Here is a 57,671-nt window from a genome sequence, read left to right on the forward strand (position 1 = left end):
TCAGGTGCCTATATCGGCGGTGTCTACCTCTTCCCATTCCGAACAGAGAAGTCAAGCCCGCCAGAGCCGATGGTACTGCGGTAAAACGTGGGAGAGTAGGTCGGTGCCAAATCTTATCACCTTAAATGGTGTAAAACTTAAAGCCTCAGAGTTATCTGAGGCTTTTTTTATTGCTCTTTTTTTCTGGTTTATATCTTTTTCGTCTATAGCCCTTATCCTGTGGCTTTATCTGGTGAGACTAGCTTGTATTCCCTGTGTTATGTATCTCAATAACTATCTTTGATTAGAAAAGTTAGAATTTATGAGTAACGAAATATCAGCAACAGAGGTTGTAGATCGTGAATCCTTTATAAGGTTTTTAGGTTCCTTACGCAAGCAGTTTGAAAATAATCCAGGTATATGGGAAAATACTAAGCTTGGCGATTTTCTTGAAGCTTTGGAAATGTATACAGAAGATGTACAGGGCTATTATAATAATGTTTATCCAGGAATTAATGCAGACATCCCTTCCTGGCGGATATTCGCAGATATATTAAAAGGTGCTTCGATGTATGAGTAAGATGAGGGTATAGACATTGTTTTCATTAACGAAATTAATATTGGCGATTAGTAAAAGTCAAACTATGGGAGTTGGTAATATTGGGTTTTTCCGGCAGAAAACTCTGGCATCGGTAGTAATATAAGGTCTTCAATAGATAAAAGCTCCCCTAAAACAATTGTTAAACAGAATTTATTCTTTATTAGTTATCTATCTATATGTGTTCTATTAAATACTTTTTAGCAGTTAATATTTTTATGCTTTCAGGGTTGACGGCAAGTGCACAACAAGTAGCATATGCCATAATGCCGGGAAAGGGGATCAGTTCCATCTCATCATTTTCGGAGGGCGTAGCAAAAGCAAAGATAGGATTAGGAAAGACCGGATTTGTAGATAATACGGGAAAGTTTGTAGTTAAAGCTATATATGAAGATGCCGGGAGTTTTCATGACGGATTGGCCTGGGTGAGTAAAACCATTGATAATAATTTGAAATATGGTTTTATCGACAAAACAGGAACCCTGCAGATCCCTTTTCTGTTTGATGAAGTAAAAGATTTTTCGTTTAACCGGGCAGCCGTAAAGAAAAGTGGCCGGTGGCAATATATTGATAAAAGAGGAAAGATGGTATTGAATAGCTCTTTCGTTCGGATCGATACCTTAATTGACAATATGTACAATGGTGCTTATAATGAAATAAAAGCAAATCCGACATCTTTTCATAGCGGATTATTATTGGTTCACCGTGGAAACAGGTATGGCTATGCTGACACCTCTGGGAAAATGATTATCCCCCCTAAATTTTATATGGCGAGAGATTTTTCAGATGGTGTTGCGCTCATTGTAACGGATACTGTTGTATCAGCACAAATGACAGGTAACGATACTTTGAACAAAATGTACAATAAACTTCCGCCTGACCCGGCAACTTTTAAATGGAGTTTAATTGACAGCACCGGAAAAGTGTTATGTACATTAGATTCTGCCAAAAGCATAAAAGAACTGGGAGAGGGGCTCACCGCATTTACAAATGGTGATGATTATTCGGCAATATGGGGTATCGTTAATAAAAATGGAAAAGTAATTTTAGCACCGCAGTTTGAAAAACAGCCCATAGGTTGTTCGGATGGTGTTGTCCTTGTTCAGGTCGATGGCCAGTCAGGTGATAACAAAGACGGATATTTATTAACCTTTGATAAAGCAGGCAACCGAATTGCTAAAATACCACTTTGTAATGCCGGCAATTGTATCAACGATTCCAATTTGAATTTCCACGAGGGATTACTGGCGGTTAAGGTAGGCCGTATGTGGGGCTATATGGATAAAAACGGCAATATGGCGATCCCCCCGCAATTCGATACCGCGTTAGATTTTCAAAATGGACTGGCAGTTATCGTGACGATGGATAGTCAGGTGGGGGCAATTAATAACCCTTTAAAAGAGAAAAGGTGATTGCCGAATGTAAATCTCAAGATTTACAGGTTTTTGCTTTTAAGCTAATTTACAACTTATCCATAAGTTACTTCGCAAGCATTCTTATTTATATATAATGACAAACTAACTACAAGTTGATCTATAACTTTGCGTCAAATACTTTAAAACATCCATATCGTTGACACAAGACTGTAACATATTTGAAATTTGGGAAGAGTACAAATCATCTCTTTATCGCTTTATCCTGAACCGGGTTCTGGAAGAGGAGGAGGCTAAAGATTTGCTGCAAGAGGTACTTTTAAAAAGTTATCAGTATTGTTCAAAGGGAAAAACCGTGTTTTATCTTAAGTCCTGGTTATATAAAATAGCAACTAATACTATTATTGACTATTATAAAAAAGCGGGCAACCGGCAGCCATTGGTGGACGATCTGATTGCTGAGGAAAATAATGGATCTGTAATAGGTGAGGCATCAGTTTACATTAAAGCGTTATTGCGTCTGTTACCTGATGAATATGCGATTCCTTTGGCTATGTATGATTTGGGTGATATCAGCCAGAAAGACATTGCCCAAAAACTAGACTTGAGTTTAACGAATACCAAATCGCGTATACAACGAGGACGAGTGAAGCTAAAAGAGCGTTTTTTAGAATGCTGTGCTGTGACCTTTGATGAGAATGGGGAAATGATCAGCTTTGATATTAAGCCTCAGTGCAAGGAGTTACAGGCAGAAAAAATGCGACTCGAAAAAATATTTTAATTTCTTCTGCATCTTTTTTCAGATAGCCAGTCATAGGAGCAAATTTTAAAGGATTCTCTTATGAACAATCAATTTCAAAACAAAACAGCCATTGTCATTGGCGGGAGTAGCGGTATTGGAAAAGCTACTGCTAAAGAATTATTGCAGCAAGGTGCCGAATGGGTAGCCATTATAGCCAATGACCAAACAAAATTAAATGAGGCCCAGAAAGAATTATCCACACTTGGATATGTCAAAACTTTTAAAGCCAACCTAACCAGCTGGACAGACGTTAATAGAGTTATCGAATATGTTAAAAGTTTGGACAAAACAGACTTACTGGTCAATGCAGCCGGGGTCTTTCACCCCAAAACATTTGTTGAGCATACCACTGCCGATTATGATAAATATCTTGATCTGAATAAGGCAACCTTCTTTATTACCCAGCAAATAGTTAAAAATATGATTAAACAAGGGTATGGCAGCATCGTTAATGTGGGTAGCATGTGGGCACATCAGGCTGTCTTGGCAACGCCTTCATCAGCCTATTCCTTAGCTAAAGCTGGCCTGCATAGCTTAACTCAGCATCTTGCAATGGAGCTGGCCGCAAACCATGTTCGTGTAAATGCAGTAGCCCCGGCAGTAGTGGTTACTCCAATTTATGGTGCTTTTATTGAAAAAGAGAAGATCGAAGAAACACTACAGGGTTTTAATTCATTTCATCCAATTGGTAGGGTAGGCAGGCCAGAGGATATCGCCAAAACTATATGTTTTTTACTATCAGACGAAAGCTCATGGGTTACAGGTGTTGTTTGGGACATTGATGGTGGAGTAATGGCTGGCCGTAATTAACTTTAAGAGAACTTCGACAAAAAACTGACCGGTTTTCAATTAATCATTTGTAAATTACCAGTCAGGGTAAAGCCTGTTGAAAAACAGGCTTTACCTCATTTTTAATAATAAAAGTATAATCGATGGATTTTTTAGCTTATCAGCAGCTCTTTCAAGACATTTTAGACGGACCTAATCCGCCAGCGCCTTACGATAGCCCGGATTATTTGAATTATACCAGACTAAACTGGTCGCGGCAGCAAAGATGGTTAAAGATTGGTGTACTGAATGAGGAATTAGTTGCTGTGATAAAAAATATAAAGAAACAGCAATTCTGGACAGTCATCACCGAGCCCTGGTGTGGCGATGCGGCTCATTCATTGCCATTTATACATCGGTTATCAGAACTGAACCCTTTAATAAAGGTAAACTATCAATTAAGAGATACCGCGCCATTTTTAATCGATCAATACCTAAGCAATGGAAAAAAAACGATTCCCAAGCTAATCATAGCCGATCAGGAAAAGCATGACCTTGCTGTTTGGGGATCACGGCCAGCAGCGTGTCAGCTATTATACAATCGGTTGCTCGAAGAACACGTAGAAATGCAGCAAAAAAAGATTGAGTTACAGAAATGGTATAATGAAGACAAGGGCGTGAGCTTGCAAAATGAGCTTCTTGCAATTTTGCTGACTATATAATTAGTAATTAAATATAGCAGGTTCAGACTTATTATTCTGGCATTTGATTGATTAGGATATCTGAGTAAAAGGTTTGTGCCAACTCTTAAAGTTAGGCTGTATTGTATTATGTAACCAGATATAGAAAATATTTTACTAAGTGATAATACTTTATGATTAAGATTAATCAAAGGGTAATGCTATATTATTCTTATGTATTTTTCTTTTGATATTTAGTATTTTTTATACATTTGAGCATTATAGTTTTTTATTGCTGTCCGCAATGTATATAAAGCTTAATGTTTTGTATGCATTGTACGAGTCATCCCTAGGCTCGTTTGAGAAAAACATCTATACCAATTTTATTTATTAATCTTTTAACTACAAAACATCTATGAAAAATTTTAGGGAAGTAAGCATGCTGCTTATGAAATTCGCTATGCTTACAATTATTTTACCTGTTGCATCTTGCAATAAAAATCAACTTATTGATAATAAATCGTCTGCCGGTATCCACCGTTCCGACAATAGTCTCGGTAAAGCGGATAGCACACTTACGATGTATTATGTAGATGGCAAAAATGGAAGTGATGCCAATGACGGTAAATCATTGCAAAAGGCCTGGAAAACAATCCAAAAGTCCTGTAATAGTGCAACACCCGGTAGTACAGTTGCTATTCTTGGGGGTGTTTATAATGAGCATGTTGTAGTTAATGTTTCGGGCTTAAGCGGCAAACCTATAAATTTTATTAACTACGCTAACGGAAGTGTTACTATAGATGGTTCGGGTAAGCCTGGCAATGTGATATTAAAAATCGTTGACAAAAGCTACCTTAATTTTAGAGGACTAACTATTAAAAATCTTACGAAAAATAATGCACAGGGAATTCTGGTTGATGCCACAGAGAACGGTGGAGTTACAGCACTTAGTTTTAAACATCTGGTAGTCTCGCAAATTAATTGGACGGCAAATGCTGCTACCAAGCCAAATAGTAGCCAGAACGCTCAGGCTTTTATAGTTTATGGAGAAGGAACAACGCAGGCTAATGCAGTTACCAATTTAGTAATAGATAGCTGCGAGGTAAGTAATAATATACTGGGTTACAGTGAGGCAATTTCATTGGATGGTAATATAGACGGATTCTCCATTACACACTGCCTGGTGCATGATAATACCAATATCGGCATTGCTGCAATTGGAAATTATGGTACAAGCGGAAATGCTCAGCTTGATCAGGCCAGAAATGGCATTATCCGTCAAAATATCTGCTATAGGGATGTTGCTGCCTACTCCACTAGTGGCGGGATATATGTGGACGGTGGACGAGATATAAAAATTGAAAGGAATCTGAGCTATCAAAATGGCTTTGGTATCGAAGTAGGAAATGAGCAAAATGGATCGGCCAGCAATGTTACAGTTGTTTCAAATATACTTTACTCTAACCAGGATTCAGGGCTTGCATTTGGCGGATATGACGTAAAAACAACTGGCCAGGTATTGAATTGTTCATTTTATAATAACACCCTTTACATGAACGACACCGGTATGAACGGTAATGGAGAAGTTTTGATCACTAAGGCAACAAATTGCAAAATGGAAAACAATATTTTTTACACAGGTAATCAGGCATTGTTATTTAGTCTTACGCCGATAACTCCGCAACAAAATAACACGTTCAACTTTAATTGTTTTTATTCGCCCGATGGTGATCAGAATAATGTAAGCGTAAATTGGTTAAAGAAAACGTATGATACTTTTGCAGCCTACACGAAAGACACTAAACAAGACGGCAAATCAAAATATGTTAACCCTAATTTTAAAAATCCTACTGCATCATCTCCGGATTTTCATTTGACGGCCTTAAGTACTATTGCCAAACTGGGTGATATCAATATTATTACCGACCCATCCCAAACTGATTATGACGGCATTCTTTTGATTAGTGGTGGAACAACTACCATTGGGGCATTTCAATTACATTAATGCATCATTCTAAAAAAAGGTATCGCATTACACCATGTGGTACCTTTTTTTAATTTCCTGATCCTATCAGCTGCGCGATAGCTTCTTCTCGGCTTTTGCCCTCCATATACATGATAAACTCGATGGGGCCGCCGTCTTTGCCGCAGCCAAAACATTTGAAGATATTTTTTTCGGGCGATAACATAAATGAGGTTCCCTGATCTGCATGGAAGGGGCAGCGGCCTTTTAAATTTCTGCGGCTTTCTACAAGCAAAATATATTTGGAAGCAATGCTGACCAGGTCGGCCCCGGTTCGGGAATAAGTTTCTTCAGCAGACATAAAATGGTATTCTGTTTTACAGCGGGCAAAAATACATTTTAAGCGATTTTTTAAAAGATCTGGTACGCCATTGTGGAAAAATAATCAAGGGTAATTAATTCATCAACACCATTGCTCCTGGTGTTTGACCGTTTATAAGAAAATATCCCCTGCAATTTGCGATTTTACCCCCTTTATTTTATCAGAAAAAGCCTGTATTTAGCAGGTACAACCTAACAAAATAACACCACCAATTAATTTTATGCTTTTAAGAAATAAGTTACACGCCCTGTGTTCCGGTATTTTAATGCTGATAGCTTTATATACCCATGCACAAACTCAGCATTCCTTTGCTTTATCTGATACTGCCTTTATGCTGGATGGTAAACCATTCCAAATGATCAGCGGCGAAATGCATTATCCCCGGGTACCTCGTGAAGCCTGGCGTGCCCGGATGAAAATGGCAAAGGCGATGGGCCTAAATACCATTGGCACCTATGTTTTCTGGAACCTGCACGAACCACAGAAAGGCGAGTTTGATTTCAGCGGAAATAACGATGTGGCCGAGTTTGTAAAAATGGCACAACAGGAGGGGCTTTGGGTGATCCTAAGACCAAGTCCGTACGTTTGTGCCGAATGGGAGTTTGGTGGTTATCCTTATTGGTTGCAAAACGAAAAGGGTCTGGTTGTTCGCAGCAAAGAAGAGCAATATTTGAAAGAGTATGAAAAATATATCAAAGAAGTAGGCAAACAGCTGGCACCACTGCAAATCAATCATGGCGGTAATATCCTCATGGTGCAAATAGAAAATGAGTATGGATCATACGGTAGCGATAAAGAATACCTGCAGATCAATCAAAAGCTATTTAAAGAAGCTGGTTTTAATGGCTTGCTTTATACCTGTGATCCTGCGCCCGATCTGGTAAACGGGCATTTGCCGGGATTGTTACCAGCGATAAATGGCGTGGATGATCCCGCGAAAGTAAAAAAGATCATCAACGAAAATCATGGAGGCAAAGGGCCTTACTATATAGCCGAATGGTACCCGGCTTGGTTTGATTGGTGGGGTACAAAGCATCATACTGTACCCGCGGAACAATATAGCGGCCGGCTCGACTCCGTATTAGCTGCCGGTATTTCCATCAATATGTATATGTTTCATGGTGGTACTACCCGCGCATTTATGAACGGGGCCAATTTTAAAGACGAAACACCCTACGAGCCACAGATAAGCAGCTATGATTATGACGCCCCCTTAGATGAAGCTGGTAATGCTACACCCAAATTTATGGCATTTAGAAGTGTGATCGAAAAGCATTTGCCGACAGGTGTGCATTTGCCGCCGGTTCCGGTTGCTAAACCCGCTGTGCAGATCCCGGCCATAAAGCTTACCCAGTCGGCAAGCATACTGCAGAATTTGCCGATAGCTAAGACTAGCCCCAAGCCGCTTACGTTTGAGGATTTGAACCAGGACTATGGGTTTGTATTATATCGGACTACTGTAAAAGGAGGCATAAGTGGTTTGCTGAAATTACAGAGGTTAAGGGATTATGCCATTGTTATGGTTAACGGGAAAACTATCGGCACACTTGATCGCCGTTTAAAACAGGATAGCTTACCGGTTACCTTGCCTGCCGGTAATGTGACGCTGGATATATTGGTTGAAAATATGGGCCGGATTAATTTTGGCAAATATCTTTTACAAAATAAAAAGGGTATTACAGAAAAGGTGTTATTTAACCAGAAAGAGCTTACTGGCTGGAAAATGTATGGTTTGCCTTTCAAAAATCTGAACGGTTTAAAATATCAGCCGGTAGCTTACAAAGGTACGGCACCAGTAATTGAAAAAGGATCATTTAATTTGAATAAGGTTGCCGATACCTACCTGGATATGCGCAAATGGGGTAAGGGCCTGGTATGGGTAAATGGTCATAACTTAGGTAAATATTGGAACGTTGGGCCGCAGCAAACATTATATTTACCTGCGGAGTGGTTAAAAAAGGGACAAAATGAGGTAGAGGTTTTAGAACTGCTTAAGCCAGAACAAACTCTTTTACAAACATCCGAAAAACCTATTTTAGATCAGTTATAGTAAATTTGCTTTAACCAAAATAGACCCGTTATGCAAAGAGTCGCTTTTAAGATGCATCTTTTACCTGGTAAAACACAGGAATATAAAACGCGGCACGATCAGATATGGCCCGAACTGGTTACTCTGTTAAAACAAAGTGGTATCGGCGACTATTACATTTACCTGGACGAGGAAACAAATATGCTTTTTGGCACTTATCTGACGACTGATTTAAATACTATTAATAAACTTCCGGAAAGCCCGGTGATGCAAAAATGGTGGCAATATATGGCTGATATCATGGAAAGTAACAGCGATCATTCGCCCAAAAGCGCCCCATTACAGGAAATGTTTTATTTGGCTTGATGAATTGTTAAGAATAATAAGCCCCGAAGTAAACATTTACTCCGGGGCTTATCTCTATTTATAAGCTACCTCGTTCCACCTGATCTCATTCCGAAACTGGTCTATGCGGGTATCTTTTCCGATACGTAAAAATTCAATACCCGCCATGTCGGCAAAATCCTGGAGATGTTCAGCAGTTAAATTCTGGCTGTAAGCGGTATGGTGTGCCCCGCCGGCGTATATCCAGGCAGCGCACCCGGTTCTCATATCTGGATATGGTTTCCATAACACACGGGCAACAGGGAGCTTTGGCAGATCATTCACGGGCTCAACTGCTTCCACCTCATTAATCAGCAAGCGAAAACGGTTACCCATATCAACCAGCGCCGCATTAAGCGCAGGGCCGCCTGCTACATTAAATACCAGCCTTGCCGGATCGGCTTTGCCGCCAATACCTAAGGGATGAACTTCTAGCGTTACTTTGCCATTGGCCAAAGAGGCATCTACCTCCAGCATGTGCGAGCCCAGTACCAGCGCGTTATTCGGATCGAAATGATAAGTGTAATCTTCCATAAAAGCGTTGCCGCCCTTTAATCCGGCTCCCATTACTTTAAAAGCTCGTACCAGGGCAGCGGTTTTCCAGTCGCCCTCACCGGCAAAACCATAACCATCGGCCATCAGTCGTTGGGCGGCAATTCCTGGTAATTGTACCATACCATGCAGGTCTTCAAAGGTGTCTGAAAAACCTTTAAAGCCACCGTCGACTAAGAACTTCCGCAATCCTAATTCTATCCTTGCGGCCTCATAAATAGAGGAATATTTATCGCCACCTTTTTTAAGCGAAGCATCCATCGTGTATGTAGCTTCATATTCTTCTGTTAATGTATTGATATCCGTATCGCTTATTGAATTAATTACCGCTACCAGGTCGCCAATGCCATAAGTATTTACGGAGAAGCCAAATTTTAGCTCGGCCTCCACCTTGTCTCCATCAGTAACGGCAACAAAACGCATGTTGTCGCCAAAGCGTACAAATTTGGCGCCCTGCCAGTCGTACCAGCCAGCCGCGGCACGTGTCCATGCATCTATCTGGGCTAAAACTTCAGGATCCTGCCAGTGCCCAACAACTACTTTGCGGTTAATGCGCATCCGCGATACCATAAAACCAAATTCACGGTCGCCATGGGCGCTTTGGTTCAGGTTCATAAAATCCATGTCGATAGAGCTCCACGGAATATCACGGTTATACTGAGTATGCAGGTGTAATAGCGGCTTTTTCAAGATGCTTAAACCCCGTATCCACATTTTGGCAGGGGAGAAGGTGTGCATCCAGGTAATAACACCAATGCAATTTTCGGCCACGTTTGCCTGTTGCAGCGTGGTATATATTTCATCTGTGCTTTTTACAACGGGTTTATAAACTACGCGTACAGGAATTTTATCGGAGCTATGGAGCCCAGCGGTGATCTTTTGCGAGTGTTCGGCAACCAGTTTTAATGTTTCTTCACCGTAAAGATCCTGGCTCCCGGTAACGAACCAAACTTCAAATGTTTTCAGGTCGATCATTTTATAATTATTGAATTATTGATTTAGTGAATTAGTGATTCACGACTTTTTTAATTATTTGATATCAGATGATAATCTGAGCAGGGCCGCACCATGTGCATTGATATTTTGCTGGTAGTTTGTTTTGTATTGGCCGATGGTTTGTTTTTTCCAGAGATCGCGGACGGTTACTTTGCCTTTGAGGCCTAGAGATGTGAAATCTACTGCGACTGATTTAGCATCATCCCCAATGTTAAATAAGGCTACATACAGGTCTTTGCTATTTTGTACATGCGAATACCAAACCATAGCGCCGTCTTTTTTGTATAGTTGGCGTGGGTTTTCGCCATTTTGATTAGCGGCGAGTACCTCAGCATTGGTAAATAGCTTCAATTCCAGTTCGCGGTTTTCGGGTAAGTTACCACCCAGCATCAAGGGCGAACGGTATATGCTCCAGAAGGTCATGTGGGTATACAACTCATCTTCGGTAAAACGGCTGTATCGCTCAACACCAACCGGACCGCGTTTTGATAGCTTGCCTATCTGTATCATATCGCAATCGGGCCAATGACCGGGGCCGCCAACGCCTTCCCAGTTTTTGGCATAATCAAACATGTGCAGCACTTCTTTCCAGTTATCCCAAAAGTCATCGGCCATGCGCCACATGTTAGCATATTGGGTAGCATGCGTGGCTTGGTTAAGTGGTGTTTCGCCCGGTGACAGACTTAAAACTACAGGTCTGCCGCATTGATCGATCGCTTTTTTATAACCTTCCACTTCGGCTGCGCTGTAAGGGCGGGAAAGGTCATCAACCTTAATAAAATCAACGCCCCATGAGGCATATAGCTCTAATAAGGAGTTCAGGTATTCCTGCGCGCCTGGCTTTTTCATGTCGAGCCCATACATATGGTTCATCCATGGGCATTTGGAATTGGTGTCTGCAACCATATCGGCAGTAATGCCGTTGGTGCCTTTTATCGGCGACTTTGCCCATACGGCTTGTCGCGGGATACCGCGCATTACATGGATGCCGAATTTTAAGCCCTGAGCATGCACATAATCGGCAAGTGGTTTAAAACCGTTACCGCCAAACGCCGATGGGAATTTGTTGGGCTGTGGCGTTAATCGTCCCCATTTATCCATGGTTAGCCAGGGGATGTATGACCCATCTTCTAACCGTTTTTGAAAAGGGTTGCCGATATTGCTGCCCGGAGGATTATCATATGACCATAAAAAATCGACCACGATATATTGCCAGCCATATGGTTTTAAGTATTTGGCCATATAATCGGTATTGGCTTTAACTTCATCCTCGTGAACGGCCGAGCCAAAACAGTTATAACTATTCCAGCCCATGGGTGGTGTAGCAGCTATTTTTGTTTGTGCCGAGATTTTAACGTTGAGCAGAATGCCCGTGGCAAATAGGAGTAAATAGGATAATTTCATGGTTGTATTATTGACCGTAATAAGAATCGGGCCCGTGTTTGCGCTCATAATGTTTTTTGATGAGCGAATCTTTTAAACGGGGAGCATAATTATCTATTTGTTCTGTTAAATGGGCCATGTGCGCAACGGCCTCCAAAACTGCGCTGTTATAAACCGCTTTTTCGGCAGTCTTTCCCCAGGTAAAAGGGGCATGATTGCCTACCAATACCATCTCAATCTCTTTATAATCAAGCCCGTTCTCTTTAAAATAATCTATGATCTGGAAACCCGTTTGATATTCATAATCTCCGGCTATCCTATTGTCTTCCATGGGCGGTGCGCAGGGAATGTCGGTAGTTAGATGATCGGCATGAGTTGTACCGAAAATGGGAATACATCGCTGTGCCTGTGCCCAGGCCGTGGCATAAGTGGAATGGGTGTGTACAATGCCACTAATGCCTGCCCAATATTTATACAAAACAGCGTGTGTTTTAGTGTCTGATGATGGGCGCAGACTGCCTTCTATCGTATTGCCATCAAAATCAACGATCACCATTTTTTCAGGTGTAAGTTCATCATAAGGGACACCGCTGGGTTTGATGGCAAAAACACCCAGGTCCCTGTCGGCAGCGCTTACATTGCCAAAAGTGAACAGTACCAGTCCCAATTTAGGTAATTGCATGTTTGCCTCATAAGCCGTTTGTTTGATATGTTGATACCTGCTCATGGGATTAATTGTTTTGAAGTTCGGCTTCTGCGGTTTTAGCTATTTGCCAGGCTACAAACTCCCCGAGATGTTTATATTGCCCATACCGGCTACTGTAAATATCCTTAAGATCAGTGTTAGGATAATATTCTTCATCAAAGCCGCCACCCATAGCGGTCATGGCTTCTTCAACGGTTGGATATATACCGGCTACCACGGCGGCAAACATGGCTGCACCCAGGGCGCAGGTGTGTTTAAACTGATGGATACGGATAGGCATGTCCAGCACATCGGCCATCATTTGCATCACAAAAGGTGATTTTTTGGCCACACCGCCAATACCGATGATCCCCTTAACTAGTATGCCTTCGCTAATAAACCTGTCCACAATGCTTTTTGCTCCAAAACAGGTTGCTTCTGCCAGGGCACGGAAAACCCGGGGCGCATCGCTGCCTAAACTCAATCCGATTATGGCTCCCTTCAGTTCCTGGTTGGCATCTGGTGTACGCCGGCCATTAAACCAATCGACAGCCAATTCATTGGGTGTATCAACTGGAATCAATGCAGCCTGTTTGCTCAGTTCAGGAATAATCAGATCGCTCAGCTCAGCTTTCAACGCTTTGACTGTGGCCTCGTCAATTATTTTTGATTTGGACAGTAAATGATTAATGGGCCATGAAATCATGTTTTTAAACCAGGCATAAGTATCGCCAAAGGCCGATTGCCCGGCTTCTAAACCCACCATGTCGGGGATAACCGAGCCATTTACCTGTCCGCATATACCGTGTACCAGTTTACCTTGCATGTTAGCCGTTGGGGCAACCAAAATGTCACAGGTAGATGTACCCATTACCTTGCTCAAATAATAAGGTTCAATTTGCCCGCCCACGGCCCCCATGTGCGCGTCAAAAGCACCAGTACCCACTACAACTGTTGTTGACAGACCCAAACGTTCTGCCCATTCGGCGCTTAGTGTGCCGGCTGCCTGGTCGGCGGTGTAGGTATCTTTATAAAGTTTGTCGGTAAATCCTTTTAATAATGGGTCAAGCGACGAAAAGAAATCATCGGGAGGCAGGCCATCAAATTCTTCGGCCCACAGGGCTTTATGCCCGGCGGAGCAGCGCCCACGTTTAATGGCTTTAACATCAGTACCGCCTGTAAGTAAAAAAGGTATCCAGTCGCAATGCTCCACCCAGGAAGCGGCTGCATTTCTTACAGAAACGTCAGTCCTCAAAACATGCAATAACTTAGCCCAAAACCACTCGGATGAATAGATGCCACCCACATATTGGAGATAATTGATATCAAATAAAGCGGCATGGGCATTGATTTCGGCTGCTTCTTTAACACTGGTGTGATCTTTCCATAACACAAACATGGCGTTCGGGTTATTTTCAAAACCGGGGGTTAAAGCCAGAGGGGTACCGTAAGCGTCAACCGCAACGGGAGTGGAGCCTGTGGTATCAACGGATATGCCTTTGATAGAATCAACAATGCCGGTACCGCCTGCCTTCGCAATACAATCTTTTATTGTTGCTTCCAGGCCATCTATATAATCCTGCGGATGCTGCCTGAACTGGTTTATGGACGGTTCGCAAAACAGGCCATCACGCCAGCGGGGGTATTCATATACAGACGATGCTACTTCCTGGCCATTTGCAGCATTTACAATAACGGAGCGTACAGAATCAGATCCATAGTCCACCCCAATCACCCATTGATTTTTATTCATATATAATTAGTGTTTTTATAACACTTATTTTAATTGACATTGAAGTGCTTATCGCCAAATATCTGCTGATGATTATTTAATTAAAGAACATCAGCAATGAAACGACAGAGCGGTTAATAAATAGCTATAACTGGTTGTAAAATATTAATTGTTAATATAACACTAAAACAAAAGTATAAAAAGTTTTATACAAACAAAATTTAAAATAGAGGATTGCATTCCTGTAGAGACGCATCACATGCGTCTCAAACTGTACAGAATTAGGAATAGTTTGTCAAAAGGAGACGCATGTGATGCGTCTCTACATAACACCCCGGCTGGTTTCCAATGCCCGGATAATGGTATATAACGTTTCGTTAACAGGGGTGGGTACCTGGTATTTGTGGCCAAGTTCTATCACCTTTCCGGCAAAGAGGTCTACTTCGCTTTTACGCCCGGCTTCGATGTCCTGTAACATGGAAGTTTTTCCTTCGGGGCCAAGTCCGTCAACTATGCGTGTAAATTCATCCATATCGTCCTGACCCAGGAAAATACCCATTTGATGCGACAGCGCTATTACTTCTTCGGCGGCCATCAGCATGAGTTTACGGGCTTCCTTATTTTGCTGAAATTGACTGTATGTTGCCTTCAGTACGGCTGATGCCTGGTTAATGCCGGTGTTCATCATAAACTTAAACCAGAGTGCCTTGTACATATCAGCAGGGATATGATGGGGGATACCAGCCTTTTCAAATAATTCTTTTACAGCCTGTACCCTTTGGGAAAGCGTACTATTATCCTTTTCGCCAAAAACTATCCGGCCAGGATTGGAGTAGGTGATCGTACTACCTTCGCGAACGGCATCCATCCCCACGCCATAGGCAAAAAGTAAATGCTTCATCCCGATTGTTTCGCCTATCTGTTCTTCGCTGGATATGCCATTGAGTAACGAAATAACAATGGTGTCCTCATCCACAAATGTGCTCAAATCGTTTATGGCGGCAGCGAGTTGTGGGGCCTTTACCGCAACAATGATAAGATCGGCAGGAGGCTGAGAACGGTCGCCGGGTTCAACATAATTGAATTTATAAGAGCTTCCGTTAATCCTGATATCTGCGTTTTGATAGTTTTTGATACGCTCAGGAGAAGCGATGATCTTGACCAGACCGGGGGTTATATCCTGTAATTTGGCTGCATACATACCGCCCATTGCACCCAGACCTACGATATAAACATTATTGATATGATTCTTCACGATAAATAAGCAACGATGATATAGTGGCCGAAGTTAGACAACCTCCTCATATGTTTACGGATTTTCTGCCCGGAATAATCCATTATTTACAGTTGGATGATCCTGCCTTATTAAAATTTAATCTGACCATCTGTCTAAAATATAGGCCTTATAAGCCTTATTGGTAAGGCCATTTAGAATTTTACCCCTATTTCCTTAGGATTTTACCCCTCCCTCTGCTGTCGATAACAGCAAATTTGTTGAAACCTCCAAAACAAATTATGAAAGAGAAGACATTTTATTAACCCATCCGGGTATTGCGGCTTAATGTCCTTTTTATTCCCGCCGGTCAGGAATCGGGAACTGAGTAAAGGTGCAGATATGTGCCTTTTTAATGATCATACACCAACAAAATTTAAAACTTATTGAATTAAGATGGATAAAATTTACTCATTGAATTGCCAGGGTGTGCGCATGGTAAAGTGTTTTAAAAATCTCCTTGCAACCCTTATGATACTTACTTTGTTTATTGGCAGCGCCTACGCCCAAACGCGAAAGATTTCGGGTACGGTAAAAGATAGCAAAGGGGAGACGCTACCCGGGGTAAGCGTTAAATTAAAAGGTACCGCGAACGGTACGGTTACGGATGCGAAAGGTACTTATACAATTAGTGTACCTTACAATAATGCCATACTGGTGTTTTCCTATATTGGTTTTATTACCCAGGAAAAAGCTGTGGGTAGTCCGCCGGTGGTGGATGTTGTACTGGCCGAACAAAGCACCAGTCTTAACGATGTGGTAGTTGTGGGTTACGGAACCCAGAAAAAAGTTAACCTGATAGGTTCAGTAGCCACTATTGGTGCAAAAGATCTGGAAAACAGATCGGTAACCAATGTGTCATCGGCTTTAACAGGCTTGAGTGCAGGTGTATCGGTGATGCAAAGTTCTGGTAAACCGGGTTCCGACGGTGCCACCATTCGCATCAGGGGGATGGGAACCTTGAATAATAACAATGCCCTTGTAGTTATCGATGGTATACAAGGCACTTTAGATGCTGTAAACCCGGACGATATAGAAAGCATTTCTATACTAAAGGATGCCGCCGCGGCTTCTATATATGGTTCATTGGCTGCCAATGGTGTTATCCTGGTGACCACCAAAAAAGGGAGCAAAAATAAAACCACGGTAACTTATACCGGTATCGCTTCCAAAACCAACCCGAGCAACCTGCCTTCATTTGTGACCGATTATGTGAGGCACATGCAATTGGTGAATGAAGGTTACCAAAACCTGGGTCAAACACCGGTTTATACCGCGGCTACTATAGCCCAGTGGCAAAAAGCTGATGCCGATCCTAACGGGTTAAATGCCATTGGCGTACCCAATTATATTGCTTACCCTAATACCAACTGGGCAAAAGTAATTTTTCAGAATAATGTATTACAGGATCATAACCTATCCATCAGCGGCGGTAATGAAACTACCCAGTTCCTGCTATCAGCTGGTTATACGGGCAACCCGGGCACTATGCAAAATACGGGATCGGACAGGTACCAGTTCCGGGTGAATTTGCAGACCAAAGCAACCAAATTTTTAACCGTGGGTACACAAACATTTGCTTCATTGCAAACTTTTGGCCTGGCTAGCACCAGTAATGCCTTTAACTATTTAAGGCAAACTACACCGGGTGTTTATCCTTATTATAACGGTAAATATGGTTTCCCTTCGGCTCCCGAAGAATCATCAACCGCTAATAATATCCTGAGTTATTTAACCTCAACCGGCGGAAGCGACCAGGAATCCAGGATCAATACTACGCTTTTTGCTAATGTCGACCTGTATAAAGGTTTAACCCTGGAAACCAAGTTTAATTATCAGACCCGTTTCGAGGAGAATAATTCCTACAGCATTCCTTTCGAAAAATGGGATTTCTCGACCAATACCCTAAAACAGGCAGCAACCGCGCCATCGCAGCTGAGCACTTATTATGATTTTAATAAGAATTACCTCATCACACTCGACGCCGTATTGAGATATAATACCACTATTGCTAAAAATCATACCATTGGCGCTTTGGTAGGTTATGATCAGTACCAATACAAATATTACTATTTCGACGCTACCAAATTAGGTCTCATCGACCCTACAATTACCACCTTGAGTTCGGCAACTACACCAACAGCTGCCACAGGCGACGCCTATGATTATACTTTGAGATCGTTCTTCGGTCGTTTAAACTATGATTATAAATCACGCTACCTGCTGGAAGCGGTATTCAGGTATGATGGGTCATCCAAATTTGCACCGGCTAACCGCTGGGGTTTTTTCCCTGCCTTTGCTGCTGGCTGGCGCCTCTCTGAAGAGCCCTTTATGCAAAACGTGAATGAATATGTGGGCAACTTAAAGCTTCGTGCCTCCTGGGGACAAACAGGTAACAACGTGCTAAACTCCAATGCTGCATTGGGTAATTATGATTATCTGGCCACTTATAGCCCTACTGCTTATTCTTACAACGGGGCTGCGGTAACCGGTTTGGCTCAAACAAAATTTGCTAACCCCAACCTGAAGTGGGAAACTACCACCACCAGCAACATAGGTTTGGATGGAACCTTGTTTAAAGGTAAAATGAATTTTGAGATTGATGCTTATCGTAAATATACCACCGGTATCTTATTTACTCCAACCATACCATTAACAGTTGGTACGGCCACGGCGGCTACACAAAACATTGCCGAGGTATCCAATAAAGGTATCGAGGTTACCTTGGGTTATCGTGGCCAAACCGGCGGTTTAAGCTACAGCGTGTCTGGTAATTTTGCCTACAACTTTAACCGGGTCGAAAAATATAATGGTACCCTGCAGCAAGGTTACACCACCGATGCCAATGGAAACCAGGTTTATTCATCAAACATTGGTCAGGTTTCGAGCGGAGGTACCACCAGGGTTATACAGGGACATGCTATTAACGAGTACTACCTGTACCCGGTGTATAAAGGAAATGGAAGTTACTACAATGCAGATGGCTCTGTAAATAAAAATGGCGGCCCTAAAGATGGTATGATCCGTACACCGCAGGATTTGGCCTGGTTGCAGAGTATGATGAACGCAGGTTATAAATTTCAACCAGCCAATGGTATTGGCAAAACCAAGATCTATTATGGCGATTTGATCTATGCAGATAGCAATGGCGATGGTGTATATGGTAATAGTTATGACGCCCAGCTTACCAATAAGTCATCCACGCCAAAATATAATGCCGGCTTACAGTTCAATGTATCCTATAAAGGTTTTGATTGCTTTATGATATGGGCCGGAAGCTTTGGCATGTATTATTATTGGAATGATACCGGCTATAATAACTCCATTGTTTCCTTAGGTAATGCCGTAAGTACCCTGGTAGCCAATAATCACTATTATTACAATGATGCCAATCCATCAGACCCGGCTAATAATATCAACGGATATTATCCACGTTTAAAAAACACCTCTGATGTGCAGAATGCCGCGGTAGCCAGCAATTTCTATCTGTATAATGCATCGTACGTAAAATTGAAGAATGTTCAATTAGGCTATACACTTCCAAAAAGGCTAACCCAGAAATGGTCATTAAGTAAAATCAGGATCTATGTAGCCGCTGAGAATTTATTCACGATAACCAAGTACCCTGGACTTGATCCAGAAATAGGCCCAAGTGTGGGTTATCCAACCATGCGTCAATACTCTGTTGGTTTAAATGCTGCTTTTTAAGCTTAAATAAAAAAACGATGAAGAAGATATTTATATTGATATTAACTGTAGCCATAGTAACGGGCTGCAAGAAAAACCTGCTTGATACATCGCCTTATTCTTCTGTTGCCTCATCCAATATGTGGACAACCGATAATTTAACCGATCTGGGTGTTACCGGGGTATATCAGGCATTGAGATTAGGCGAAAACTCTGGAGGCGATTCGGGTCTGGAGTTATATATGATGGATCGCTTTGGTTTTACCGGGCAAACCCGCAGCCAGGAATCCATGTTATCTGGCACCATAACTACCGGTAACGGAATTTACAGCAGTACATGGCAAAATTTGTATGAAGGTGTACAACGTTCAGATGACGCTATCAAAAATATACCACTAAAATCGCCTTCCGATCCGGCGAAAAAAGCGCGTTATGTAGCGGAGTGTAAATTTTTGCGGGCCTATTTTTACCTGCGCTTAAACCAGTTATGGAAAGGTGTACCTATTTATCTGGAGCCTTTCACTGCCGACCAGGCTACCAAAGCCCGTTCGTCTGAAGCTGATGTGTGGAATCAGGTAGTGGCCGATTTAACTGACGCTATCAATGAGCCCAACCTTCCTTCCATCTACGCGGCAGGGGCAGCCAACTATGGCCATGTTACCAAAGGCGCGGCTTACGCGCTGCGTGGCAAAGCCTATTTGTATCTGCAAAAATGGGATCTGGCTGCTGCCGATTTCGCCATGGTAAAATCGGCCGGATATGCCCTGTTTGCTAATTATACCACGCTGTTTAAGGCCGCCAATGAGCAATGCAGCGAGATGATATTTTCTATTCAGAACGTAGCCGTTGCAGGTGGCGGAACCACCGGTTATGGTTCAACCACGCAATGGTTCTGCGGTACGCGCTCCTCTTTTGGTTCCTGCTGGAATGATTACCTGGTATCGCCCAACCTGGTTGATCTTTACCAGAACCTGGATGGTTCGCCTTTTAACTGGGATTCGGTTTTGCCAGGTTATTCTGGTATGACTCCTGCCCAGCGGGAAGTGTTTTTTTTAAGAAACAATCTTACGGCTGCCGAAATAGTTGCCGCTACAACCAGGGGGGCGCAAATGAGTTTGTATTTACCAACAGGTAACGAGGCCCGCATACTACAGGCTTATGCTAACCGCGACCCTCGTTTGGCTGCCAATGTAATTACCCCATATGCTACTTATAATGGCGTATTTGGTTCAAACAATGCAACTGTAACTTCACGCTGGCCATATCGTGCCGAAGCTGCGTTGGGTGGCGATTTACGTACCGATACTCAAAGCTATTTTTATTACCTGTACCGGAAATTTGTTTACGAAGGTAACGCCGAACTCATTAACAGGGCATATGGACCTACCGATTTCCCGCTGATCAGGTATGCTGATGTGCTGCTGATGTGGGCCGAAGCTTTGAATGAACAAGGTTTAACAGCCGATGCCGTTGCCAAAGTTAACGAGGTGAGGACAAGGGCTGGTGTGGCTTTATTAAATTCAAGCGCCGCTACCATGGTGGCTGGGCAGGCCGATCTGCGCGAGCGCATCAGGAATGAGCGCCGTGTAGAGTTCCCGAACGAAGGCATCAATTATTTTGATGAGTTAAGGTGGCAATCATGGAAAGCGAAAGTGTTTTACGCAGGCAATGGTGTAAAACAAGTTTGGGGTGCCAATGTGTATACCTATTCTTTTCAGGGCGATTATATTTATACCTGGCCCATCCCGCTGGTAGAAACACAAAGAAACCCGAATCTGAAACAAAACGCCGGTTGGATAAACTAAAAAGAGAATCAAGAGATATGAGTTAAGAATCAAGAAAAACCATAAGCTGATCTTAAAGCGGCGAATAATCTTGATTCTTGACTCTCTGTTCTTGCTTCTATCCTCTCTCTACATCTTATATGAATAAATTACTATCGGGATATTTTTATCTCTTTTTGCTGCTGTTTGCTGGTACGGGTGCCCCATCATCAGGTGCGGTTCATCATATCGCACATCCGACTCACCCGACCATCGCTGCGCTCGGTCCCCCTCTCTTCGCCTTCGGCGGAAAGAGGGGATTTGAAAAAAAGTTTCCCCACCCTCTATGCGGCGCAGCCGGAGAGAGGGTCGCCCAGCGAAGCGCAGGTGGGGTGAGTCGTCTGCGAGTTGCAATTACCCCCTCCCGCCAAACCATCAGCTTCAACACCGACTGGAAATTTCACATGGCCTATGATGTTCGTAAACAGCCGGAAACTTTTAATGTAACGTTGCCCCATACCTGGAATGCGCAGGATGTACTATCGGGTAAAGGTAGTTACCAAAGGGAAAGCGGTATTTATGAAAAAAGCTTTACGATTGATCCTGCATGGAAAAATAAACGCTTGTTTTTATATTTTGAAGGTGCCAATTCTGTGGCAACGGTGCTGGTAAACAAGCATTTTGTTACGGAGCATAAAGGTGGTTATACGGCCTTTTGTGTAGAGATCACAGGCTTTGTGAAACCTGGTGAAGCAAACCAGGTAGAAGTACAGGTGAGCAATGCTGCGCGAACGGATGTATTGCCGCTATGCGGCGACTTTAATGTGTATGGAGGCATCCACCGGCCGGTTTCCTTACTGGTTACCTCGAAAGATTGTATCTCGCCTTTGGATCATGCTTCGCCGGGTGTTTATCTCACACCCCAATCGGTATCTGAGCAATCGGCTACGGTGAATATTTTAACCAAGCTATCGGTAGCAACTATAGCAGGGTTACAGATCAGGTCGGACATGGTTGATGCGCAGGAGCATGTTGTTGCTTCGGTTACCAATGTTGTAAGTAATGGCCTGACTGCTACACAAACCATCAGCCTGAAACAACCGCATTTATGGAACGGAAAGACAGATCCTTATGTATATCGTGTACAGGTAAGCCTGCTCAAAAACGGGCAGTTGATCGATCAGGTAGTACAGCCTTTAGGGTTAAGATATTATCACATAGATGCCAATAAAGGTTTTACCCTGAATGGTAAATACCTCGATCTGCACGGTGTGGGTTTTCATGAGGATGTAGAAGGGAAAGGCTCGGCCTTAGATACCGTTGATTATGACAGGGATATGCAGTTGATCAAAGAAATAGGCGCTACCGCACTTCGCTTAACACATTACCCGCATGGCAAATACTTTTATGATTTGTGCGATAGGAGTGGCATGGTGGTATGGTCGGAGATCCCATTGGTTGGCCCGGGAGGGTATACCGGTGCGGGATATTTAAAGAACCCGGAATTGGAGCAACAGGCCCGGCAGGTGCTTACCGAAATGATCCGCCAGAATTATAACCATCCATCGGTTTGTTTCTGGGGATTATTTAATGAGCTGAAACTGGATCATGACGACCCGGTACCATTTATTAAAGAGCTGAATACTTTGGCGAAAAAAGAAGACCCGAACAGGCCGACCACCTGCGCTACGTTTTTAGATAGCGACCGCTTTAACGAGGTATCCGACCTGATAGCCTGGAATAAATACTATGGCTGGTACGATGGTGAATTTAAGCAGATAGGTACCTGGGCCGATAAAGCGCATCGCAATTATCCGCAAAAGCCCGTTGCCGTAAGCGAATACGGAGCAGGCGGCAGTCCGTTTAAGCATACCGAGAACAATGTTAAACCAGATGCCGACGGAAGGTTTCATCCGGAAGAGTGGCAAACCAGCTACCACGAAGTGAACTGGCTGGAGCTAAATAAAAGGCCATTTATCTGGGGTAAGTTTGTATGGGCACTGGCCGATTTTGGCTCATCCATCCGCACAGAAGGGGATACCTCCGGCATCAACGACAAAGGCCTGGTTACCTATGACCGGAAAGTAAAAAAAGATGCTTTCTATTTTTACAAAGCCAACTGGAACCCCGAACCCATGCTCTATATCACTGACCGCAGGAACGAGGTACGAACACAGCAGGCTACGGTTATTAAAATATACAGTACCATAGCGCATGTAAAGCTAAGGGTTAATGGAGCTTTCATTGCCAATGGTGAGCCCGACGGGTTTCACATCATCCGCTGGGAAAACGTCCCGCTGCGCAAAGGAAAAAACAAAATTGAGGTAAGCGCTACTGCGGATGGAAAGGTTTTACAGGACACCTGCGAATGGACACTGGAAGATAAAAGCGGCATAACAAAAAGCAATTAATGATGATGTTAAGTAAAATAAAAAACATGTCATTGCGAGGAACGAAGCAATCGCATGCTATACAGAGCCGCTTTGTAGGGCCTGAAATTCATCGCCAATTGCTTTTTAATGCCCCAAAATTTGGGTATATTTGTATATACAACGGCCCGGTTTTCTTCTTAAAAAAAGGAAACCGGGCCGTTTTGGTTAAGGAAAATAAGGTCAAAAATTGATCGATTTGTATTTAGTTATTTGAATATCAGTAAATTAATACTTTTTAAACCTTTCAAAACCCGTCGAAAATTTGTTAAAAAGTGTTAAAATGGCGTTAAAATTTAGTTAAAGTGGCCAAAAAACAAGCGTTTTTACCCCGTTTTTGACTAAAAAAGTGTTAAAATTTAAGGTTTAAAAAGTTTTTAGACTACCGATAAGCACACCGGCGAGCTGTCATCATCAACAAAACATATGAAAAAAATATTACTACTACTAATTGCAACTTGTGCCACTTTGTACACCTATGCTGGCACCTACTATATCGACAACAAAACCGGTAACGATGCCTCCGACGGATTGAGTCGCGCAAAGGCTTGGCGATCGTTGGCTCCCGTAAATCAACATACTTTTATGCCTGGCGATAGCGTATTATTTGCTCGTGGTGGCGTTTGGGAAGGGCAATTGGCTCCATCAGGCTCGGGAAATGCAAAGGCCCCGATAGTGTTTGGCGCCTACGGCTCAGGAGCCTTGCCCGAAATAAAAGCGGGTGGTCATTTCCGTGATGCTATATTGCTGCGTAACCTGCAATATATAGTGGTGGAGTACATAGCAGCCTCTAACCTGGATAATACCATAGCGGCTCAGAAAATAGGTCCTACCGGTGTTCGGATTATGGCCGAGGATATTGGTACTCTGCACCATATCCGGCTGGCCAACTTGTATATTCATGATATTAATGGCGATAACAAAAAAGGTTCTGCCGAAGGCTGCGGCATCTTTTGGGATTGCCGGGGTCCTAAACCAAGTAATATTGAACATTTGCAAATCGAAAATTGCAAAGTAGAGCGGGTCGACCGTAACGGCATCCGCGGTAATGGAACTTTCTCATTCAGAACTAACTGGTTCCCTAATAAGTACCTACTTATCCGCAATTGCCAGCTGGAAGATATTGGTGGCGACGGTATCGTGGTAAAAGCCTTTGATACCGCAATGGTGGAGCACAATAAGCTATTTCATATCCGCAGCAGGGCAACGGACAATGCGGTGGCTATATGGCCTCACAGCAGCGATCATACTACTATCCAGTACAATGAGGTAGGCTACACCAAAAACGGTAACTGGGCCAATGACGGGCAATCCTTTGATATTGATGGTAATTCCAGAAATACTATTATCCAGTACAACTACAGCCATGACAATGAGGGCGGTTTTATGCTGGTAATATCTGATTTGATCAATAAAGACAATGTCAAAACCACTGGCAATATCATTCAATACAACCTTAGCGTAAATGATGGCTTGAACCGTAAACGGCTTTTTAATTTTGCCGGGGTAACAGACAGTACACTAGTTAAAGGGAATATATTTTATAATGATGCGCCCAAATCGTTCACTATCGAAGCCGCTGATATTGAAAATGGGATACCTGAACATGTTGTTTTTGAAGATAATTATTTTGTGTATACCGGTAAAACTTCAGCTGTTTTTACCAGGTCGCCAAAGCAGTATAGTCATGTGAATTTTAATAATAACAACTTCAGTGGTAATATAATCGGGCTGGATAATCTACCGGATCGAAAAGATATATCAGCGACAACGAGTCGTAAACAATACCCTAAAAAGTTAAACTTTCCATGGACATATATACCGGCAAAGCTTCGGAACGTAACTGCACAATTTCCTGAGAGTTTATACAACTCATTTACAAAAGAATAAGTAACCATCGATATTTAAACGGAACCATCCTGATAAGAAAAACTATTAATGTAGCAGGAATTTTGTTAGTTTTATTTGACCGGTCGATCAAATGAAATTAGCTATTACCATATTCCTATTCACCATAGGCTGTTATTCGGCTGCTTATAGTCAGCGTATTGCGTTTGAAAATTTGACGGTGGATAATGGGCTGTCGCAAAATTCGGTGCTGGCCATAGTTCAGGATGGGCGGGGGTTCATGTGGTATGGCACACAGCACGGGCTCAATAAGTATAACACCCGGAGCTTTAAGATATATAAAAATGACCCGGTGGATAGATCGAGTCTTTCATCTGATTATATTACCTGCCTGCTGCTTGATGCGCACAAGGGGCTCTGGATAGGCACCCGTAACGGACTAAATAAATACAATCCCGAAACGGATAGCTTTGACCGGGTTTCGCTAGGGCCATTATCCTCCGGGAAGGGTAATCAAATCATTAGTTCGGTGTATGAAGACCGTCAAAAAAATATTTGGGTATGGTCGTCAAACGGCTTACATCTATTACCGGGTGGTACATCGGGTAAATTCAGTTCTGTTGCCGTTCCAGATTCTGTTGCCGGTTTGTACGGAACTAATGTACATACCATATACCAGGATCATGAGGGCATTTACTGGATAGGTTCGTCGGCGGGGCTTACCAAAATGCAAAAGCAGGGTATCGGATACCGGTATCAAATGTACAGGCATAAGGAAGGTGTTTCCAATAGTTTGAGTGATAATTATGTGACTACCATCACCGAAGATCCACAACATAAATTATGGATAGGTACCCTGCATGGTGGTGTTAACCTTTATGATAAAGGTACAAACACCTGTGCGCGGTTTTTAAGTAATAACGGTGCAAATGGCCCTGTAAATAATAATATCCGGATACTGCAAACATCCAGCTCTGGTAAAATATGGATTGGTACCCAGGGAGGTTTAAGTATTCTTGATCCAGTAACCAAACAGTTTGCATCCTATAAGCACGATCCGGAGGATAAAAGCAGTTTGAGCCAGAATTCTATCTACAGTGTGTTTATCGATAATACCAATACCGTATGGATCGGCACTTATTGGGGTGGGATCAATATGGTGTCGGGGCATAATGCCACGTTTTTAACTTTTCAAACAACACGGTACCATTCCAATATCAATAATAATGTAGTGAGCGCTGTATGGGAAGATAGTAAGCACAATTTGTGGATTGGAACCGAAGGAGGAGGGTTAAATTATTTTGACCGTAAGGCTGATGTGGTAACCACTTATCAAAATAAAGTGAGCGATCCCGCATCACTTGGATCTGATCTGGTTAAGGTGGTCTATATTGATAAAGGCGGGAACGTTTGGGCAGGAACGCATGGCGGTGGCTTAAACCTGTTTAATCCTGGTACCCATAATTTCAGGAGATATCTTTATAAAGAAAATGATCCGGTAACATTGGGCTCAGAAGTACTAGCCATTTTAGAAGATTCCCGGAATAATTTCTGGATTGGAACCCAAAATGGCCTGCTTGTTTTCCGTCGAAATAATAACGTATTAGAAGCGGTGGACAACCCGGTTATTAATAAAATTGGCAAACGGTCTGTCAAAACCTTGCTGGAAGATAAAGAAAAGAATATATGGATAGCCACTGCTAATGGATTGTATTTGCTTGATCAGGCCCATAGTGGTTTAAGGCTGTTTACTATCCATGATGGTTTAAAATCAAACGATATCAACTGCATTTATCAGGATACACAAGGGAAGATATGGGTTGGATCATATTATGGTGGCCTGGCCGGATACAATAGTGGCTGGCAGAGATTTACCACTTATTCGGAGAAAGAAGGCCTGGCTAACAATAACGTACAAAGTATATTAGAGGACGCAAACCATAACCTTTGGATGGGTACTGGCAATGGTTTATCAAAGTTTAATATCGCTTCCCAAACCTTTAAAAATTATAATAAAAGCGATGGGTTAGGTGGGAATACATTCAATATCAATTCCTGCTATAAAACCTTTGATGGCGAAATGCTCTTTGGAGGGTATAATGGCTTAAGCAGTTTTTATCCATCTAAAATAGAGGATAATAATATCGCTCCTCCCGTTGTCATTACCGCTCTGAAACTATTTAACCAACCTGTGGGGATCAATCAGCCGGATGGACTATTAAAAAAAGATATCAGCATAACACCCAAAATAACTTTTACACATTCGCAAAATGTGTTTACTGTTGATTTTGCTGTACTAAACTATATCAAATCTGAGAAGAACAAATATGCCTATAAACTCGAGGGCTTTGATAATGATTGGGTACATACCGATATCCCGTCGGCTCCTTATACCAATCTTTCTTCAGGGAGTTATACGTTTTTGGCAAAGGGGGCTAACAATGATGGGGTATGGGGGCAGGCTGCTGTTTTGCATATACAGGTGTTACCTCCGTTTTGGGAAACTATTTGGGCCTATTGTTTATACGTGTTATTTGTAGGTGGTTTGGTGTTTTTGATAGCCCGCTTTTTTATACTCCGATCCTTGCTGCGAAGGGATAAGGAACTCACCCAGTTAAAGCTGAATTTCTTTACCAACATATCGCACGAGATCCGTACACACCTTTCTTTAATATTAGGGCCTTTGGAAAAATTGGTATTGTTTGGCAAGGGAGATTCCGAAAACACCAAACAATTGCAGATTGTAAAGAAAAATTCGGATAGCCTGCTTCAACTGGTAAACGAACTGATGGATTTTCGCAAAGCCGAAAGCGGAAACTTAAAACTCCATGTATCAGAATATAACATGGTAAATATCCTGCAGGAAATACTGGCCTCGTTTGATGATAATTCTGTATCAGGCAATATCACTACAGATTTGATTTCTTCTTCTGATGATATCAGGATTTATTTTGACAAAGAACAGTTGGAAAAAGTGTTTTACAACTTAATTTATAACGCGTTTAAGTTTACCAATTATGGCGGGCGCATTGGCGTTTTTATAGAAGAAAAGAAGGATGAAGTTACCGTAATTGTAAACGATAATGGCAAAGGGATAGCACCAGAAAATCTGGATAATTTATTTGAGAACTATTTTCAGGAGAATGACCACGGAAAGCAAAACACGGGTTACGGTATAGGTTTGGCACTGGCTAAAAGCATAGTTGAATTACATGGGGGTACTATTACGGTAGAGAGTAAGATATCGCCGGAAGGTAACAATACAGTTTTTGCAGTTACTTTACGTAAAGGAGCAGATCATTTTAGCGCCGAAGATCTGATCCGTAAGCGTATAGAGGAATCTTCGGGATTAACTAAATCTTTACTAAGTCCCGATGTAGCAATAATTAGTTCTGTAATCACCGGTAAAACTACGGAAAATAAAAAATACCTTGTTTTGTTGGTAGAGGATAATCCAGACGTTCGTGCATTTATAAGTGGTTTTTTACAGGATCATTACGAGGTGATAACAGGCGATAACGGATTAAAGGGATGGGAATTGGCAAAAGAACATATACCGGATATCATTATCAGTGATGTAATGATGCCCGAAATGGATGGATTTACTTTGTGTAATAAACTGAAATTGGATGAAAGAACAAATCATATCCCGGTTATTCTTTTAACTGCCAGGGCTTCCGACTCAAGCCATGCCGAGGGACTAAAAATGGGAGCGGATGTTTATTTATCAAAGCCATTTAGTATCGAAATATTGTTGTTGCAGGTAAATAATGTTTTGACGGCCAGCGAAAGGATACGGCAAAGCTTTAACCGCAAGCTTAAAGCCACTCAGGAAAGCGATGAGGTTAAGATTGTTTCCAATGCGGATAATCAGCAAAAAATAAAAAAGCTGGTTGATTCTATTGATAACGAGTTCTTGAGCAAAGTGATTAGAATAATAGAGGCGGATATTGATAATTTAGAATTTGGAGTGCCTGAATTGGCAAAGGCAGTGGCTATGAGTCAGCCGATATTGTATAAAAAGATGAATGCGCTTACAGGTATGTCTGTTAATGACTTTATTAAATCTATCAAGATGAATAATGCCACTATACTTTTGCAAAGTAAACGATATACCATCAATGAAATAGCCTATATGGTTGGTTTCAGCGATCGTAAGTATTTTAGTAAAGAGTTTAAAAAACAATACGGGAAAACCCCAAGTGAGTTTATAGAAGAGGCCTAAATAACAAAATGCCCCGGGAAATAAATCCAGGGCATTCTGCTGTTTGAATATCGATTAGTATTTAAACAATAAGCTACTTATTCAGCAACCGTAGGGGCTTCGGGCGCATTTTTTTTAACAGATTCAATACCATTATCACGGCTGGCCACGCTTTCGTACATTTGGCTCTTACCGATCACTTGTCCGTTAGATGCTTTCAAATTAAAATAGAACTTTCCATTTTTGGAGTCTGCTCTTTCAAAATGCTTATCATCAGGAGCATTCTTCTTTACAGATTCGATACCATTATGCATAGCTGCAGTTGTTGTATACCCTTCGCTTGAAAGAATAACCTGACCATTAGTAGCTAAAAGGTTAAAATAATGCTGACCGTCTTTACCGATTTTAGTTGCAAATTTTCCCATGGTTTTAGATTTTTTGATTTATACGAATATACAATTTTTCGTATAAATGAAATAGTTTACATAAAGGGTAAAACTAATATTGTAATAAAAATAAGTTAATTATATTGGCTGTTGATGTCTATTTAGCTAACGTCTGCTAATATAATTTGACTATGGTTTACAGGTAATTGAAATTTAATATTAAGATGATATGATGATTTTATTAAGATGGCAATTGGAGTTTTGATTTTTGAAATAATAAGTAGGAACAGCTAATTCTTCATTTATTTTTTTTAAATTTAAATAATCAATTATAAACAGTATCGAACTAAAATCTATTAATTATGCAAGAACTCATTCAGGAAGTATCAGAAAAAACCGGAATTTCGGTAGACCAGGCAAAGGGGGCTATCGAAACCGTAATATCCCATCTAAAAGATAAATTGCCTATGGGGTTAGGGGATAAAATTGAATCATTTGTTCAGGGAGGTTCTTCATCAGTTGAAGATATTTTTGGCGGGTTGAAAGATAAACTTAGTGGTTTGTTTTAAACCAATGATGCCTTGTCAAGTCAAATTCATCAAATTTTTAAACCAATTTTATATTAGTTTGTCACACCCAAAATTATTCAACATGAAAAAATTACTTGTTTTATTATTATCCTGCTCAGTACTATTGGTAAGTTCCAATACATTTGCCCAATCAACTACTGACGCTGTAAAAAAAGTTAAAAAGAAAGCTGCAGATAAGACCGAACAGGCAGCCGATAAAGCAAAAGATGCTAAGACAAAAGCCGATGCTAAAGCTGATAAAGCCGCTGCCAAAGCAAAAGATGCTAAAGCAAGTGCTGATGCCAAAGCCGATAAAGCCGCTGCTAAAGTAAAAGATACCAAGGCTAAAGCTGAGGACAAAGCAGACAAAACCGTTGCAACAGCAAAAGATGCTAAAGCCAAAGCTGATGATAAAGCTGCTACTGCTGCTACTAAAGCAAAGGATGCCAAGGATGATGCAACTACAGCTGTAGCTGCTAAAAAAACAAGAGCAACAAAAGCCGTTACAGAGGCCGCAAATAAATCTGAAGATAAAGCCATCGGTAAAGATGATAAAGGCAGAACTATTTACTTAGGTCCAAGAGGAGGTAAGTATACTTTGTCTCCAAGTGGTAACAAACAGTATATCAAAAAAACACAATAATCTTTCTCTGATAGAAAGATCATTATTTGAAGCCCTGTAAGTCATTCAACTTACAGGGCTTTTTTTATGTAACATCATACACAGTTTTTATAAATACTTAATGTGATTTTTATATAGGAAGTTTATTTTAGCTAAACAATTGAATCGCTGATTTTATCTTTTTAGATAATAAACGGCTATAATATAAAATCATTTGTTAAGTTAGACTGAACAGTATGAAAAGAAGAAGCTTTTTGATCAGATCAATTATAGGAAGCATTGGTGTAGCAGTGGCTGATACCTTATCAGTAAATGCAAACAGCATTGAAAGCCGAAGAATGGAGAAAAATGGAAAAGTGCTGTTTAGGATGGGGATATGTACAGATCTTCACCAAGACCTTATTAATGATGGCCCTTCGCGGGTGCAGTCATTCATTACTGAAATGAACAGGCTTAAGCCCGATTTTATCATACAAATGGGTGATTTCTGTGTTCCTAAACCAGCCAATCAGCCTATCATGGATATTTGGAATCAGTTTAAAGGCCCCAAATATCATGTTATAGGTAATCATGATACCGATGGAGGCTTTACCCACGATCAAGTTATTGAGTTTTGGAATGCAAAAGGGAAGTATTATTCGTTCGATTATAACAATTATCATTTTGTGGTATTAAACGGTAACGAAAGGGCACCTGAAAATAAGTTGAAAGGATACCCCAATTCTATTTTAAAAGAGCAGCGTAACTGGCTTAAACAGGATCTGGATAGTACTAATTTACCTGTCATTGTATTTTGCCACCAAGGTATTGATAACGATCTTGATGGTTTAAAAGAAGGCAATCAAATACGCATATTATTTGAACGGGCAAACAAAAAAGCAGGCTTTCAGAAGGTGCAACTGGTTCTGAGCGGGCATCATCATGAAGATTATCTTAATGTTTATAACAATATAAACTACCTGCAAATCAATAGCATATCCTACCAGTTTGCTCATTTAAAGGATGGTTATGATTTTGCATCCACAATTGATCCTATCTGGGCGTTTATAACTGTTTATGATAACGGGATTATCGACGTAAAAGGCAAAAAATCTTCCTATAAAAACGAAAAAGAAACCGGAGAATACGATGGTTACCCTACGGTTCCGTTCATCTCTGATAGAGAAATAAAAGTGGAGGTAAAGAAATAGGAATATTATAGAAATGCCCTCCGCCAACTTTCTATCTTTTGACGCCAGTCTGCACTTGTTCCTGAAATCGTTATCGGTTAACGGTGATTGTTAGTTTTTTGAGCAAAATAAGAGTTACTTACCCATGAAATCTCTAGCATATTTTTGGCTTTTGATCAGTGTCGCTTTTCCTGTTTGTAATTTTTAATTAAGGTTAATTTAAGCTAAATTCGTGTTAGATATTATTCATAAATATGCCTTCCCCGATATGTTTATGTAGCAATAATTTATTTTCTTTAAATTATATTCGGTACAAAATTAACCTATGATAAAAAAGATACCTTCTCTACTTGTTTGTTTGGCATTTGTGATACCCTTACGGGCTCAGGAAATAGCGCCATCTGCCTGGCAAAAATTTCCGGATAGCACAATTGTTAAAATTCATCCTTCTTATAATGATGTTACAGGTATACACCGCTGGTTGTTTGGAACAAACTTCCGTAAAGAGTGGGCCATAGCCGTTAAATTGCCGGTGATCAGATTGTCGCAAGTTAATGGGGGCTTAACAACTTTAAAACAAGGCGGTGGTATGCAATCCAAATCATTGCGACTGGAAGATAAAACCGGGAGAGAGTGGGTACTAAGAAGCGTTGAAAAAGTGCCTGATAAGCTACTGCCTGAAGGTTTGCAGGGTACATTTGCTATTGATTGGGTTAGTGATGAATTTAGCGCACAGCACCCGTATTCCGCTTTGATCGTTCCTCCATTGGCTGTAGCTGCCAGGGTACCTCATGCCAACCCGGTTATTGGTGTGGTTGCAGATGACCCGGCTCTGGGGCAGTATAGCAAGATATTCACCAATACCGTATGTTTATTGGAAGAGCGGGAACCCATTGGCGAATCTGACAACACCTTTAAAATGCAACGTGAGCTAACTAAAAGTTATGCTAACCGGGTTGATGGTGAGGCGTTTTTGCGGGCACGTATGCTCGACCTGTTAATAGGCGATTGGGACAGGCACGAAGATCAATGGCGCTGGGCAGTAACCAAAGAAGATAAAGCAAGGCATTATGTGGCTGTACCACGCGATCGCGATCAGGTTTTTCATGTTAACCAGGGGCTGTTTCCATCCATAGCTGCATTACCCTGGATTGATCCTTTATTGGGAAATTTTGAAGGTGATCTTTCGAGTGTGAAATATTCTTTGTTCAAAACCAGGTTCATGAAACAATTTCCGGATGCGCAGGTAAGCTATGATGAGTGGATGCGGATTGTTAATGACTTTGTTAAGGCCGAAACAGACCAGGTTTTAGAAGCCGGGTTAAAAAGGTTACCTAAAGAAACGTATGATTTCAGGCATCAGGAACTATTATCCATACTAAAAAAACGCAGGGATAATATGCCAGCAGCCATGGCCGGGTATTATCGTTTTATAAACAGGATAGTTGATTTACATACCACAGATAAAGATGAGCAGATTACCGTGAGTGATGCACCTAATAAAGGAATGCGGGTAACGGTAGAAGGCCTGAATAAAAAAGGAGAGACCAAGAATACAGTATGGGATATGACCTATCAGCCAGATATAACCCAAGAGCTAAGGTTATACACCGGCGCAGGTAATGATCATATTGTGATCAATAATGCGTCGTCACCCATTAAATTACGAATTATTGATAGTGTTGATGATAAAACTTTCGATGTAAAACAATCCAACAGCAGTGTAAAAATTTATGGGCCGAAGGATAGTACCAGCTTCACGGGTAATGTAAACCGGCTGAGTAAGCACTTATCAACAGATACCCTAAACAGCCGGTTTGTACCAGCTAATCTTTATAATGTTTGGATGCCTTTGGCAACAGCAGCTATTAATGCCGATGATGGTTTTCTGTTAGGGCTAGGTTTTAAATATAAAGGCGTGGATGGTTTTAGAAAGTTACCATACTCCACTATACAACAAGTAATGATTACTCATTCGTTTGCTACAGATGCATTCAGAATAAAATATAACGGTGAATGGATCCAGGCTATAGGTAAAGCTGATTTTACGATGCAGGCTTATGTCCAGGCACCAGATAATACCATGAACTTTTTTGGCCGTGGTAATGATACCAAGCTTACCAAATTTCCGGGATATCGCCGCTTTTATCGTGCCCGCTTTAATACTTATCAGCTTGACCCAGCATTGCGCTGGCATACGGGTAAAGGAAGCACATTTAGTGCAGGCCCGTCGTTACAATTTTACCACATGAACCTTGCGGATAATGTTGGAAAGTTTATCAGTCTGCCAACTACCCATATCAATTCTTATGATAGTGCTACTTTAAATAAAGATAAAGCGCATGTCGGACTGATTTTAAATTATATCAGCAATCGACGGAATAATAACATATTGCCATCGGGTGGTTTTTATTTTAATGTGTTGGTTCAGGGTTATACCGGGCTTAACAGCTATTCTAAGTCATTTATGCAGATCAAGCCTGAGTTTACTTATTATCAAAAGCTAAATTCGGCGGGTACTATTGTACTGTCTGATCGTGTTGGTGGCGGCGTAACTGTTGGTGATCCCGCGTTTTACCAGTCTTTATTTCTGGGGGGACAAGGGAATTTATTGGGTTTTCTTCAAAATCGGTTTGCCGGGCAACAAATGGTGTTTAACAACCTTCAGGGCCGGGTAAAACTAGCCAAGATAGCCAGTTATATATTACCTGGAGAGCTGGGATTAACCGGGTTTTATGATACTGGCAGAGTCTGGATAAAAGATGAACACTCAGATACCTGGCACCAGGGCGTGGGTGGTGGTTTATATTTTTCACCAGCCGGATTAACCATTGTACAACTGCTTGCCGGACATTCTAATGAAGGATGGTACCCTTATATCTCTTTAAATTTTAGAATATAATTTAACCGGAATTTAAGCACCATTCCTAAACAAGCCATTTTGTTATAAAAGTGGGTTTACATGGGTTTACACATTTTAGGGTTAATATTATATTATGTATCTGATAGTTAATTAATTACATATTTTTTTCTAAAAAAAGTGTAAACCCACTTTTGTATAAATATCATCAGCTAAATTTCAATTCATAGATGACAAAGCACCAAGGGACAATTTGATTGATGATGCAGCCCCTTTTGGTTACCACCATTTCAACGGAAACTCGATCTTATCTACCGAACCCACTATCAGGTCGGGTTTAAAGGCGTAGTGACTCAGCTGATCTTTGGATGATATTCCGGAGAGCACCAGTATGGTTTTGTAACCCATTTGTACACCACCTTGAATATCGGTTTCCATCGTATCGCCAACTACCGTAGTTTCGGCTGTTTCCAGGCCCAGGAACTTACGGGCCGAGCGCATCATTACCGGACTTGGTTTTCCTGTCACAAAGGCCTTACGGCCAGTGGCTTCCTCTATCATGGCGGTGGTGGCAGCTATGCCCAGGTTATTCCATCCCGGTTTTTTGGGCGATGGATCGCGGTTGGTGGTGATGAATTTAGCACCAGCCAATATCATATCTACCGCGCGCTGAACCATTTCCAGGGTAAAATTGCGACCCTCACCTAAAACCACAAACTCCGGGTCGGTATCAACCAGGGTAATGCCGTTTTCGTGCAAGCTGGTGAGCAATCCACCTTCGCCCAATACGTAGGCGGTACCGTTTGGACTTTGATCACCCAGGAATTTGCCGGTAGCCATAGCGCTGGTATAGATGTGTTTAGCCTCCACGGTTATACCTAACCTTTTGAGTTTTCGCACCACTTCCAGGCTGGTTCGCTGGCTGTTATTGGTCATAAAGGCAAAGGGGATACCTTTTTCAAGCAAGTGGTTAATAAATTTATCAGCGCCATATATCAGCTCTTCGCCGCTGTATATAACACCGTCCATATCAATGAGCAGTCCTTGTTTCATTTTTTTCAAGATTATAGGCTGTTGACTTTATCCAACAAAGTCAAATGTAATATTAACATGTTTAACGATCGAATAAAAATTGCAGAACATATTTGAGATCATGCCTGCTTCCCGAAAACTTTTTAAACCTCAGATTTTAACATTTTTTTAGTCAAAAACGGGGTAGAAATGCTTGCTTTTTGGCCACTTTAATTAAGCTTTAACGCCATTTTAACACTTTTTAACAAATTTTTGAGAGTTTTGAAAAGTTTAAAAAGTATTAAGTAATTGATATTCAAATAACTGTGGAAAAGTAGTCGATTTTGGCTTTTTCTGCTTTAACAAAACAGCCCGGTTTTCCTTCTGATCAGAAAAACCGGGCTGATGTGTATACAAATATACGCATTTAAGTGCAAAATTTTAAGTACTGATTACCAGGGAAATTACTTTTAAATAGGAGGCACCTACGGAGCCATTAAACTATCTTTTTATACTATAAACATGGAGTTCCGCTGGAACTATCAGGGCTTTGGGTCAAAACTCCAACGGAGTTACCTGTTTATAGAAATAAACAGGCATACTTCTTGGCTCCGTAGGAGCCTCCTGATTGCCATTCAGCTTTAAAAGCGATTTGTCTGCTATCGGTACATGAACACCGTGAAATCCTCAGTACTGTAATCATTTTTTAAAACTACCTGCTTGCTCAACTGCCTGCAATGCTGCATGATCACGTCCGGATTATAGGCTGCTAACAAACCGTTCGGGATAATATGGCTCAGCAGATTAAAGCCCAAGCCACGCCTGCAATGTTCATACAGGCGGGTAATGGCCTTGAATATAAAATCGGGATCGGCATTGTAATAATTGAGCGAGCCGCTGGCCATTACATAATCGGCAACCGGCATTTCATCAGTCATGAAATCGCCACGGATAAAAGCGGTGGCTTCCCAATCCTGAAAACGGCGTGAAGCTTCGTCAAACAGCTCGGGTATCTGTTCTAAACCGTAATAAACTATATCGGGATATAACTCATGCAGATAGGAGCGAAGATCGCCGTGTCCGCAACCGGCATCCAGCAGGGAATGACCATTCAGATCGGCCATATGGGCCAGTGCATCAAAACGGATGATCTGGCTCTCGGTATCGCGCCAGCCTAAAGCCGCAGGACCGCGATTGCCATGCAGTGCAATCATATACCGGTGATAACCAAATACAGCTGCAGAATCGGGCGAAATACTCATACGTTTTACTAAATTATATCGAAAACTCTTTTTACTTTTACTCAAACATTACCTACCTATGAAGATCACACGCTTTTACCTGGCGCTATTATTACCGCTTTGCCTGCTTTTGAGCTGTAGCCCGACAATATCAACCTTCGATCAAACTGCTTATGCACAGGCTACTTCTTTAAAAGTAGATGCTCTGGATTTGATGGATAAAGCTACCGAAAATTACACAACTCATGAAAGTGAAGTAAAGACACTTCAGCTTAATCTGGATAAGGCTATCGAGTACGACAAGCACCGCCCGAATAACCAGATCACTACACAAATGTGGACACTCCTGAACGATCCGGATGGACATTTATTTGGCGGCTTCCTGGTGAAATGGAAAAAAGAGGGTAAATGTAACGCGGCTTACATTGTGGATAAAAAGAAACAGATAAGTAACTCCTTTGACCAGATAGCCGAACTGGAAAGCAAAAAGATAAAACCCGCACAGGTAACCCAATAAACTGAATCATGGCAATAAATTTTAAAACCGTATTGGCTACGCTCAAACAGGGTATAGCAGACCTGGCCGGAAGTACCTTAAAGCAATACATTGCTGCGGCAACGGCCGATGGACAGGCTATCCTGAATGAACTAAGTGACGACCTGAAAACCTGGACTAAAGAGTTAGCCAGCGGTGCTATCAATAAAGATGACTTTAGTGATCTGGTATTAGGGCAAGCCGATGAAATAAAAATGATAGCCCTGAAGCAGGCCGGCTTAGCCGAAGTAGCTGTTGATCAGTTTAAAAGTGGTGTTTTTAATTTGATTATTAATACGATTGTAGGGTTGATACCGTAAAGTCCTGATTCGCTCATCTAATAAAAACGCGTCATTGCGAGCGGAGCGTGGCAATCCCCTTTATACAGGGCGAATAATGCAAATCGTATACCCGCTCTTGGCCGCGGGAGGGCCAGTCACTTTTGTCGCCACAAAAGTAACCAAAAAGGCTGTCAGCAGAAATGCTTCTTTGCCGCACAGAGCCTTTGCCCTGCAAACCGGACAGAACCAGGGCTGCAATTATTTTGCGCCACTTCGTTCGCACATTTCCCTACGCTTCAACAAAAACTTGCTATGCCCTTGCAACCGCACCGCCTACCATCGTTCTGCCCGCTTTCACCCGAAGCTGTTCTGCTGACGGGGAAGGGAAATCATTAATTCAATAATCAAAAATTGGCCGAAGCTTATGCTGCCAAAAAAGAGAGTGCTATCACTATTTTTGTCATGCTGAACGAAGTGAAGTATCTATTAAACGATAGGCATGTTGGTGAATAGATCCTGCGTTCCTCAGGATGACAAACTCGTTAGATTATATGGGAATCAATCAAGGTAATCTTTGGATCCATTAATCATGGTTCAGAGTTTCACCCGAAGCTGTTCTGCTGACAGGGAAAGAAGCGTTTTCAATCGATAATTCACTAAATCACTAATTCAATAATTAAACCCCTCTCACATCCATTTACAAATACTCAATTTTCATCAATTTTAAACACCTCTAGTCTTAGTTTTCCTCTATTTTAAGCCGAAGTCACTACGAAATTCATAAAAGTTTATATTTTATACATAAATTCTATAGAATTAGTAGTAATTATAAAAACAATTATTACATTTGCCGGAGAGATAAAAAAAATACAACGTAAAACAGTTTTAAAAGCTCCAGAAAATGCAACCCGACCCAACCACCAACCCCGGCTTTGCTGCTTATCAAATGCAAACTGCTCTTTCCGCCCGTTTTTGTTGTTGCTGTTGATCCGGACATCAAGGGATCCTCTTTCTCTGTGATTGTTACCTGCCGGTGATAATCTGATTTCTACAAAATATTCTTATTCAATTGTATATACGGTCTAATGCGCTGCAAGGTGTATAAGGCTCCTAACTGGTTATTAATTACCTTAAACATTTTACTATGACCCTTAACGACGTTTCCTTGCTGGGAAAAAAGATACTGGTAGGGGTGATCATCACCCTGATTCCCTTTGTGATCATTTTTGGCGGCTTATGGCTCACGCAGAAACTACTGTCTGATAATCATAAGTCTGCGCCGGCATCCACAGCACCAACTAAATCAACCGCATCATGAAACTGGAAGAAGCAAAAAAAACACGAATCATTAAAAATGCTTTGCTGAGCTTACTGCTTTATGCACTGCCATTGGTGCTCATGTTTGCCACGTTTTACTTTACCGGGCAGCGCCCATGGGAAAAGAAAAAGCAGGAACACAAAACAGCACAGCCTGACACAAAAACTAAATCTGAAAATCCTTAAACACAAATACCATGATTGAACTGATAAAAAAAGTAATTGATAACCTTAACGGATATGGGTTTTCTGTTCTGGTGCTGGTACTCGGGGTGCTCGAATTTTCGTTTGGCCTGTATAAAAAGCGCTGGACTAAAAACGAGCGTTGGGTAGATATTGCCTGCTTTACCATCCCCAAACTGATTGTTAAACCTGTGATTGCCTATTACGGACTGAAAGTTTTACCATCCATCTTGCCGGGCTTTAAAAACGCTTTTGACTGGGTGCCCTTTTTCTGGGGCTTTATCATCATTGCCGTGGCCGATGACCTGACTCAGTACTGGTACCACCGTTTGCATCATGAAGTGCCATGGTTATGGCGTTTTCACCGTACCCACCACTCAGCATCGTACATGGGTATGGCTATGGCCAGCAGGCAAAATGTGATCTATACCTTGTTTTTTTCGCAAACGTATTTAACTACGGCGCTGGTTTACCTGGGCCTGGGTATCCCTGCTATCGTAGTAAAAGGTATCAAAGGTACTATTACCACGCTGGCGCACTCCAGTATTCCATGGGACAAACCTTTTTATCAGTACAAAGTGCTGCATCCGCTGGCCTGGGTATTGGAGCGTACCATATCTACACCGGCCACACACCATGCCCATCATGCCGCTACTACCGATGATGGCGTGGGCTATTATAAAGGAAACTTTGGCAACATGTTTTTTTTATGGGATGTGATATTCGGAACGGCGCATATTTCGCGTCAGTATCCAAAAGCCTATGGTATATCGCATTATGAAGGCGACCAGTGGTATGCACAGCTTTTATGGCCTATTTTTAAATCAAAAGTAGCAGGAAGCGAACTGGCTGCCGATGGTCAAATGGTGAGGGAAGATGTGCCTTTGCAGGAACATCAGTTGTATCGCCCGGAAAAACAAGAACATGTGGAGCAGGAAATTTCTGAAGAAACATATAACTTACAGCCGGTAAAAGCTTAGAGAGAATCAAGATATAAGAATCAGGAATCAAGACAAAAATAATTGTTGTAGGTTAATTTCTCATCTTGACTCTTGATTCTTAGACCTTGACTCTATAAAAAATATGAATCTTAAAAGAATTTCCCCGGTACTGATAATCGCGATTGCTGGTTCGATAATTTTTTCGGCCTGCAAGCAAAAGGAAAAAGCAAAGGCTGTTGCTAAAACCGACAGTGTTGCATCAAATAAAAAGAAGGCGATATGTTGTGAGTCGAATATCCCCAGCCGGTTTAAGCCAACCCCTTTAGCGGGAGCAGCAGTGATGAACGGGCCGGATACCAGTCATAGCGGTATGGTTTGGATACCGGCGGGTACTTTCAGGATGGGCGGAGATAACGCACAGGCCGAAAAGGACGAATATCCGAAACATCAAGTTACTGTTGATGGCTTTTGGATGGATCGTACGGAAGTGACCAACGCGCAATTTGAGAAATTTGTAAAGGCAACCGGCTATGTAACCACTGCCGAGCAAAAACCGGATTGGAATGTGCTCAAAAAACAGCTGCCCCCGGGTACCGAAAAACCGGCAGATAGCTTGCTGGTTGCCGCTTCGTTGGTATTTGTGCCATCAAAACAACCGGTATCACTGAGCGATTACAGCCAGTGGTGGACCTGGAAAAAAGGAGCCAGCTGGAAACACCCACATGGCCCGGACAGCGATATCAAGGGGAAAGGTAATTACCCCGTAACGCAAGTGTCGTATTATGATGCGGTAGCCTATAGTAAGTGGGCTGGTAAACGTTTACCAACCGAAGCCGAATGGGAACATGCTGCCAGGGGAGGACTGAATGATAACATTTATCCCTGGGGAAATGAAAAAGTGACCGAAGGTAAGCCCAAGGCCAATATATGGGAGGGCGATTTCCCATACCGGAATACCCAGCGCGACAAGTTTTATTATACCGCGCCGGTAAGTTCATTCGCTCCTAACGGTTACGGCTTATATGATATGGCCGGGAATGTTTGGGAATGGTGTGCCGACTTGTATGATTACCGATATTACAGCACCATCAACAAACCCGAAGGTGTTAAAAACCCGAGAGGTCCGTCAAAATCATATGATCCGGATGAGCCTTATGCTATAAAACGGGTAGTAAGAGGAGGCTCGTTTTTATGTAACGATAGCTATTGCTCGGGCTTCAGGGTAGCCCGGCGGATGAAAACCACCGAAGACAGCGGGATGGAGCACCTGGGTTTTAGGTGCGTGAAGAATTAATAGAAATAAGTGAGGGTGTCACCCTGAGCTCCGTCGAAGGGTAGAGCGCAGAGGCCCGCCCACCATGCTTCGACGGAGCTCAGCAGGACAGCTGCCCTCTCAAGAGGGGAATTGATAAACATTAAAGAACAAAGGCATATGAAAAAATAATAACAAAACATAAATAAGGGAAAAGCGATCGCTTTTCCCCTCCAGAATTAAAACAACGAAACAGGGATCGATTGGCGTTGAGCCTGTTTCAATGGTGTCATTTTAAACTATTCAAATTTATGCAAAATATTGCAAAAGTTGGGCAGGGCTTTCTATTACCCCAACCCCGGCTTATTCACCTGGTCACGGCCATAGCCGCAGGTTTTTACTACCGGTACTCCGGTGGCAGGCTTATACTAAAAGCCGCTTTATCGTCCAGTTTAATCACCAACTTAAACTACCAGACGATATGAAAAAACTCTTATTTAGTTCACTATTAGCCTTACTGCTTCCCGCTCTTGTTTTTGCACAGCAAACACAGCCTATTATCAATTCAAAACTGGTGGGCAGGGTATTGGATGGTTCCACCAAAGAGCCATTGCCCGGCGCGGTAGTACGTATTGAAGGCACAACTCACGTAGTTTCTACAGATGTAGAAGGGAAATTTAGTTTTGTTACCGGTCAGAAGTTTCCATATAAGCTTATTATCACCTTTATAGGTTACGAAACACAATCATACATTGCCACTGGCAGTCCTGTGGAGATATTGATGAAAGACGCCCAAAGCCTGCTCAATCAGGTAGTGGTTGTTGGTTATGGATCGCAAAAACGTAAGGATATCACAGGTTCGGTAGCATCAGTGCCGCAACTGGCGCTGAAACAGCCTATTCCGTCATTAGATCGGGCTTTGCAGGGTACTATATCAGGTATACAGGTAACCCAGGCAACCGGTCAGCCGGGTGCAGGTGTAACCGTACAAATAAGGGGTGTGAACTCGATTAACGCAGTGGCTGAACCATTGTATGTTATTGACGGTTTCCCTACATCCAACAGTAACTCGCTGACGGATGCAGGGGTAACCAATGGTCCCAAAATCAATCCGCTGGCTTCGCTTAGTACTTCTGATATCGAAAATATTGAGGTACTAAAAGATGCCTCGGCTACTGCTATTTACGGTACACGCGGTGCTAACGGTGTTATTATCATTACCACCAAAAAAGGTAAATCGGGTGTATCATCTATCAATTATGATGGCAGTTATGGCTGGCAAAGTGTAATCAAGACCATTCCGTTGCTGAATTCCGATCAGTGGGGAGCTTTACGTAATGATGCGCTGGTTAACTCTGGCAAATCGCCACAAACTGCTGCCCAGTTAAATCCCTACAATGTAAACACCGATTGGCAAAAGGCTGCTTTCCGGGAAGGGAATACCCAAAATCATAATCTATCCATCCTTTCGGGGACAGACCGAACCAGGCTTGCCTTTTCGGGTAATTACATGAAACAGGATGGTATACTGCAAAATACCAATTTTGAACGCTTTGCTGGTCGCTTAAATGTGGAGCACGATTATAACGACAGGTTCAAAATATCATCCTATATCACCGGCAGCCGTATCAGTGCGCAGGTAGCACCTGCAGGCGTTGTACCAGCCATATTATTGATGACGCCAACCACCCCAATATATAACCCGGATGGTTCGTTTTTCATGAAAAATATATTTGAAGGTAGCTATGGTAACCCTATCAATACGTTGTATAATCAAATTAACACTACCGCTACGAGCAGGGTTTTAGGTAATATTTCGGGCGATTATAAAATCACTCCGGATTTGACTGCCCGTGTTTTAGCCGGGGTGGATTTGATCGACAACAAGCAAAACCGGTATCTGCCATCCACAGTTTATGAAGGTCAGGGCTATTCGGGTATTGGCGAAGTAGGTACGCTGAATTCCTTTAACTGGCTGAATGAAAATACGCTGACATATACCAAAAAACTGGGCAGGAGTAACCTGAATGTACTGGCAGGTTTTACCCAGCAAAAATTTAAAGCCGAGGGCGCTATTACTGGTTCATCGGGCTTTGTGAGCGATTACGATACGTATAACAACCTGGGTTCGGGCAGTATCACTTCTGTTTCGGGCAGTGGTTTTGCTATCGCCCCATCATCGTCAACCAATACCTGGGCGTTAAAATCGTACCTGGGGCGTGTTAATTATGGGTTTGATGGTAAATACCTGTTAACACTGACCTTACGTGCCGATGGTTCTTCCAAATTCGCACCGGGACACCAATGGGCATCGTTCCCCTCGGCAGCTATCGCCTGGAATGCTTCCAGCGAAAATTTTCTGAAAAATGTGGAGCAGATCAGTCAGCTTAAATTCAGACTGAGTGCCGGGCAAACCGGTAACAGCGATATCCCGGCGTATCAGTCGTTCTCGCAGCTGGGTTATTACCGTTATAACTTTGGTAACACCACCGTGGCCGGTTTTGCGCCCAACAGTTTGGCCAATCCTAATCTTACCTGGGAAAAAACAACCCAATATGATTTTGGCTTCGACTTTGGTTTGCTGAAAGACAGGATCACACTTACTGCCGATATCTATTACAAAAAAACAACTAACCTGCTGCTGTATCTGCCGCTGCCGGCTACCAGCGGGCTCACCATTATTACCAATACCGCTATCACCAATCCGCAGCAATATGAAAACGTAGGGTCGGTACAAAACAAAGGTTTTGAGCTGAGCTTAAATACGCATAACCTTACCGGTTCCTTTGTATGGAACACCAGTCTGGTTTTCGCGTTGAACCGTAATAAGGTGCTGAGTTTGGGCGGTAATGGTGTAAATCAATTTATCCCGGATTCATCTCTGCCTTCTATCTTGAAAGTAGGGGAGCCTATCGGTTCATTTATCGGGTACAAAACCAACGGACTGATCAAGGCGGGCGGCCCGGCATTGACTCCTGCGGCCAATACTTCACCGGGTGGCCAGGCTTATGTAGATATCAATGGCGATGGCAAGATCACGCAATCTGCCGATAGGGTGATCCTGGGCAACGCACAGCCTAAATTTACCGGTGGCTTAACCAATACCTTCTCTTACAAAGGTGTGGATCTGAGCATCTTCCTGCAAGGTTCATATGGCAACAAGATATACAACCAGCAGCGCAACGTACTGGAACTGGGCACGGGTTATACCAATGCCACAACTACCTTATTGAACCGCTGGACACCCACCAACACTAACACCGATGTGCACAGCGCTTTCCAGGATCCGGCGCCAACCATTTCTGATAGGTTTATCGAAAACGGCTCATACTTGCGTTTAAAAAGCCTGAGTTTGGGTTATACCATCCCAACATCGGTAGTATCCAAATCGCCTATTAAAAAGATCAGGATATTCCTTACCGCGCAAAACCTCATCACCTGGACTAAATACACCGGGTACGATCCGGAGGTGAGCAGTAACGAACAGTCGGCTATCACATCCGGTGTGGATAACGGGGCTTACCCCAACAGTAAATCCATTATTGCCGGGTTAGGTATCACCTTATAATATGATCAAATATGAAACTCCATAACATTAAATATCTCGCTATACTGCTTGCCTTTGGCGCCACATCCTGCGCCAAGCTGAATGAAGATCCGCGATCATTTATTCCGGCAAACCAGTTCTATAAAACGCAGGCCGACGCGGTGGCCGCGGTGACCGCCGCCTACTCGCTGCTAAACGCGGGCTCCAACTCCATACAAACACCATACAACACGCTGTTCAATACAGGCATGAACTTTATGGCCGACGATGAAGGCCCGGGTCCGGGTGCTACCAATGCAGATGTGCGTTCACAAGCTGTATTGGGGCATTCCTCATCAGGTCTGCGGATCCTGCAGATTTGGCAGCAGCATTACGCGGCCATCAAGAAAGCCAATATCGCTATTGATACCATCCCGCATATCCAGTTTGATGCCACGCTGAATAAAAGACTGGTGGCCGAGTCTAAATTTTTACGTGCACTGTTTTATTTTAACCTGGTGCGTTTATATGGCGATGTACCGCTGGTGCTGCATGATCAAACTTCTATTAATCTCTCTGATCTGCAGATACCCAGAACAGCTGCCGCGACAGTTTATAAACAAATAGAGACTGATCTGACGGCGGCAGCAGTTGATCTGCCAAATGCCTACACTGGGGCCGATCTGGGCAGAGCAACCGCAGGAGCAGCTAATGCGCTGTTGGCCAAAGTTTATTTAACCGAGCGTCAATGGGCCAAAGCGGTAACCCAAGCGGAAGTTGTGATCAATGGTCCTTATGGCTATGACCTTTTCACCAATTATGCCGATGTTTTTTTGCCGGCTTCTAAAAATGGTAAAGAACATATCTTCTCGGCCCAATTTAAAGCTAATTCACAGGGGCAGGGTAATAACCAGGCGCCGCGGGCTATCCTGAATGCTATACCCGGTATGGTAAGCAGTTATGCCGATCAGGTGGTGTTTTATTCGGTGCCTGATGCTACCAAACCAGGTGGTACAGATAAATTCTTCAGTATTTATAAATTGTACCCCGCCAATGACAAAAGAAAACGTGTAAGCTTTGTGACCCGTTTCCAGAGCCCCAGCACCAATTTGTGGTACGGTAAGCTGAATGATAACAGCATTCCGGGTGATTCCACACCATTTTTTAATAAGTATTACGATCCCAACGTGGTTGCCAATGAGGCTGAGTCTGGTGCTAATGTGCCTATTATCCGCTTTTCGGAAGTGTTGCTGATCCATGCCGAAGCCGAAAATGAACTGAATGGTCCAACTACCAAGGCATATACTTCTGTAAACAGGGTGCGCAAACGTGCCGGACTGGATGATCTTTCGGGTTTGACACAAGCACAGTTCCGCGATGCAGTTTATCTGGAGCGTCGCCTGGAGTTTGTATTCGAGTATCAACGCTGGTTCGATCTGATCCGGGAACGGGATGCCAGCGGCAACGGTATATTGGAAGCCAGTTTGCTCAAAGTGGGTAAAACCAATGTGACTAAAGGAGCCGCGGGTAAATTTTACCTGTTCCCGATACCGCAACAAGAAATTGATAACAGTAATGGCAAGCTTACGCAAAACCCAGGTTGGCAGTAAAGTTCTGAATAGTTAAATAATTAAATATCAATGCTATGAAAAGAATAATTGTCGTTTTTGTAATGTTCATCAGCGGATTAACTACGCTCTTTGCACAGTCATCGGCAACTGATCAGGGTTCGCACGCGGTTGACCCGAGAGTAAGGGCAGCTGTGTTCCAGGTGCTTGATGAGTACATGGCAACTTTTAACGCCAAAGATCTGGCCGGTTGGGAGCGTACTTATCAGTTTCCGCATTATCGCCTGGCCAGTGGCAAAATGTCGGTACTGGAAAAAGCAGGCCTCCGCGACTCTGCCAAAGTGTTTGGCGAGCTAAAAAAGACCGGCTGGGATCATAGTCAGTGGGATCACCGTAACATTATCCAGGCTTCGGCAGATAAGGTGCATGTGGATACGGAATTTTCGCGGTATCGGGCCGATGGGAGCCTGATAGGCCATTTTGAGTCCTTATATATCCTCACCAAGGAAGATGGTAAATGGGGCATCAAATTCAGGTCAAGTTATGCGGAGTGAAATTAAAAAGATAAGATATTCAAACGGGCCTGTCACCCTGAGCTTGTCGAAGGGGCGTGCGCAGAGGCCTGCCCACTATGCTTCGACGGAGCTATCCATAACGTTTCTTCCTCATGTAATTGCGAGGAGGAACGACGAAGCAATCGCGAACAATGCAGAACGGCCCTGTATTCTATGAGATTGCCGCGCTGCGCTCGCAATGACATGTCTTTTATAAAATTGAATTGATAACTAATTGCTCACAAAAAGATATATGAAAAAATTAATCATCATCACCCTACTGATGTTTTTGACAAATACCGTTTTACGGGCACAACAGACGGCGTACGTACAAACCCATTCGGGTAAAATAGCGGTAACACCATCAGTAGAAAAGAAACTGCTTGACGATGTAGCGCAAGGTAAAGCTTACCTGGTAGATGTGCGTACTCCTGAAGAGTACAACCAGAAACATCTGAAATACGCAGCAAATATCAATATCAAATCGGCCGATTTTGCCGATCAGATCAGGAAGCTGGATAAAAATAAATCCATCTATCTTTATTGTCATTCCGGCAACCGGAGCGGCAGAGCAGCTGATTCCCTGCAAACGCTGGGCTATCATTTAAGCTATAATATAGGAGCGCTTGACAGTTTAACCAAAGCTGGGTTCCCGGTACAATAGAGACATGATGAATGAAACAATAAAGAAGGAATGTCACCCTGAGCTTGTCGAAGGGCGCGCGCAGAGGCCTACCCACCATGCTTCGACGGAGCTCAGCATGACATCCGTTTTGAATTACTGTCTTTTGAGTGACTTTAATACATTCAGTAAAAGAACTATTAATAATGAACATCTAAACGAAAATCATATTATGATACATTTAAAAGTACTCAGCCCAAAACCACCCCAGTATTTTAAACCGGGTGGTGGTAAAATATGGCCTGTAGCCGTACTTATCGGTCTACTTGGTTTGCAAAGCGTAAAGGCGCAAAATACCCAGCCATTTGGCGGCACGGTAGGCAAAACGCTTAATGATTCAAAGGAGTGGTGGCCCGAGCCTCATAAAGCGCCTGCCGGTGCGCCAAACGTGCTGTGGATTATATTGGATGATGTGGGCTTTGGTGCTACAAGCACCTTTGGCGGTATCATTAAAACGCCTAATTTTGATACGCTGGCCAATAACGGCTTGCGTTATACCAATTTCCATACAGCAGGCATCTGCGCGCCAACGCGTTCGGCCCTGCTCACTGGGCGCAATCACCATTATGTGCACGAAGGTGGGTTTTCGCACATCGCTTTATCAGCTGGTTTCCCAGGCTATGATGGTCGCATACCATCTGATAAAGGAACGGTAGCCGAAATATTACGGGAGAATGGTTATAATACCTTCGCTGTAGGAAAGTACGGTTTAACACCCGATGAGGACGCTACCGATGCCGGTCCGTTTGATCGCTGGCCAACGGGCAAAGGTTTTGATCATTTCTTTGGGTTCCTGGGTTCGGCAACGGATCAGTACAAACCCGACCTGGTAGAAGATAACGCCCACGCAACACCGGATGGCCGCCACCTGAACGAGCAGATCACTGATAAAGCTATCTTTTATATTACCCGCCAGCATAAAGCAGCTCCGGATAAACCTTTCTTCCTGTATTACGCACCGGGAGCAACACATTCGCCGCACCAGGTAGCTAAGGAGTGGAGCGATCTGTATAAAGGTCAGTTTGATTCTGGTTGGGATGATTTCAGGGAAAAAGTAATCGCAAGACAGAAAAAACTGGGCATCATACCTGCTTACGCTAAATTGCCTGAGCGCAATACCCGTATCCCTGCCTGGAAATCGCTTCCACCGGCCGAGCAAAAATTGTACGCCCGTTTTATGGAAGTGTATGCCGGTTATTTAACTTATACCGATCACGAGGTTGGTCGTTTGCTGGCTTATCTGAAACAAAGCGGTCAGCTGGATAATACCCTGGTGTTTGTGATCATTGGGGATAACGGAGCCAGTAAAGAAGGTACCTTACATGGCGAGATCAACCCTAAAAAGAATTCGGCTAAATTACTTGCCGAGGCTCCTTATCTGAAAACCAACATCGAGGATATTGACGATATCGGCACGCCGCAGGCTTCCACCAACTACCCGCTGGGATGGGCGCAGGCGGCCAACACGCCGTTCAAATACTGGAAACAGGATGCCAACTCGGAAGGCGGTACCCGTAACCCACTTATTGTTTACTATCCAAAAGGCATTAAAGACAAAGGAACCATCCGCACGCAATACGGTCATGTGATTGATGTATTGCCAACTACATTGGAGTTTACCGGTATTAAATTGCCCGAGTATATCAGAGGCATAAAACAGGATACGCTGCAAGGTACATCGCTGGTTTATTCCTTTGATCATCCGGAGGCAGCAAATCGGCACAAACTGCAACATTACTACATATTTGGTTCGCGCTCCATTTACAGCGATGGCTGGAAAGCCGAGGCGGCACACCACCCGGATTATGTGGAGCTGAACGATTTTACGGTAGGCAAAAATGTTCCGGATATTAACTTTGACGACGATGTATGGGAGTTGTATAACCTCAATGATGACTTTAATGAGCGCATCGACCTGGCCAAAAAATATCCTGAAAAGCTAAAAGAGCTCAAAGCGGTATTTGAAGAGCAGGCCCAAAAGAACAATCTGTATCCGTTTATCGATTGGTACGATGTGTATCACCGAAGGATCCATCAAAATTATAAGAAATAGACTTTTGAGGGAGTAAAGATTTTTGGAACAAGGAGCAAGGATAAAATAAAAGAATAATTTGTCATGCTGAGCGCAGCGAAGTATCTGTTATACGATTTGCATAATCTACAAATAGATCCTTCGCTGCGCTCAGGATGACAAAAAACAAGAGAAAACCCCTCTTTCCAGCGAAGCTGAAGAGAGGGTCAACAAGCGCAGCGATGTTGGGGTGAGTCGATTAACATAAATCAATATAAAACCTATCTATATGAAACAAACACACAAAAAAACGCTCGCGGCAATAATAGTTGCCCTGGGTTTTGCGCTGCCGGCCGCGGCGCAATACGGCCCTGTGGCTCCAGCCAATATTCCGCCATCAACCCCATCAACCTATAAAGGGGTAATAGGCAAAACCTTGGCCGAATCAAAGGAATGGTGGCCCAAACCACTTAAAGCCCCTAAAGGCGCGCCAAATATTGTCTGGATATTGCTGGATGATGTTGGTTTCGGAGCTTCGGCCACATTTGGCGGATTGATTAGTACACCCAACTTTGATACGCTGGCTAATAATGGCTTGCGTTATACCAATTTCCATACGGCGGGCATTTGCGCGCCGACACGGTCGTCGCTGTTAACGGGTCGTAACCATCATTATGTACATGTGGGTAATTTTTCGCATGCCTCAACCGCAGCCGGTTTCCCTGGATATGATGGCCGGATCCCACCGGATAAAGGTACCATTGCCGAAAATCTGCGCGAGAATGGTTACAGCACTTTTGCCGTTGGTAAATGGGGTATAACACCCGATGAGGATACCACGGCCGTTGGTCCGTTTGATCGCTGGCCAACCGGGAAGGGTTTTAACCACCACTTTGGTTTCCTGGAATCGGCTACCGATCAGTATAACCCGCCGCATTTGGTGGAGGACAATTTCCAGATCAAGCCCGATGGCCGTAACCTGAATGAGGTGATCACTGATAAAGCCATTGCTTATATTGATGCTGCGCACAGAGCCGCACCGGATCAACCTTTCTTTTTGTACTATGCACCCGCCGCCACCCACGCGCCTCACCAGGTAAGCAAGGAGTGGAGCGACCTGTACAAAGGAAAATTTGACGAAGGCTGGGACGTATACCGCGAAAAGGTTTTTGAAAACCAGAAAAAGGCCGGTTACATTCCTGCTTATGCCAAGCTGCCCGAGCGTAATGAGCGCATACAAGCCTGGAAAAGTTTGCCACCGACCCAGCAGAAACTGTACGCCCGTTTTATGGAAGTTTATGCAGGATATCTTACTTACATCGACCACCAGGTTGGCCGGGTGATCAGTTACCTGAAAGCATCTGGTCAGTTTGATAATACACTGGTATTTGTAATGATAGGAGACAATGGCGCCAGTAAGGAGGGAACCTATCATGGTGTGATCAATCCAAAACTATCACCAACCACTACCGCGGAGGCCGATTATATCCAAAAGAACGAGAGTGATTATGAATCTATCGGTACGCCGGAAGCTTCAACCAATTACCCACTGGGTTGGGCTCAGGCTGCCAACACACCGTTCAAATACTGGAAATCTGATGCCGATGCCGAAGGTGGCACGCACAATCCGCTGATCATTTATTATCCAAAACTCATCAAGGAGAAAGGTGGCATCCGTACACAATATGGTCACGTTTCGGATATATTCCCAACCACTATTGAGGCCGCTGGTTTAAAGTTGCCGGAGTATATTAAGGGTATTAAACAGGATACACTGCAGGGCAAATCCTTGTTCAGTTCGTTTAATAATGCGCAGGCGCCCACACTGCATACCAAACAGTATTATTACATCTTCACTTCCCGCTCCATTTATAAAGATGGCTGGAAAGCCGAAGCCGCGCATCGTCCGGATAATATCGATCTGCTCAATTTTCCACAAGGTAAAACCCTCCCGGAGCGCAACTATGATAAGGATGTATGGAAGTTGTACAACCTGAACGAGGATTTTAATGAGCGTATCGACCTGGCCAAAAAATATCCCGAAAAATTGAAGGAGCTAAAAGACCTGTTTGATGCCGAAGCTAAAAAGAACAATATCTACCCCTTTATTGACCGCGATGATGTCATCAATAAGAGGATCCATCATTTGGAAAATAACGAATAAGGTGGGAGAGAAGTGAGTGGTGAATGGTGAGTAGTCAGTAGAGCGTTTTAGCCCTTGCTTAAAGACTTACGAAGTTTTCAAAACTTCGTAAGTCTGATTCTTCGCCTTTATAAACTTCTGTCTTGATACCTGATACTAATTACTTGATACTAAATAGATACTAAACTAAAAAAATGAAAAAAATAAGAAGCTTTTTGCTGGCGGTAATCGTAACCGCCACGGGGATTGCCCATGTGCAAGCCCAAATCGATAAACCCCTGTTATCACTGGAGGCCTTTGCGGCCAAGCTTAAACAATCTAAAGGTGCGCAGATACTGGATGCACGTTCGGGCGAAGAATTTGTGCAGAACCATATCAAGGGTGCTGTTAATGTAGATGCTAAAGCCGCCGACTATCAGCAGCGCCTGGATGCGCTTTCTAAGGACAAACCAACTTTTGTATACTCCATTGCCAACGGCCGCAGCAAGGTTTTATCCAACGAATTGCGCGCCAAAGGATTTAAAGATGTAGAAGAGCTTCCGGGTGGTTTAGCCAACTGGATCGGTTCTGGTTATCCTATTATTTCGACTACTAGAAAAGGAGTTTCTTTAACAAAGGCACAGTTTACCGAGCTGACTGGTTCATCACAACTGGTACTGGTTGATTTTGGTTCGAGATATTGCGGCGCCTGCAAAAAACTGGTACCTGTACTGGATTCGCTGAAAGCCAAAACCGGTTTTACCCCAAAGATCATCAGTATCGAGGTGTACGATAATACCGCTCTGGCCAAAGAATTGAAAGTAAATGTACTGCCAACCCTGGTGCTGTATCAAAACAAAAAAGAGGTTTGGAAAAAACAAGGTTTTTCATCAGTTGCCCAGGTTGAAGCAGTGGTTAATCAGACCACCTCAAGTATCGCGAAAACCAAGTAGTCATCATATTTCCTCCTGTCATTTCGAACGAGGAACGAGGAGAAATCTTATACGCTATTATATCCCGGTGTATTAGATTTTTCACTTCGTTCGAATTGACATTTAGTGTAAGATAATAACCACCACCACCATTGAAACGTTTACTATTTCTTGTTTTATTCCTGCTCCCGGGCATTACCTTCGCGCAAGAGCAAATAGCCAAACCCAATATCGTCATCATTTTAGCTGATGATATGGGTTTTGCCGATCTGGGTTGTTTTGGCTCCGAGATCCATACGCCCAACATTGATAAACTCGCCCGCGAGGGTTTGAAAATGACCCAGTTTTATAATGCCGGCAGGTGTTGCCCATCCCGCACATCGCTATTAACCGGCTTATATCCGCACCAGGCTGGTGTGGGCGATATGGTAAAGTATAAAGGTTCGCCGGCATACCAGGGCTATCTGAATGATCACTGTGCTACCATTGCCGAATTGCTGAAGAGCAACGCAGGTTACAATACTATTGTATCGGGCAAGTGGCATGTGGGTTTACAACCATCGGCATTGGCTTTTAACCGCGGGTTTGATAGATCGTTTACCATGCTGAACAATGGCAGCAGCTATTTTAATTCGGCCCCGCTATATAACGATGGCAGCAAGATCACCTTTATGCTGAATGATAGGGAGATCACCCGGAATGATACTTCCAAATATTTAACCCAGGCTATTACCGATTTCGCTAAACAATCGCTAGAAGAGATCAAGGCCGATAAGTCGCCGTTCTTTTTATATGTAGCCTACAACGCTCCGCACTGGCCTATCCAGGCTTTGCCCGAGGACATTACCCGTTACAAAGGTAAATATCTGATAGGCTGGGATAAACTGCGTAAACAACGCTACGAAAAACTGGTGGCCAGCGGTATCATCAAAAAATACTGGAAGCTATCCGATCGTGACAGCCGGGCACCAGCATGGGACTCACTATTGCCCGAAGAAAAAGATAAATGGGGTACCCGTATGGCTATTTACGCGGCCATGATTGATAGGATGGATGCGGGTATAGGTGAGATCATGGACAAACTCAAACAATTGGGGAAAGATAAAAACACCATTGTACTTTTTGCATCAGACAATGGCGGCAGTGCCGATGAGGTAAAAAGCCTGTCGACCGTAATACAAAAGAATGGCACACCCGGTTCGGTAAATTCCATTGACAGTTACGAAATTCCCTGGGCCAATGTGAGTAATGCGCCGTTCAGGCTGTTTAAAAGAAATACGCACGAAGGCGGCATCGCAACGCCCTTTATTGCCTGGTTTCCAGGTGTTATAAAAGCGGGCAGTACCAATACGCAACCCGCCCATTTTATCGATTTGATGCCTACCTGTCTTGATCTGGCGGGTGTTACTTATCCGCAGGTATTCAAAAACAGGCAATTGACACCGCTGGAAGGATTCAGTCTGAAAAACGTACTGCTTAACAAACCCTGGAATGGCCACGATGCTATTTTCTGGGAGCATGAAGGCAGCCGGGCCATCAGAAAAGGGAACTGGAAACTGGTTGCCGAAATTGACCAGCCCTGGGAGTTGTATGATCTGGATGCCGATCGGTCTGAAACCAATAACCTCGCGGCCAAATATCCCGATAAAGTAAAAGCTCTCGAAGCCGAATACCTGCAATGGGCGCAAAAAGTTGGCGTGGTCGACTGGAACAAGATCAAATCATTGTAACAAAAATAATAACAGATACCGCTTGCAAAGTAAAACGTCAATCGGTTACTTTGGATAAATTACACAAACCTGTATGAGACTTTTCCCGGGCAAAATATCTACCAAGCTGATATGGCTTGTATTACTTTTTATCACCCTAAATGCCAAAGCGCAGCAGCGGCCAAATATTATTTTTGTACTAGCCGATGATATGGGTTATTCTGACCTGAGCTGTTACGGAAGCCCGGTCATCAAAACACCATTCCTGGATAAAATGGCTCAAAAAGGTGTTCGTGAAACCAATTATGTAGTATCCAGTCCAAGCTGTACGCCGTCAAGGGCATCGTTGTTAACGGGGCGTTATGCTTCGCGGATGAACCTGCCTTATCCCATACCTCCGGGGTCGGAATTAGGTTTGCCCGATCAGGAAGTAACCATTGCCGAAATGCTGAAGGCTGTGGGTTATAAAACTGCCATGATTGGTAAATGGCACCTAGGCGATCATAAACCTTATAACCATCCCATGGCACAAGGTTTCGACTCTTATTATGGTATGTTGTACAGCCATGACTATAAGTATCCATACGTTAAAACGGATACGACACTTAAAATATTCAGGGGACATAAACCGGAAGTGATCAAACCGGCCGATTCATCCCTGATCGATCTGTATAAAAACGAGGCTATCCGGTACATCAAAGAGCAAAAGAAAGGCAAACCATTTTTCCTGTACCTGGCGCATAATGTACCGCATTTGCCGGTTGCCTTTGCTTCATCGCAGCAAAATAAAGGCCGCTCCGATGGTGGTCACTTGGGTGATGTGGTGGAACAGCTCGACGCCAGTTTAGCCGAAGTTTGGGCACAGCTGGAGAAACAGGGCCTGGCCGATAATACCATATTTATGTTTTCGAGCGATAACGGGCCCTGGATCGAGTTTCCGTCACGTATGTCGGGTGATGGGGCTACCAAGCCCTGGGATGCGGGTACCGCAGGCGTTTTCCGCGGCAGCAAGGGGCAAAGTTATGAAGGCGGCGTACGCGAACCATTTATCGTTTACTGGAAAAACCACACCCCCGTTGGCGCATCCATCACCAGCATGGTAAGCAACCTGGATGTATTACCAACGCTGGCACAATGGGTAAATGCTCCTTTGCCCAAAGGGCGGGTACTCGACGGTCAATCTATCTCTGATGTGTTGTTGGGCAAAGGTGGGCGTCATCCAAAACACCGGGAGATCTATTATGTAAACAACGGAATCTGCGAAGCCGTAAGGCAAGGCGATTGGAAGTACCGTGAAGTAAAATCGGCCAATACCAATGGTGGCATATTAAACCAGGCACAGGAATCTAAAATAGAATTGTTTAACTTGTCATACGATCCGAGTGAACGCACCAATGTTATCCAGGAGTATCCTGAAAAAGCAAAGGAGCTAAAAGCTTTGTTTGATAAGTTCCCCGGTAAAACCGAAAATTAAACTCCTGTAATGCGTAACCAATTTTTTTGTTTGATGCTATGCCTGTCGTTATCAGGTATAGTGATGGCCCAATCGCCGGTAAATAATGATCCCGGTCAAAAGGAACGGGAATACCTGATTAAATCGCTGGTGAAAATAGCCAATCCGGTATTGATCACCTTGAGTAAAAATGAGCTCAAACAGCAAATGCCGGTGGAAGCTAAAACCGGCGATCGTAAAAATTATACTTACCTGGAAGCATTTGGTCGCTTACTGGCGGGCATGGCACCCTGGCTGGAATTAGGTCCGGCCCAAACCCCGGAAGGTATATTACGCAAAAAGTATATCAACCTGGCGCGTTTGGCCCTTCACAACGCTACCGACCCCAATAGCGCCGATTTTATGAATTTTAACAAAGGCGCTCAACCCGTAGTTGATGCCGCCTTTTTGGCACAGGCCTTATTACGCGCGCCACATCAGTTATGGGATCCATTGGATGCACCAACCAAAGCTAATATTATTGCCGCGTTCAAATCAACACGGGTTATTACACCGGGATACAACAATTGGTTATTGTTCAGTGCTACTATTGAAGCAGCCTTGCTGAAATTTGATAACTATGGCGACAGGATGCGGATGGATTATGCTATTAAACAACACCAACTCTGGTACAAGGGTGATGGCCTGTATGGTGACGGTGCCGATTTTCATTGGGATTATTACAATAGTTTTGTGATACAACCCATGTTGTTGGATGTGCTGCAAACGCTGCAGGACGCTGGTGTCGACCAAAAGAATACTTATGATACAGCATTAAAACGCGCCCGCCGTTATGCCGGTATACAGGAACGGTTAATATCTCCCGAGGGTACTTATCCGCCCATCGGCCGTTCGCTGGCTTATCGTTTTGGCGCTTTTCAGTTATTGTCAAAAATAGCGTTGATGCAGGCTTTGCCCAGTGGCATAAAACCTCAGCAGGTGAGGGCGGCTTTGTATACGCTCGTCAAAAGGCAAGTGGAAGCCCCTGGCACTTTTGATGCTCAAGGCTGGCTACAGGTTGGCTTGTACGGACACCAACCCGATATTGGTGAAGGATATATCTCTACCGGGAGCCTTTACCTTTGTTCGGAAGCTTTCCTGATCCTGGGCTTACCATCATCTGATGAATTTTGGCAAAAAGCTGATGAGGATTGGACTGCCAAAAAGGTGTGGAAGGGAGAGGATATCGAAACCGATC

The 57,671-nt window shown here is 43.0% G+C and carries 43 protein-coding genes and 1 rRNA gene (1 of these 44 running past the window's edge); 35 read left to right on the forward strand and 9 right to left on the reverse strand.

Annotated elements, in window-relative coordinates; genetic code table 11:
• The 7 genes from rrf to G7092_RS00035 all read left to right on the forward strand — a co-directional run bounded on the left by rrf (nt 1) and on the right by G7092_RS00035 (nt 6,205).
• Nucleotides 1-112, forward strand: a 5S ribosomal RNA gene (rrf, locus tag G7092_RS00005).
• A gap of 189 nt (nt 113-301) precedes the next feature.
• A complete protein-coding gene (locus tag G7092_RS00010) occupies nt 302-559 on the forward strand; it encodes a DUF7660 family protein (RefSeq protein WP_166084922.1) in 258 nt (85 codons plus the stop codon).
• 197 nt (nt 560-756) lie between these two features.
• Nucleotides 757-1,989, forward strand: coding sequence for a WG repeat-containing protein (locus G7092_RS00015; protein ID WP_166084924.1), 1,233 nt, complete (start codon nt 757-759; stop codon nt 1,987-1,989).
• A 160-nt stretch (nt 1,990-2,149) separates the two neighbouring features.
• Nucleotides 2,150-2,731 carry a sigma-70 family RNA polymerase sigma factor gene (locus G7092_RS00020; protein ID WP_166084926.1) on the forward strand — a complete coding sequence of 194 codons (582 nt, stop codon included), beginning with the start codon at nt 2,150-2,152 and terminating at the stop codon, nt 2,729-2,731.
• Nucleotides 2,732-2,791: 60 nt separating this feature from the next.
• Entirely contained in the window at nt 2,792-3,562 is a 771-nt protein-coding gene (locus tag G7092_RS00025; RefSeq protein ID WP_166084928.1) for an SDR family NAD(P)-dependent oxidoreductase, read from the forward strand.
• 122 nt (nt 3,563-3,684) lie between these two features.
• Complete coding sequence (locus G7092_RS00030; RefSeq protein ID WP_166084930.1) at nt 3,685-4,242, forward strand: thioredoxin family protein; 558 nt, start codon at nt 3,685-3,687, stop codon at nt 4,240-4,242.
• Nucleotides 4,243-4,615: 373 nt separating this feature from the next.
• A complete protein-coding gene (locus G7092_RS00035; protein WP_166084932.1) occupies nt 4,616-6,205 on the forward strand; it encodes a right-handed parallel beta-helix repeat-containing protein in 1,590 nt (529 codons plus the stop codon).
• A gap of 49 nt (nt 6,206-6,254) precedes the next feature.
• Here G7092_RS00035 and G7092_RS00040 read toward each other — a convergent pair whose 3' ends face one another.
• Nucleotides 6,255-6,524, reverse strand: coding sequence for a CHC2 zinc finger domain-containing protein (locus G7092_RS00040; protein ID WP_166084935.1), 270 nt, complete (start codon nt 6,522-6,524; stop codon nt 6,255-6,257).
• 241 nt (nt 6,525-6,765) lie between these two features.
• Between G7092_RS00040 and G7092_RS00045 the strand changes: the two genes are divergently transcribed.
• Both G7092_RS00045 and rhaM read left to right on the forward strand, forming a co-directional pair.
• Nucleotides 6,766-8,595, forward strand: a complete 1,830-nt coding sequence (locus G7092_RS00045; protein WP_166084937.1) for a glycoside hydrolase family 35 protein — start codon at nt 6,766-6,768, stop codon at nt 8,593-8,595.
• A 30-nt stretch (nt 8,596-8,625) separates the two neighbouring features.
• Entirely contained in the window at nt 8,626-8,940 is a 315-nt protein-coding gene (gene rhaM / locus G7092_RS00050; RefSeq protein ID WP_166084939.1) for an L-rhamnose mutarotase, read from the forward strand.
• A 54-nt stretch (nt 8,941-8,994) separates the two neighbouring features.
• On the opposite strand, the gene araA is transcribed toward rhaM, so the two are convergent.
• From araA to G7092_RS00075, 5 genes are all read right to left on the reverse strand, one after another.
• A complete protein-coding gene (gene araA / locus G7092_RS00055) occupies nt 8,995-10,485 on the reverse strand; it encodes an L-arabinose isomerase (RefSeq protein WP_166084940.1) in 1,491 nt (496 codons plus the stop codon).
• 54 nt (nt 10,486-10,539) lie between these two features.
• On the reverse strand, nt 10,540-11,910 hold the full coding sequence (locus tag G7092_RS00060; protein WP_166084942.1) for a glycoside hydrolase family 27 protein: 1,371 nt from the start codon (nt 11,908-11,910) through the stop codon (nt 10,540-10,542).
• A 7-nt stretch (nt 11,911-11,917) separates the two neighbouring features.
• Nucleotides 11,918-12,616: an L-ribulose-5-phosphate 4-epimerase gene (locus G7092_RS00065; RefSeq protein WP_166084944.1), complete on the reverse strand. Its 699-nt coding sequence runs from the start codon at nt 12,614-12,616 to the stop codon at nt 11,918-11,920.
• 4 nt (nt 12,617-12,620) lie between these two features.
• Nucleotides 12,621-14,327 carry a ribulokinase gene (locus G7092_RS00070; RefSeq protein WP_166084947.1) on the reverse strand — a complete coding sequence of 569 codons (1,707 nt, stop codon included), beginning with the start codon at nt 14,325-14,327 and terminating at the stop codon, nt 12,621-12,623.
• 301 nt (nt 14,328-14,628) lie between these two features.
• The gene (locus tag G7092_RS00075; protein WP_202985182.1) at nt 14,629-15,561 is read right to left on the reverse strand and encodes a ketopantoate reductase family protein; all 933 of its coding nucleotides are present in this window, start codon (nt 15,559-15,561) and stop codon (nt 14,629-14,631) included.
• A 414-nt stretch (nt 15,562-15,975) separates the two neighbouring features.
• On the opposite strand from G7092_RS00075, the gene G7092_RS00080 reads away from it, so the two are divergent.
• The 5 genes from G7092_RS00080 to G7092_RS00100 all read left to right on the forward strand — a co-directional run bounded on the left by G7092_RS00080 (nt 15,976) and on the right by G7092_RS00100 (nt 29,531).
• Nucleotides 15,976-19,287 carry a SusC/RagA family TonB-linked outer membrane protein gene (locus G7092_RS00080; RefSeq protein WP_235953743.1) on the forward strand — a complete coding sequence of 1,104 codons (3,312 nt, stop codon included), beginning with the start codon at nt 15,976-15,978 and terminating at the stop codon, nt 19,285-19,287.
• A gap of 17 nt (nt 19,288-19,304) precedes the next feature.
• Complete coding sequence (locus G7092_RS00085; RefSeq protein ID WP_166084949.1) at nt 19,305-21,071, forward strand: RagB/SusD family nutrient uptake outer membrane protein; 1,767 nt, start codon at nt 19,305-19,307, stop codon at nt 21,069-21,071.
• A gap of 119 nt (nt 21,072-21,190) precedes the next feature.
• Nucleotides 21,191-23,440: a glycoside hydrolase family 2 protein gene (locus G7092_RS00090; protein WP_166084951.1), complete on the forward strand. Its 2,250-nt coding sequence runs from the start codon at nt 21,191-21,193 to the stop codon at nt 23,438-23,440.
• A 444-nt stretch (nt 23,441-23,884) separates the two neighbouring features.
• Nucleotides 23,885-25,348, forward strand: a complete 1,464-nt coding sequence (locus G7092_RS00095; RefSeq protein WP_166084954.1) for a right-handed parallel beta-helix repeat-containing protein — start codon at nt 23,885-23,887, stop codon at nt 25,346-25,348.
• A 91-nt stretch (nt 25,349-25,439) separates the two neighbouring features.
• The gene (locus G7092_RS00100; protein WP_166084956.1) at nt 25,440-29,531 is read left to right on the forward strand and encodes a hybrid sensor histidine kinase/response regulator transcription factor; all 4,092 of its coding nucleotides are present in this window, start codon (nt 25,440-25,442) and stop codon (nt 29,529-29,531) included.
• A gap of 77 nt (nt 29,532-29,608) precedes the next feature.
• On the opposite strand, the gene G7092_RS00105 is transcribed toward G7092_RS00100, so the two are convergent.
• Nucleotides 29,609-29,935, reverse strand: coding sequence for a YegP family protein (locus G7092_RS00105; protein WP_166084959.1), 327 nt, complete (start codon nt 29,933-29,935; stop codon nt 29,609-29,611).
• A gap of 323 nt (nt 29,936-30,258) precedes the next feature.
• Here G7092_RS00105 and G7092_RS00110 point away from each other — a divergent pair, with 323 nt between their 5' ends.
• The 4 genes from G7092_RS00110 to G7092_RS00125 all read left to right on the forward strand — a co-directional run bounded on the left by G7092_RS00110 (nt 30,259) and on the right by G7092_RS00125 (nt 35,158).
• Complete coding sequence (locus G7092_RS00110) at nt 30,259-30,465, forward strand: HU family DNA-binding protein (RefSeq protein ID WP_166084961.1); 207 nt, start codon at nt 30,259-30,261, stop codon at nt 30,463-30,465.
• Between the two features lie 82 nt (nt 30,466-30,547).
• Complete coding sequence (locus tag G7092_RS00115) at nt 30,548-31,108, forward strand: hypothetical protein (protein ID WP_166084963.1); 561 nt, start codon at nt 30,548-30,550, stop codon at nt 31,106-31,108.
• Nucleotides 31,109-31,323: 215 nt separating this feature from the next.
• A complete protein-coding gene (locus G7092_RS00120) occupies nt 31,324-32,277 on the forward strand; it encodes a metallophosphoesterase family protein (RefSeq protein WP_166084966.1) in 954 nt (317 codons plus the stop codon).
• Nucleotides 32,278-32,581: 304 nt separating this feature from the next.
• Nucleotides 32,582-35,158, forward strand: coding sequence for a BamA/TamA family outer membrane protein (locus tag G7092_RS00125; protein ID WP_166084969.1), 2,577 nt, complete (start codon nt 32,582-32,584; stop codon nt 35,156-35,158).
• 237 nt (nt 35,159-35,395) lie between these two features.
• Here the strand turns inward: G7092_RS00125 and G7092_RS00130 are convergent, their stop codons facing one another.
• Together G7092_RS00130 and G7092_RS00135 are read right to left on the reverse strand one after the other, a co-directional pair.
• A complete protein-coding gene (locus tag G7092_RS00130) occupies nt 35,396-36,169 on the reverse strand; it encodes an HAD-IIA family hydrolase (RefSeq protein ID WP_166084971.1) in 774 nt (257 codons plus the stop codon).
• 617 nt (nt 36,170-36,786) lie between these two features.
• On the reverse strand, nt 36,787-37,389 hold the full coding sequence (locus tag G7092_RS00135) for a methyltransferase (RefSeq protein WP_166084973.1): 603 nt from the start codon (nt 37,387-37,389) through the stop codon (nt 36,787-36,789).
• Nucleotides 37,390-37,447: 58 nt separating this feature from the next.
• On the opposite strand from G7092_RS00135, the gene G7092_RS00140 reads away from it, so the two are divergent.
• The 17 genes from G7092_RS00140 to G7092_RS00220 form a co-directional block, all read left to right on the forward strand.
• Nucleotides 37,448-37,885, forward strand: a complete 438-nt coding sequence (locus G7092_RS00140; protein ID WP_166084975.1) for a hypothetical protein — start codon at nt 37,448-37,450, stop codon at nt 37,883-37,885.
• A gap of 8 nt (nt 37,886-37,893) precedes the next feature.
• Nucleotides 37,894-38,223: a hypothetical protein gene (locus G7092_RS00145; protein ID WP_166084979.1), complete on the forward strand. Its 330-nt coding sequence runs from the start codon at nt 37,894-37,896 to the stop codon at nt 38,221-38,223.
• A gap of 1,105 nt (nt 38,224-39,328) precedes the next feature.
• Entirely contained in the window at nt 39,329-39,502 is a 174-nt protein-coding gene (locus tag G7092_RS00150) for a hypothetical protein (RefSeq protein ID WP_166084981.1), read from the forward strand.
• Nucleotides 39,499-39,687: a hypothetical protein gene (locus G7092_RS00155; RefSeq protein ID WP_166084983.1), complete on the forward strand. Its 189-nt coding sequence runs from the start codon at nt 39,499-39,501 to the stop codon at nt 39,685-39,687. Before G7092_RS00150 ends, G7092_RS00155 begins: the two co-directional genes overlap by 4 nt.
• Nucleotides 39,688-39,698: 11 nt before the next feature.
• Complete coding sequence (locus tag G7092_RS00160) at nt 39,699-40,664, forward strand: sterol desaturase family protein (protein ID WP_166084985.1); 966 nt, start codon at nt 39,699-39,701, stop codon at nt 40,662-40,664.
• Between the two features lie 103 nt (nt 40,665-40,767).
• Nucleotides 40,768-41,919, forward strand: a complete 1,152-nt coding sequence (locus tag G7092_RS00165) for a formylglycine-generating enzyme family protein (RefSeq protein WP_166084986.1) — start codon at nt 40,768-40,770, stop codon at nt 41,917-41,919.
• A gap of 269 nt (nt 41,920-42,188) precedes the next feature.
• Nucleotides 42,189-42,362 carry a hypothetical protein gene (locus tag G7092_RS00170; RefSeq protein WP_166084988.1) on the forward strand — a complete coding sequence of 58 codons (174 nt, stop codon included), beginning with the start codon at nt 42,189-42,191 and terminating at the stop codon, nt 42,360-42,362.
• Nucleotides 42,359-45,445: a SusC/RagA family TonB-linked outer membrane protein gene (locus G7092_RS00175; RefSeq protein ID WP_166084991.1), complete on the forward strand. Its 3,087-nt coding sequence runs from the start codon at nt 42,359-42,361 to the stop codon at nt 45,443-45,445. Before G7092_RS00170 ends, G7092_RS00175 begins: the two co-directional genes overlap by 4 nt.
• An 11-nt stretch (nt 45,446-45,456) precedes the next feature.
• Nucleotides 45,457-47,013, forward strand: coding sequence for a RagB/SusD family nutrient uptake outer membrane protein (locus tag G7092_RS00180; RefSeq protein WP_166084993.1), 1,557 nt, complete (start codon nt 45,457-45,459; stop codon nt 47,011-47,013).
• A gap of 35 nt (nt 47,014-47,048) precedes the next feature.
• Complete coding sequence (locus G7092_RS00185) at nt 47,049-47,525, forward strand: DUF6841 family protein (RefSeq protein ID WP_166084995.1); 477 nt, start codon at nt 47,049-47,051, stop codon at nt 47,523-47,525.
• A 253-nt stretch (nt 47,526-47,778) separates the two neighbouring features.
• Complete coding sequence (locus tag G7092_RS00190; RefSeq protein WP_166084997.1) at nt 47,779-48,189, forward strand: rhodanese-like domain-containing protein; 411 nt, start codon at nt 47,779-47,781, stop codon at nt 48,187-48,189.
• 190 nt (nt 48,190-48,379) lie between these two features.
• Nucleotides 48,380-50,260 carry an arylsulfatase gene (locus tag G7092_RS00195; protein WP_166084999.1) on the forward strand — a complete coding sequence of 627 codons (1,881 nt, stop codon included), beginning with the start codon at nt 48,380-48,382 and terminating at the stop codon, nt 50,258-50,260.
• Between the two features lie 247 nt (nt 50,261-50,507).
• Nucleotides 50,508-52,382: an arylsulfatase gene (locus tag G7092_RS00200; protein ID WP_166085002.1), complete on the forward strand. Its 1,875-nt coding sequence runs from the start codon at nt 50,508-50,510 to the stop codon at nt 52,380-52,382.
• Nucleotides 52,383-52,555: 173 nt separating this feature from the next.
• Nucleotides 52,556-53,293, forward strand: a complete 738-nt coding sequence (locus G7092_RS00205; RefSeq protein WP_166085004.1) for a thioredoxin domain-containing protein — start codon at nt 52,556-52,558, stop codon at nt 53,291-53,293.
• Nucleotides 53,294-53,424: 131 nt separating this feature from the next.
• Nucleotides 53,425-55,002, forward strand: coding sequence for an arylsulfatase (locus tag G7092_RS00210; protein WP_235953744.1), 1,578 nt, complete (start codon nt 53,425-53,427; stop codon nt 55,000-55,002).
• A 73-nt stretch (nt 55,003-55,075) separates the two neighbouring features.
• Nucleotides 55,076-56,455: a sulfatase-like hydrolase/transferase gene (locus G7092_RS00215; RefSeq protein WP_166085006.1), complete on the forward strand. Its 1,380-nt coding sequence runs from the start codon at nt 55,076-55,078 to the stop codon at nt 56,453-56,455.
• Nucleotides 56,456-56,464: 9 nt separating this feature from the next.
• Nucleotides 56,465-57,671 carry the 5' portion of a DUF2264 domain-containing protein gene (locus G7092_RS00220; RefSeq protein ID WP_166085008.1) on the forward strand. It continues 14 nt past the right edge of the window, so the window shows 1,207 of its 1,221 coding nt (coding positions 1-1,207); its start codon is at nt 56,465-56,467; the stop codon falls past the right edge of the window.

It is taken from the genome of Mucilaginibacter inviolabilis (assembly GCF_011089895.1).
Lineage (GTDB): Bacteria > Bacteroidota > Bacteroidia > Sphingobacteriales > Sphingobacteriaceae > Mucilaginibacter > Mucilaginibacter inviolabilis.

Coding starts and splice junctions, on each gene's coding strand:
- G7092_RS00170 (WP_166084988.1), top strand. CDS start 42,189: ATGCAAAATATTGCAAAAGTTGGGCAGGGCTTTCTATTACCCCAACCC.
- G7092_RS00150 (WP_166084981.1), top strand. CDS start 39,329: ATGACCCTTAACGACGTTTCCTTGCTGGGAAAAAAGATACTGGTAGGG.
- G7092_RS00130 (WP_166084971.1), bottom strand. CDS start 36,169: ATGAAACAAGGACTGCTCATTGATATGGACGGTGTTATATACAGCGGC.
- G7092_RS00115 (WP_166084963.1), top strand. CDS start 30,548: ATGAAAAAATTACTTGTTTTATTATTATCCTGCTCAGTACTATTGGTA.
- G7092_RS00155 (WP_166084983.1), top strand. CDS start 39,499: ATGAAACTGGAAGAAGCAAAAAAAACACGAATCATTAAAAATGCTTTG.
- G7092_RS00135 (WP_166084973.1), bottom strand. CDS start 37,389: ATGAGTATTTCGCCCGATTCTGCAGCTGTATTTGGTTATCACCGGTAT.
- G7092_RS00010 (WP_166084922.1), top strand. CDS start 302: ATGAGTAACGAAATATCAGCAACAGAGGTTGTAGATCGTGAATCCTTT.
- G7092_RS00090 (WP_166084951.1), top strand. CDS start 21,191: ATGAATAAATTACTATCGGGATATTTTTATCTCTTTTTGCTGCTGTTT.
- G7092_RS00045 (WP_166084937.1), top strand. CDS start 6,766: ATGCTTTTAAGAAATAAGTTACACGCCCTGTGTTCCGGTATTTTAATG.
- G7092_RS00215 (WP_166085006.1), top strand. CDS start 55,076: ATGAGACTTTTCCCGGGCAAAATATCTACCAAGCTGATATGGCTTGTA.
- G7092_RS00205 (WP_166085004.1), top strand. CDS start 52,556: ATGAAAAAAATAAGAAGCTTTTTGCTGGCGGTAATCGTAACCGCCACG.
- G7092_RS00110 (WP_166084961.1), top strand. CDS start 30,259: ATGCAAGAACTCATTCAGGAAGTATCAGAAAAAACCGGAATTTCGGTA.
- G7092_RS00085 (WP_166084949.1), top strand. CDS start 19,305: ATGAAGAAGATATTTATATTGATATTAACTGTAGCCATAGTAACGGGC.
- G7092_RS00100 (WP_166084956.1), top strand. CDS start 25,440: ATGAAATTAGCTATTACCATATTCCTATTCACCATAGGCTGTTATTCG.
- G7092_RS00145 (WP_166084979.1), top strand. CDS start 37,894: ATGGCAATAAATTTTAAAACCGTATTGGCTACGCTCAAACAGGGTATA.
- G7092_RS00175 (WP_166084991.1), top strand. CDS start 42,359: ATGAAAAAACTCTTATTTAGTTCACTATTAGCCTTACTGCTTCCCGCT.
- G7092_RS00070 (WP_166084947.1), bottom strand. CDS start 14,327: ATGAATAAAAATCAATGGGTGATTGGGGTGGACTATGGATCTGATTCT.
- G7092_RS00140 (WP_166084975.1), top strand. CDS start 37,448: ATGAAGATCACACGCTTTTACCTGGCGCTATTATTACCGCTTTGCCTG.
- G7092_RS00180 (WP_166084993.1), top strand. CDS start 45,457: ATGAAACTCCATAACATTAAATATCTCGCTATACTGCTTGCCTTTGGC.
- G7092_RS00060 (WP_166084942.1), bottom strand. CDS start 11,910: ATGAAATTATCCTATTTACTCCTATTTGCCACGGGCATTCTGCTCAAC.
- G7092_RS00040 (WP_166084935.1), bottom strand. CDS start 6,524: ATGTCTGCTGAAGAAACTTATTCCCGAACCGGGGCCGACCTGGTCAGC.
- G7092_RS00105 (WP_166084959.1), bottom strand. CDS start 29,935: ATGGGAAAATTTGCAACTAAAATCGGTAAAGACGGTCAGCATTATTTT.
- G7092_RS00185 (WP_166084995.1), top strand. CDS start 47,049: ATGAAAAGAATAATTGTCGTTTTTGTAATGTTCATCAGCGGATTAACT.
- G7092_RS00120 (WP_166084966.1), top strand. CDS start 31,324: ATGAAAAGAAGAAGCTTTTTGATCAGATCAATTATAGGAAGCATTGGT.
- G7092_RS00195 (WP_166084999.1), top strand. CDS start 48,380: ATGATACATTTAAAAGTACTCAGCCCAAAACCACCCCAGTATTTTAAA.
- G7092_RS00165 (WP_166084986.1), top strand. CDS start 40,768: ATGAATCTTAAAAGAATTTCCCCGGTACTGATAATCGCGATTGCTGGT.
- G7092_RS00035 (WP_166084932.1), top strand. CDS start 4,616: ATGAAAAATTTTAGGGAAGTAAGCATGCTGCTTATGAAATTCGCTATG.
- G7092_RS00065 (WP_166084944.1), bottom strand. CDS start 12,616: ATGAGCAGGTATCAACATATCAAACAAACGGCTTATGAGGCAAACATG.
- rhaM (WP_166084939.1), top strand. CDS start 8,626: ATGCAAAGAGTCGCTTTTAAGATGCATCTTTTACCTGGTAAAACACAG.
- G7092_RS00025 (WP_166084928.1), top strand. CDS start 2,792: ATGAACAATCAATTTCAAAACAAAACAGCCATTGTCATTGGCGGGAGT.
- G7092_RS00095 (WP_166084954.1), top strand. CDS start 23,885: ATGAAAAAAATATTACTACTACTAATTGCAACTTGTGCCACTTTGTAC.
- araA (WP_166084940.1), bottom strand. CDS start 10,485: ATGATCGACCTGAAAACATTTGAAGTTTGGTTCGTTACCGGGAGCCAG.
- G7092_RS00125 (WP_166084969.1), top strand. CDS start 32,582: ATGATAAAAAAGATACCTTCTCTACTTGTTTGTTTGGCATTTGTGATA.
- G7092_RS00080 (WP_235953743.1), top strand. CDS start 15,976: ATGGATAAAATTTACTCATTGAATTGCCAGGGTGTGCGCATGGTAAAG.
- G7092_RS00160 (WP_166084985.1), top strand. CDS start 39,699: ATGATTGAACTGATAAAAAAAGTAATTGATAACCTTAACGGATATGGG.
- G7092_RS00200 (WP_166085002.1), top strand. CDS start 50,508: ATGAAACAAACACACAAAAAAACGCTCGCGGCAATAATAGTTGCCCTG.
- G7092_RS00190 (WP_166084997.1), top strand. CDS start 47,779: ATGAAAAAATTAATCATCATCACCCTACTGATGTTTTTGACAAATACC.
- G7092_RS00015 (WP_166084924.1), top strand. CDS start 757: ATGTGTTCTATTAAATACTTTTTAGCAGTTAATATTTTTATGCTTTCA.
- G7092_RS00030 (WP_166084930.1), top strand. CDS start 3,685: ATGGATTTTTTAGCTTATCAGCAGCTCTTTCAAGACATTTTAGACGGA.